This window comes from Alishewanella maricola, assembly GCF_016343785.1.
GTDB lineage: Bacteria > Pseudomonadota > Gammaproteobacteria > Enterobacterales > Alteromonadaceae > Alishewanella > Alishewanella maricola.
Window position 1 is genome coordinate 230,686 of the sequence record NZ_JAEINI020000004.1, and the last position, 57,671, is coordinate 288,356.

Consider the following 57,671-nt stretch of genomic DNA (forward strand, 5'->3'; position numbering starts at 1 on the left):
CTTTATAAAGTCGCTTTGCTGTTTCAATTCGATGAAAAACTGAGGAATAAACGACTAATGCCTTTTATCCCGCGTTGCCAACGGTCATGGTTGGCTTTTGTGTTATTGTTTTTATTAGGGACCGGAATGATGAGTCACGCCGCTACTCAACCTAAAGTCATTGTTTTTGATGTTAATGAAACGCTGTTAGATCTTGAAACGATGCGCAGTTCAATTGGCCAAGCATTAAATGGCCGAGACGATTTAACCGCATTATGGTTTTCAACCATGTTGCATCATTCTTTAGTGACCACTGTCACGGGTGATTACCAAGACTTTGGCAAGATTGGTGTTGCAGCACTGCTGATGGTGGCACAAAGCAATAATATTGCTTTAACCGAAGATCAAGCCCTAACGGCCATCAAAGGGCCTTTGTTGTCTTTGCCAGCCCATCCCGACGTAAAAGCCGGTTTAGCCGCATTAAAGGCCAAAGGTTACACGCTGGTCAGTTTAACCAACTCATCGAATAATGGAGTTACCACGCAGTTTGCGCATGCGGGCTTAACGGACTATTTCGAGCAACGGTTAAGTATTGAAGACATTAAAGTGTATAAACCCGATTTACGCGCTTATGCGTGGGCGTTAGCTAAATTAGGCGTGAAGCCAGAAGAGGCATTAATGGTAGCGGCACATGGTTGGGATATTGCTGGTGCGAAAGCCGCTGGAATGCAAACCGCCTTTGTTGCCAGACCAGGTAAAACCCTGTATCCGCTAGCGCCTGCACCGGATTATGTGGTGAAAGACTTATCAGAGTTAGTGCAAAAGCTTAACTAAGCTGAAATCTAACACGCTAATCTGTTTAATGACGTCATACCTCAATATGACACCTCGCCTGAGCAATTGCCTATTGCTGCTCAGGCGTCTCAATGCTGACTGTCACTATCATTAAATCCAGTTGTCCTTAAATTCGAACGTGTGCATTACGATATAATGTTACGTTTTGGCCGCTACCTATATCGAAATGCAATGTTAGGCCAAACGTCGACGGCATATAACGGGCTTCTTTGTAGCAACCGGGCTGCTCTTTTTTTTGAGAACTGGGCTAACGATAAACTTTTGTAGTATAAACTGCAGACAATTAATTGCTGGTTTGATGAACCGTTGATAAAAGTATATTTAGCCGTAGCTGTAACTTTTTTCAACTAATCCAACAATAGATAGATAATACGCACCGAGTGGTGCGTTTTTTTACATTATAGTTAAGTCAGTAGGGTTGTAGGCATTTTACGTTTCAGCACTGACATCTCACTTATTATTATAAAAAGAAGGTATTTATTTTGCGATTCCATTATCACCCCCTAGCGGCAGCCATTATGTTGACTTTGGCGGTAGCACCTTTACAGACCTTGGCACAAAGTATTTCCTCAACTGAACCCGCTGAGCAGGCTGAGCCGGTTGAAGTGATCAAAGTCACAGGTGTGCAGACTACGGAAGACACTATTTCGCCGAAGTTTGCCCGAGTCAGTGGCAGTTTTGGCGATGATAAGGCACTGGTGAATATTGCCCGTTCCGTTACGGTGATTACTGAAGAGATGATGCAGCAATATGCCATTACCTCATTGCAAGATATTCTAGCCTTAACCCCCAATAGCTATGCAGCATCTGGCTTTGGGGCACCGAGCTTACCCACGTTACGTGGTCAGTTAGGAGAGCTGTTTGAAAACGGCATCCGCCGCCAAGCGGGTAATAATGGTTTTGGTGTACCGTTATCTTTCAATGCTATAGAGCAACTCGATATTGTCAAAGGGCCACCACCGGTAATTCTGGGTAGTACGCAGCGTAATGGCGGCTATGTCAATCTCGTCAGTAAAAAAGCGTCAGTAGAGCAAGCCAGTCAGCAATTGACGGTCAGTACGGGTACTTGGCAGCAACATCGGGCTCAGTTAGACATCAATCAGCCACTGCTTGAAAATGAAGCCGGTGTGCGTTTGAGCTTAGAGCATATTGATGAAGACAGTTTTTATGATTTTAGCCATCATCGCAGCACCAGCGCCTATGCCAGTGGCCGTTGGCAGTTAGACGCCGATACGCGCTGGGATCTGAGCGCCGAATATTACAAAGCCAATTACACCGACATCGCCGGCATTAACCGGCCAACCCAAGCGCTGATCGATGCGGGTTTGTATATCACCGGCCAAGGTATTCAACCCAATGGCAGCAGTGTACCTGGTGCTTTTGCGCTCGTGTCGCCAACAGGGCAGGTGGTTATACCGCGCAATCAAGTACTGACCGATCCAGACGATACTAACCAAGCGCAAACTTTTTTAGTACACAGTGAATACCGACAGCAACTCAGTGAGCAGTGGTTATTGCGCAATATCAGCTATTTTCAGCATTTAAGCCGTGAAGAGATTGCTGGCAACAGTTTTGTTGAGATTATTGATGGCGCTGATACGTTCGAAAACCGCACTGAATTGCAATATCAGTGGCAGGCGCAGCAGCAAACCACCTTTGGGCTAAATGTCCGTTATAACGATGTGCTCGGCTACAGCCAGTTTACTACTGAAGCGGACTTACCCATTGATTTAACGGGGCCGTTGTCTAATCGACGCATCCCGTTAACGCCAGCACAGCAAGCGCGATTAGTTGAGCTTCGCCCCGGTATTTATGTGTCACCCGGTGCGCAATACGATGTGAATAACGATGGCGCAGGCGATTTCTCGTTGTCTGACACTACGGATTCAACCAGCTGGCAAACTGGTGTTTTTGTGCAACATGACAGCCAGTGGAGTGATAAATGGAGCAGCATTATTGGTCTGCGTGCCGATCAATATGACGTGACCGCCCGTGATGCGTTGCCGCCGGCGGGGCAAATGGCGGCGCAAGATAGCCATTCGGACTTACTCGGCAGTGGTATGCTCAGTGTCAGTTATAAACTGCAGCCCGATTTAGTGCTGTATGCCAGCGCTAATTACAACGAAGCAACCTCTAACAGTATGGCTGGCGGCACAGTACTCGGCGCCAATAATCAAATCAACCCACTGAATTTCGCCACCGAAAACACCTTAGTCGAAACCGGCATTAAGTATGATCCGGCTAACAGCAGCTGGTACGCCGATGCCGCGGTGTTTCAACAGCGGCGAAGCTTACGAAATCGTGACGGCAGCAACAGCGGTATTCGGACTTCTGGCGTTGAAGCGCAGGTGTTTTACCGTGCCGAGCAGTATTGGTTTAATCTCGCCTATAGCTATTTAGATGCGCGTTATGATGATTCAGCAAGCTTTCAAGATAGCCAGCAAGTTGCCGATGCTTTTGATAATTCACGCCCCGATATTATTGTTGGTACTGGCATTGGCGCGCCCAACTTTGCCGGTTTTGCACCGTCATCTTCGCGAGTGCAGGGGATCCCCTCATCAATTTTATCTTTGAATGCCGGTTATCAATTAACGGAGCTGTGGCAAGTGGGCCTAGCCACGGTGTATACCAAAAGCTATCCGTTAGACTTTTTGGCCACGGTGCAAATTCGCGATCAATATCATATTAACCTCAACAGCAGTTATCAGCTGAGCCCACAATTGTTAATGCGTTTGGATGTGCTTAATGTAACGCAGCAGCAAAATTGGCGGCCAGTATTTGAAGGCGGTTACTTTGGCTCAACCTTGGTGTTTCCTGAATTACCCCGTAATGTTAAAGCCTCGGTGACCTACCGTTTTTAATGCTGCGCTCTTAAATTAATAAGTGGATTTTATGTTTAAAAAAATCGTGGTTTTACTGTTATTGCTGTTGCTTGCAGGCAGCTTTTTTTACTTCGACTTGCATCAACTTTTAACCTTTGCTGGTTTAAAGCAAGGGCTAACAGAATTTAGCCAGTGGTATCAAGCGTCACCTTGGCTGGTTGCTGGTGGTTTTTTTCTATTTTATGTGCTGGTAACGGCGTTATCCTTACCGGGCGCCTTGATCTTGACTGTGGCATCTGGCGCCTTATTTGGCTTATGGCAAGGTTTGTTATTGGTGTCATTTGCCTCAAGCATCGGTGCCACCTTGGCTTTTTTAGTGGCGCGCTACATGCTGCGCAGCACCTTGCAACAAAAGTTCTCTACTCGGCTAAAAGCCATTGATCAAGGCATTGAACGCGATGGTGCCTTTTATCTGTTTACCTTGCGATTAGTGCCTATTTTCCCGTTTTTTCTGATTAACATTTTAATGGGCTTAACGGCACTCAAAGCTGGCACTTTTTATTGGGTGAGCCAAGTGGGTATGCTAGCTGGGACCTTTGTTTATGTGAATGCGGGCACACAGTTGGCACAGCTGGATAGCTTAGCCGGTATTTTATCCATCAATATGCTGTTGTCGTTTGCCTTGTTAGGTTTGTTCCCTTGGTTTGCCAAAGGCTTGATTAAATTGATAAATCAGCGTCGCTTGTATGCGAAATGGCAAAAACCGAAGCAGTTTGATCGTAATCTGATCGTGATTGGTGCGGGTGCAGCGGGTTTAGTGAGCAGTTATATCGCCGCGGCCGTAAAAGCCAAAGTGACGTTAATTGAAGCGCATAAAATGGGGGGCGATTGCTTAAATTTTGGCTGTGTACCCAGTAAAGCGTTAATTAAAAGTGCCAAGGTCGCGCATACGCTGCGCCATGCTGAGCACTATGGCTTGGCCGCGACCGAGCCGTTGGCGGATGGTCAGGGTATGCTCGCGCCGTTTTCGTTTAAAAAAGTGATGGCACGCATTGAGCAAGTGATTGCTGATATTGCACCGCATGATAGCGTAGAACGCTATACCAAGTTAGGGGTTGAGGTGCTGCAAGGCTATGGCAAATTGCTCGATCCTTGGACCGTGCAAATCACCCTTGCTGATGGCCGTGTACAGCAACTTACCGCGCGAAGCATTATCATTGCCGCCGGTGCTCAGCCATTTGTACCCCCTTTACCGGGTTTAAAGGACGTGGGTTATCTAACCAGTGATACTTTATGGCAGGCTTTAGCGGATCGTGATCAGCCACCGGCAAAATTAGTGATTTTAGGCGGTGGCCCCATTGGCTGTGAGCTAGCACAAAGTTTTGCCAGGCTTGGCAGTGAAGTCACCCAAGTGGAAATGGCCGAACGGGTAATGATCAAAGAAGATACCGAGATCAGTGATTTTGCCCACAAAGCGCTGACCAGCAGTGGCGTAAAAGTACTAACGTCGCACAAAGCAATACGCTGTGAAATTCAAGATGCACAAAAGTATTTAATTGTTGAGCATCAAGGCCAAGAAATTGCCTTACCTTTTGATGAGTTAATTTGTGCGGTAGGGCGCAGTGCGCGCTTAGACGGTTATGGTTTAAAAGAGCTCGGCATTGAAACCACGCGCACAGTACAAACCAATGACTATTTAGAAACCTTATTACCGAATATTTTTGCGGCGGGCGATATTGTGGGGCCTTATCAATTTACCCACGTTGCGGCCCATCAAGCGTGGTATGCTGCGGTTAATGCCTTGTTTGGCCAATTTAAAAAATTCAAAGTTGATTATCGCGTGATCCCCTGGACAACCTTTATCGATCCGGAAGTGGCCCGAGTGGGCATCAATGAGCAAGAAGCCAAAGAGCAGGGCATCGCTTATGAAGTCACGCGCTTTGACATAGGTGAGTTAGATCGCGCCATCACAGATGGGGCGGCGCAAGGCTTAGTGAAAGTGCTGACTAAGCCGGGTAAAGATCAGATCTTAGGGGTAACCATTATTGCTGAGCATGCCGGTGATTTATTGGCGGAATTTGTCTTGGCGATGAAACACGGTTTAGGCTTAAACAAAATTTTGGGGACCATTCACAGTTATCCAACCTGGGCCGAAGCGAATAAATACGCCGCTGGCGAGTGGAAACGTGCCCATGCGCCTGCAACGATTTTAGCGCTGCTGCAAAAATACCATCACTGGCGCTTAAAAGGATAAGCGTATGCGTTTTGTAATACTTTTTTGGCTTCTGTGTTTTAGTTTACAAGTGCAAGCGCGCACCTTTGAGCATCAACCGCTGACTGAGTTATTACAGCAAACGGTGCACACTTTGCCTGGTGGCCATGCCACCGCGGTAGATTACCGCTTGTTGCAACAACAGCAAGGGCAACTCGAGGCTTATTTAGCCTCGTTAAGCGCCGTAGATGCGGACATATTTAAACAATGGCCTGCGGCGGATCGGCTAGCGTTTTTGCTCAATGCTTACAATGCATGGACGCTGCAATTGATTTTAACGGCGTATCCTAAGGTCGACTCCATAAAAGACTTGGGCACGTTGTTTCAGTCGCCGTGGAAGAAGCGTTTTATTCCTTTGTTAGGAAAAAATCGCTCCTTGGATGAGATTGAACATGACATGATCCGCGGCAGTGGCGACTTTAACGAACCGCGCATTCATTTTGCCGTCAATTGCGCCAGTATCGGTTGCCCCGCTTTACGCGAAGAAGCCTATAACGCCGAAATTTTAGAGCAACAATTAGAGCAGCAAACGCTGCGTTTTCTCTCTGATCGCTCGCGCAATTTAGCCACTGACGAACGCTTGCAGCTGTCGGCAATTTTTAAATGGTACAAAGAAGATTTCCAACAACCTTGGCGCGATAGCCGCAGTTTGGCGAGTTTTTTGTTGCGCTATGCACAGGCGTTACAGCTGGATGAACGCCAACAGCAGCAGTTAGCGGCAGGCAAGCTGCCGATTTCTTTTCTGGATTATGATTGGCGGTTGAATGCAGTGGCGCAGTAATTTGGCTTGGTTTTGCCAAAGCTTGTGGCAAAGTAGTGTGTTGTTATGCGCCAGTCTGTCTTTGGCCTACGCTAGCGAAACAGTAACGGCAAATACAGACGTGGCTAGTAAAAATAGCACCTCAGCGCACGCTAGCATGTCAGCTACTGCTGTTGCAGACAGTGCCGCCTGGCAGCAGATCATCACACAAGGCCAAAATCAACCTGTGTACTGGCATGCTTGGGGCGGCGATCCGCAGGTCAATCAGTATATTCAGTGGGTCGGCCAAGAAGTGGCAGCGCGTTATGGTATTCGTCTTACTCACGTCAAGCTGGCAGATACCGGCGAAGCGGTTAGCCGCATCTTAGCCGAAAAGGCCGCCAACAATCATCGCAATGGCAGTGTTGATCTGATTTGGATTAACGGGGAAAATTTTGCCAGTTTACAACAACGGCAGCTGTTAGAAGCTGATTGGGCTGAGCAATTGCCCAACTTCATTTATGTGAATGCTGACGAAAACCCGCAAATGCGCTTAGACTTTGGTTTGCCAACCTTAGGCATGGAAGCGCCTTGGGGCCAGGCGCAGTTAATTTTTTACTATAATAATCAGCTTCTTGCCTCAGCTCCACGTACGATGGCAGCACTGCTTGAATTCAGTCAGCAACAGCCAGGCCGCTTTACTTACCCTAGACCGCCTGATTTTTTAGGTGTGAGCTTTTTAAAGCAATTATTATTGGTGCTGAATCAGCAAGACCCATTATTGTATCAGCCTGTCACCGCCGCCAGCTTTGAACAAATGACTACAGTGCTGTGGCCATATTTAGCAAAATTACATCCCAACTTATGGCGCCAAGGTCGGCATTTTCCGAGCAGCGGCAATGAATTAATGCGTTTGATCAGTGATGAAGAATTACAACTGGCGTTTAGCTTTGCGCCCTCCAGCATTCCTGCCGCGGTGCGCCGTTACGATCTGCCAAGCAGTACGCGCAGCTATGCTATGCACGATGGCAGTTTAGCCAATGTGCATTTTGTTGCGATCCCGTTTAATGCCACGCACAGCGCCGCAGCCAAGCTGGTGGCGAACTTTTTATTGTCACCAGAAGCACAGTGGCATAAGCAGCAATTGTCGGTGTGGGGTGATAGTTCCGTACTCGATAGTCGATTGTTAAATTGGCCAAATACCGCACAAACCGAACCGGCTGCTTTACCACTAGAAAGCACGTCCACAGCCTTAGCTGAGCCGCATCCGAGTTGGAGTAGGGCGCTTACCGCCGCTTGGTTAGCACGTTATGGGGTGCAACCATGAAACTGGGCCAGTCACTTTATGACTGGGGTATCAGGGTCGCGCCTTGGCTGCTATTGGCCATATTGATCCTGCCTGTGTTAGGCGGTTTAATGGGTGTGTTGTTACCGGCCTTTGGTTGGTTGCCTACACTGGGCTCTCAGCAGGTTAATTTACTGGCGTGGCAGCAATTGTGGCAACAGCCGGGTTTATCACAGATGGTCACCCTAAGTGTAATAAGCGGGGTGTTAAGTAGCCTGTTGGCGTTGCTGGTGTGCTTGTTATTACTGGGCTGCTTTTATGGTAGCCGGGGGATGACGTTGTTACAGCGGGTTTTTAGTCCGTTGTTAGCGATACCGCATGCCACGGCCGCGATTGCCATCGCTTTTTTGCTCACCCCATCGGGGTTTTTTAGCCGGTTATTTGCTTTGCTCACCGGCTGGCAAACACCGCCAGATTGGTTACTTCCCAATGATGCTGCCGGCGTCAGTATTATGTTGGCGCTCTTTTTAAAAGAATTACCGTTTTTAATGATTATGTCACTGGCTGCTTTAGCAAATAGCACAGTGTTAACGCAGTTTCAGCTGGCGCAAAGCATGGGCTATCAGCGATTAACGGCCTTTTGCAAAGTCGTGTTGCCGCAGCTTTATCCTAAATTACGTTTCCCCATTTATGCCGTGTTAGCCTATGGGTGTGCCAATGTCGAAATCGCGCAAATTGTTGGGCCATCAGGGCCACCGACGCTCGCCGTAGCGATTGTGCAGTGGTTTAATGACGTCGATTTACATCGCCGTTTTATGGCCTCGGCCGGTGCCGTATTGCAATTAGCTGTGGTGTTAAGTGTACTGCTCGCATGGTGGTGTGCTGAGCGTTTATTGGCTTGGGGCTTAGGCCGCCTGTTAAGTAATGGCCGCAGAAGTTATGCCGATACTGTTTGGCTACGTTTAAGCCGGCTAATTTTAGGCCTCGTTGGCCTGACGTTAGTATTGGCCATGGGGGGCTTAATACTCTGGTCGCTGGCGGGTTATTGGTCTTATCCCGATTTAGTGCCCGACGCCTTGCAACTCAGCCATTGGCTCACCGCTTTGCCTTTTATTCGTTTACCGCTGTTAAATGCCGTCGTGGTGGCATTTGCGGCCAGTGGTTTGGCCTTGCTGTTAACACTGGCCACGTTGGAAGCTGAGCAAGTGCGGCAAAAACCGCTCTCTTGGTTGAGCCAAAGTATTATTTATTTACCGTTGTTAGTGCCGGCAATCGCCTTTTTATTTGGGGTTGTTTGGTTACAAGAGCAACTGGGCATTGCCCCAGGTATGGGCACAGTGATCGCCAGTCACAGCTTATTTGTATTACCCTATGTATTTCTGGCGTTAGCGGGCAATTATCGTTTGCTGGATCCGCGCTGGGCAAGTGTCGCGGCAAGTTTGGGTTTATCGCCGGGCGCCGTGTTTATTCGCGTTAAATTGCCCTTATTGTTTAAACCGATTTTATTGGCCTTGGCTTTGGGCTTAGCGGTCAGTTTTGGTCAATATTTACCCACACTGTTAACCGGTGCGGGTAGGGTTGCTACGCTAACCACCGAAGCCGTTGCTTTGGCCAATGGCGGCAGCCGCCGTTTGGTTGCGGTATATGCCTTACTACAAATGCTGTTACCTGCTTTGGCCTTCTTGCTAGCCTATTGGTGTAGCAAACAGTTTTTTCAGCCTGGCACCAACACGCAAAGCAACGCCTCTGTTGCAGTAAAATGAGATAGGATTTATGAATAGCGGCACGCTTCAGATCAACGCTTTACAGTTAAGTCGTCAGCAGCAGCCTTTGCTGTCGCTTAGTACCGAGATCCCTGCTGGAGAAGTACTGACGGTTATGGGTCCGTCGGGCAGTGGTAAATCGAGTTTACTGAATTGGCTGAGCGGTTTATTGGCGCCGCAGTTTAGCGCGTCTGGTCAAATAGTGTTAGATGGTAAAGACATCACTCACTTGCCGGCGCATCAACGGCATATGGGGTTGTTATTACAAGATCCGTTATTGTTTCCTCATCTGACTGTAGCAGAGAACATCGCTTTTGCCATGCCTAAAGCCATTAAAGGTGCACAGCGCCAAGCGCAGATCTTAGCGGCGTTAGACTCGGTGGGGTTAGCGGATATGGCATTGCGCAATCCGGCGAGTCTTTCGGGTGGGCAACAAGCGCGGGTGGCTTTGCTGCGCGTGATGCTAGCGCAGCCTAAAGCGTTATTATTAGATGAGCCTTTTAGCAAACTCGACAGCCGTTTGCGCCAAGAAGTACGCGAGTTAGTGTTTAACTTTATTCAGCTAGCGAAGATCCCTGCGCTGTTAGTCACCCATGATCAAGCTGATGTACCAGCCGCAGGCCGGGTGATTAACTTAGCAGAAGCTGAGGTTACAACATGTTAGATGCGAGAATTAGCCCGTTATTAAAACCCTTACTAAAGCCAATGGTAAAGCAGTTAGATTATTGGAAGATTAGCCCTAATCAGCTAACCGTGATCGGTTTTTTGTTTGGGATCTTGGCTTTACCCTTATTGGCTTATCAGCACTATATTGCAGCGTTACTGTTTATACTAATTAACAGAGTTTTTGATGGTTTAGATGGTGCCTTGGCGCGCTGGCAAAACAGCAGTACCGCTTCCGGTGGCTTTTTAGATATTAGTTTAGACTTTTTGTTTTATGCTGCCATACCTTTGGGTTTTGCTTTGGCTGATCCAACCGCCAATGCTTTAGCGGCTGCGGTGTTGTTGGCCAGCTTTATTGGTACCGGCTCCAGTTTTTTAGCCTTTGCCATTCCAGCAGAGCGTTATCAATTAGCCCGGCCACAATTTGCAAATAAAAGTTTTTACTACTTACATGGTCTCACTGAAGGCACCGAAACCATTTTATTGTTTGTCTCTTTTTGTGTATGGCCGCAGCATTTTAGCTTACTGGCTTATTGCTTTGCTTTTGCCGCCGGTATCACCATCGTCACAAGAGTCATAGGCGGTTTTAAGACGCTAAGGCATTACGAGAAAGCGGAGTAAACAGCATGGCGCATGAAAATTATTATCGGCTAGGGGTATTTTTAGGCATGTTGTTGCTGATGATGCTGTGGGAAGCGTTAGCACCGGCCCGGCGTGATCCGGTAGGTCGGTCTTGGCGTTGGCGTACTAATTTGCTGCTAATGGTCTCTGGTTCGCTGTTGATGCGTTTATTAGCGCCAATTAGCTTAGTGGCACTGGCGCAGGTCAATCAGCAGCAAAGTTTTGGCCTGTGGTATCTGTTCGCCATGCCGTATTGGCTGATGGTACTGCTGAGTGTGTTATTTTTAGATATGGCGATTTACTGGCAACACCGTTTATTTCACCGTATACCCCTGCTTTGGCGTTTACACCAAGTGCATCATGCCGATCCGCACATTGATAGCACCAGTGGCTTGCGCTTTCATCCACTAGAAATTCTGCTCAGTTACTTTATTAAGTTGCTCTTGGTATTTTTACTGGGCGTACCGGCGCTTGCGGTGCTGCTATTTGAAATTATTTTAAATGCCAGCGCGATTTTTAATCACAGCAATATTCGTTTACCCGCTTTGGTTGAGCGACCATTACGTTGGTTTATCGTGACGCAACAAATGCATCGCATTCATCACAGTCAGCGCGTTGTAGAAACCAACAGTAATTATGGCTTTAATTTATCGGTGTGGGATCGTGTGTTTGGCAGTTATTGTGCTAAAGGACGGAAAAGCGATGCGCAATTAGATATTGGCTTGGTACAATATTTAAAACCTGAGCAAAATACCGGTTTAGCTTTCCTACTCAGCTTACCGTTTCGCCTTGTTAAAGACACAACTCGAAACGATAAACCGGTTAAAAGATAATTTATTTACCCAGGGTAAATTTAGTGTCGGCATCTCGAAGCAGATACAAGGCTAAACAAGCGGCTAACATGGGCCACGCTGCAAAGAATAGCAGGTTATTAAAGCCGTCTAAGTATTGTGCATAACTTGAGAAAGTTGAACCACTGTGCATCAGTAAAATAATGCCGTAGGTAATACGCTTCTTAAAACCGACCACAAATGCTAATACTAAGATCAGCTGCAATACGCCAAGAACGGTAAAAATATCGGCAGTTAAACCGGGCAAAGCATAAAATTTGCCAAACACGGCAGCGCTGTGTGCCGGGTTGACAAATTTGTCTAGCGTCCACATTAGCATGACAATAAATACGCCTAAGCGCAGTGACAATAAAGACCATTGTAATCTTGGTTGCAAGGATCTGAGGTTTTGTTCTGACATCTTGGCTCCTAGTTTGATATCGTAAGTCGGCGAGACGGTAAATGTTAATTTACTTGGTAACGCAGGCGAGGTACTATAAAGCAAGTTGAGCATGTGTTCAAAATTATTTTTTACCTGTTTAAGACGAGGGCAAGATGGCCAATTCGATAAAATTTGACCGCGCCGAGGTGATCAGCAAAGCGCAACAATTGTTTTGGCAGCGCGGTTTTAATGGAACCTCGATGCGAGATCTGTTGGATGCGGTAAATTTACGACCAGGCAGCTTGTATGCCAGTTTTGGTGATAAAGAAAGCGTGTATCACGAAGCATTATTACATTATGCAGAAAAAGGGCAGCAGGCCCTTGCATCAGTACAAGCGCAACATCAGCCTGCGTTGGAAACGTTAAAACGGTTTGTCCGTTCGCAAGTGCTCGGTTCGCAGCATGAACCAAGCCAAGTGTGTATGTTAGTAAAAACAGTGGCCGAATTAAGCGCAGAAGGCTCGGCCTTAGCCGAATTGGCTAAAACGCTATTGCAAAATATTGAATTCGCTTTTAAAACATTACTTGAGCAGGCGGTTGCAGAGGGCGCTGCGCTTTCTGCGCCACCTGAACGTTTAAGCCGCACTTTACAGGCGCAAATTATTGGTCTTAAAACCTATGCTCAGCTCAAACCCGAGCCTGCTGTGTTAGAGGCAATGGTAGACGACATTTTAGCGGGTATTGAAAAACCACCAGCTGTAAATTGAACCGCTGCGTGTTGCTTTTTGACCGAGTCTCCTGCCACAATTTGTTCGCCTGAAGATTATTTAGGCTATAGTTACGTTTGGCATGGTGCAAGTTAGGGGCACAATTTTTTTAGCTCGCTGACGGGCTTTAGCACTTAATACGAGTTATCCATTTGCTTAATATTAGTAACTCAGCCAAAAACTGCCTGCAACGCCTTTGCCGATATGGTGTGCGGATTTAAATACTTACGCTGCAAAACAGCCGCTTTCGACAACAGCAATAACGATGGCCGTGCAACGATGTTTTTCACAGATCATTAATTGGTTAAGTGTATTAACTGTTGCTAGTGACATAGCCGCTGAATAAGGGGTTTATCAATCACTACCGTGAAGTATTAGGGCGGCATAGGCAAATTTATACTATAAAAAAGTTTGCATGAACTTGGGCAGTGGCGGTTAACTTTTTAGCATTTTATTTAAAAAGGACAAGCATAAGCTTAATCACATGGATAAAAAACGCGCGATGACATCTCCTGATACAACTTCAGATAATGCCGTGGCTGCAGTAACAGCATCGACAGCATTGGCAACAGACTCTTTACGTTTTGTTTTAGTGGATGATGAAGTGCAATTCATTGAAACCTTCGCCAAGTTACTGCATCATCAAGGTCACGTAGTTCATGTTTTTCACAGTGGTTCTGCTGCTTTGCAGTTTCTAGCCAAACAGTCGTATGAGATTGATATATTAGTTACCGACTATGAAATGCCCTACATGGATGGGCTCAGTTTAACTCAGCGCATCCGTTCGCTTGGAGTAAAGGCGTTGATAGCCGTTATGACGGCTTTTGCGCAAGAGGATGATGAAGCAAAGTTCTTGCAAGCAGGCGCTGATGTTGTTCTGATTAAACCCATTAAAGTCGCGCAATTTTTAGCTAAGGTCGCTGAGCGCAGGCAATTGGGTAATTAAAGCCTCACTCTGCTGCTGCGTTTCTTCATGTTTTAACTGAATAGGCTTTATATGGACAAGCTTGAACCCGTAACCTTATCTAATTGCGACCAAGAACCTATTCACATTCCTGACGCGATCCAACCTTTTGCTTGGTTATTTATCTTAGACGAGGCACATTTCATCCAAGGCGTATCTGACAATTTTTTAAAGCAGATGCGATTGGATACCGCGCAAGTACTCGGACAACCCTTTTCTGCCTTAGCCTGTTTTAAGTTGGTTAATTTAGCCGCATTAAATCAAATACTCAGTATTGATCAGCAAGCCTATCATATACGCAGTCATGCCTTAACCGATAAACCCCACTGGCAAGCGGTAGAAATAGAAGCGGTTGTTGCAACCTCGGGCAGTAGCCAAGATGCCCAAAGCCAAGCACAACATCTTATTGCTCAGCTATTACCTTGTAAAAGCAGTTCTGATTTATTTAATACTTTGTTGGTGATGCTGCGTGATTATATTGGTTTTGATCGCTGCATGGTTTATCAGTTTGATGAACAATGGAATGGCTCTGTTGTTGCCGAAGCCAAAAGCCCGGAGCTGGACTCTTTTTTAGGCTTACATTTCCCCGCATCAGATATTCCAATTCAAGCGCGAGTCCTTTATCAAAAAAAGTTAACGCGGTTAATTGCCGATGTAAACTATACCCCAGTACCCCTGTTGCTGGCGCCAACTGTTGATTTTGCCATTGATATGACAGACATTGATGCTCGGGCGATCTCAGCGAGGCATATCCAATATTTACAAAATATGGGTGTACAAGCCACTTTAGTGATCTCACTCATTGTAAATGGCAAGCTTTGGGGCTTAGTGGCGTGTCATCATTATAGTGGTGCGCATTATTTGAACCATGAGACACGGTTGTCCTGCGAAACCATTGCCTTAATGAGTGCGTTGTTTATTGAACGCATAGAAGCCAAAGTGCTGTTTAATAAAAACCGCACCTTGCGCCGAGCGTTAACCATCGGGGATATTCAAAAATTTATCGATAACCCTAAGGCCCATCAGCACATTTCTAGCAAGATTTTAGCGTTAACACGGGCGGATGGGGGAGCTTGGTTTGATGGTACTCAGCTAAGAGGTTTTGGCAGCAGTTTAACCACAGAAGCGTTTTTAGCATTACAAGCCACATTACAATCTAACCCTGATACTGTGATCTTTATTGATTCACTGAACGCTCTACTGCCGCCAGAGCAGCGGCAAACCGATGTCGCTGGGGTGTGTGTCATCCGATTAATCGCTGAAGATCCCTGTGTTGAACAAGCACCTTGTTTGCTGTTATGTCGGAAAGAAGCCATCACGCAGATTAATTGGGCGGGTAATCCCTACGAGAAAAACCTCGCCGATGCGCAGCAACAGCCCTATTTATCGCCCAGGCGTTCTTTCTCTGTTTGGACAGAAGAAATGAAAGATCGCTGTGAAGATTGGTCTTGGCTTGATAAGTCGTTGATTGAAGAGCTGCAAGTATTGCTGCTAGAAGCGCACTTATTACAAATTAAATTGCAACGTCATCATGAGTTAAAAGTAATTGCCGATGGCAGTGATATTGGCGTTTGGAGCTTAGATACCGAGTCTGGTACCTTGTATTGGAGCGATCGGATGTTCGAGATTTATGGTGTCGATGCCGAGCATTTTGATGGTCAATACCAGAGTTGGAGTGCCTGTATTGTTGAAAGCGACATAGAAAATACGCGACTCGCGTTTGAGCGTGCGATACACCAGCAACAGACCTTTCAACATTCCTTTCGGATCAATCATCCGAAAAAAGGCATTCGTACTATTCGGGCGCATGCTGATATGTTGTTAGCAGAGAATGGTTTAGTGAGAAAAGTGATTGGTACCAATGTGGATATCACGGAAGAAATTGCTAAAAATAAGGCTATTCAGCTGTCATTAGATGCCTCAACCAAGCAAGCCCGCTTGGTGTCGTTAGGGGAGCTTGCCGCAACTATCGGCCATGAAATTAATAACCCGTTAGCGATTATTTTATCCAGTTTAGAATTACAACAAATTGCATTCGAAGAGCAACCCCCTGCCATAGCGGATGCTATGGAAACCAATAAACGAGCCATGACCGCTGCCGAACGTATCATGAAAATCGTCTCAGGATTAAATAGCTTATCGCGAAACTCGCCGCTAGAAAATAAACAGGCGCAATGCGATTTACCTGCGGTGGTGCAAGAGGTTGCAGAAATGATGGATCAATTACTACATAAAAACGGCGTGGTGATCCAAGCCACTGTTACGGCGACGGAGCACTGCGCCGCCATCGATACTACCGCCATCCAACAAGTGCTGATTAACCTGATTAACAATGCCAAAGATGCGATGGCGGGATATGCCGAAAAACTCATCCGTTTAACGCATTGGCATGATGAGCATTATGCCTACGTTGCGGTGCAGGATCATGGTACCGGTATTACTGATGAAACGAAGGCCCGTTTGTTCACGCCATTTTTCACTACGAAAAAACGCGGTGAAGGCACCGGTTTAGGGCTTTCAATTGTACGCTCATTATTAGTTGAAGTGAAAGGCGACATTTTGCTTGAGACAAGCTTAGGGCAGGGTACCACCTTTACGGTAAAAATTCCGCTGTGTGGTCAATAACGGCTGCGGTTATCGGGTACCGCTCGTTATATCGCATGTATTAGGGTTAAATGTATCCAGCGCTTTGACCGATCAAGCGAGTTTTCATGTCTGTTTAATGTGTTAAGCTTTGAGCATTAATCAGGGGTTAATAAGCGATTAGCTTTACTCTCAGAGTTAATATGCATCATAACATCGGCTTTGTGATACAGCTGCTGTAAACTCATGGGTTTTGCAGCATTTGAGATAGCCGAGCCATAAGAAAATGCAATGGCAGGTAATTTAGCCGAGTTATGTTTTTTAAAACCAATGGTATCGCGTAGCCTTTGAATAAGCTGTTCTACATCGATGTCATGATTACTGATCATGACCACGATAAACTCGTCCAAGCCTAAACGGGCAATTAAATCTGACTCACGAAAAGTCGATTTTAAATCGTTAGCGAACTCTTGCAGTACTTCTTCACCCGTGAGGCGACCGTATTGCTGATTAATGTCGTTAAAGCCATTTAAATCAAAATACAGCATTAAATAAGTTAAGCCTTCTTTACGGCACAACTCGTTTAGCAGCATCGCCCGTTTCTCAAAAGATTTGCGATCCATCAACCCAGTGATCGGATCCGCATGCGAGTTTGCTGATTCTTGCAACTCAATAGTGACTAATTCAGCTAAGCTTTTTAGCAGTGCGCTGTCTTTTGCGGAGAATTCTCTCGGTTTATTGTCGATAATGCAAAGTGTGCCTAAGGATTCTCCTTCAGATACCGTAACCGGGTAACCGGCGTAGAAACGAATATGGGGAGAGCCTGTGACTAAGATATTGCCCTTAAAGCGTTCGTCTTGTTGCGCATCTGGCACAATAAAAGTATGTTGCTCACGGATGGTATGATCACAAAAGGCCACTGAGCGAGGCGTTTCTTTTAAATCAGTACCTTTGCGAGATTTAAACCATTGTCTGTTTGTATCGATCAACGAAAATACACTGATCGGCACGTTAAATAAACGGGCTGCGAGACGGGTGATCCGATCGAAGCGCTCTTCTTCGGGCGAATCCAGTAATTCATAGGCTTTTAAAATGGCGATCCGCTTCTCTTCCGAGGCCTGAGTATTCTGTTCAATCCACGCGGTCACTTGGTCTGCCGCCATGGGCCTGGCAATAAAGTAGCCTTGGGCATTATCGGCATTCATTCTTTTTAGCAATGCCAGTGTAGCCTCATCTTCAATGCCTTCGGCGGTAACTTTTAAACCTAAGCGGTGCGCTAGTTCAATGGTGGCATTGATGACTATTTTTGATTCTTCCGCATCTAAAGCGGTCATGGTAAAAGAACGGTCAATTTTTAATTCGGAAAAGGGCAAGCGCACTAATTGCAGCATTGACGAAAATCCCGTACCAAAGTCATCAATAGATAACCTGAACCCTTTTAAACGTAGCCGAGTGAGAAGATCCATCGATAATATAGGATCTTCCATTGCCGCTGTTTCAGTCAGTTCTAAGATCACTTGGCTCGGGCTAATATTAAGTTCCACGCACAGGTTGGCTAATTCCGACACCATGTGGTTTTGTTGTAATGAGCAAGCAGAAATATTTAGAGACAGCGTCAGTTTGTTTTTGTGTTCTTTGCTCAGCAACGTGCAATGCTGCATCAGTTCGCTGAACCAGGTAAGCGCTTGTTTAAAGATGAGTAAGGTTAAAGCGTCAATTAGGTTGTGGTTTTCTGCTATCTTGATAAATACATCAGGGCTAATAAACCCCAGTTCATCATCTTGCCAACGCGCCAATACCTCAAAGCCTTTAATTTGATGGGTTCGGCATTTTATAATGGGCTGCACAGCAAAGGTGATAATGTTGTGCTCAATGGCATGCATTAATTTATTTTTTATAGCGTTAACATCGTAGGCCTGTTGCTGCTGCAATACGTTTTTTAACGCATGTTTATTATCGTTGTGCAGCGGCTCGTGCAGCACATCGCGTATTTGTTTAACATAAAAAGGCTTGGGTAAAATACCGATAATATTTAACCCTCGCGCCTTGGCTGAACGAGCTGCCGCTTCGATTATGCGTTCACTGACACCACTACAGATAACAATTTTACTTTGATTGCCCTTATCGGCTAACGCATTCAGAATTTGTACGCCATCCATCGTCGGCATATTCAAATCTATTATAATGTTATTAGGAAGCCAGTTATCTAACAGGTTTTGGAAAGTCAGGTAATCCGTGGTATATCGAACAGTAAAACCGTCTTTTTTAGCCACATCGGCTATGGTTTTGCAGATTAATTCGTCATCGTCGAGAATCAATAATCTTTTTTCAATCCGCATAACGGCCTTTTATTTTAATCAGATTTAAAGAATGCAATGAGAGTATGTATTCAGAAGTGATTGAAAACCATCCAATATTTAGCATAATGCCGAAAATAGCCAGTAATTCTTTGACAGTATAGCCTGTATTCGCGCTAAATGTCGGTATTAGTTTTGCTGTTAAAGTTATTGTTAAAAACAACGATCGCGAATGTGCGTGCCTAAGTAAATCGTGACATCAATCAATTTTTTATGAGCTTTTGCAGCACGAAGCAGTGAAAAAGTAAGCGGCCACCGAAGCTCAGCGACAGGTGGCCATAAAGTGGCTATTTCTAAGCTAAACTATGCACTACAATCGTGCTGTGGGTTAAATTGTCATGCAATGGGCAACGTTGACAGATTTCATCTAAAAACTGTTGTTTTTGTTCATCGGTTAAATCGGCATCGATCACGGCACTGATGCGGATCTCCGTAAAACCCACTCGATCATCAGTGGTTTTGCCAAGCAAGCCGGCAGGATTGTAATCACCATCCACTTTTACTTGCATGCTGCGCAAGGTGATTTTTTGTTGAAAGGCCGCGATCCGACCAATGGTGCCGATACAGGCTCCCACCGTAAATAACAACATTTGCAACGGCGTAGGGCCCAAGCCAGTACCTTTAGCGGCAACCGGTTGGTCGATAACAACCGTGTGCCCATCCATGACACCGCTAATGGCAAAGCCCGCATCCATGTTGGCATTAACAGAAACCGTTCTAAGTTCACTCATTGGTATTGCCCTTAAATTAGTATTTTATTAGATTAAGCTAATCTTAGCAGCAAACTGGCTAGGCCACCTGTTCTAGATCAACTTTTATGCGGGTTTAAGCTAAGTATCACCGCGTCTATTCGTTCTGTTGCCAAGCTTGGCGTACAACATCTGATACGGGGCGAACACAGCCTTGTTTAAGCCATTGCGCTACAGCGGGCAGGGGATCAGGGAAAGCATAAGGTTGAGCAGCTTCTTGTTGTAACCAAGTAACTAAGACGTTGGCCGTAAAGTCAGAGAACACACTTGCTTTGGCCATATTTGCTAAGGTATAGGCATTATAGGCTTGTTCGATTTGCCCCTTTAATGGCTTGATCAGCAGTTTTTTACCAGCGCGCAGAGCTTCGCTGCATAGGCCAAAACCACTGTTACAAATAACACCGCTAGCGTGGTGTAAATCAAGCGGAAAAGCTTGTCGGGAGAATGGCAGTAGTTTGACATTTTCATCTTGGTAAGGCGCCTTAATGTCGGTGTAGAGTTTAAATTGCCAAACTGGGTATTGCTTTAGCCAAGCTAAAACTTGTGTAAGTTGTTCAAAAGGTAAATACACCAAGATAAAGGGTTCAAAGCTAGCAAAGTTAGCAGGCTGATTAAAAACGGCCGGTGCGGACAATAATGGCGGCAGCAGATCCGGATAATCAGGTTGCCAATGCACACCTAGATAGTGTTGAGCAGGTGCAAAAACACTGACAGCGGCTTTTAACCAGCTTACCGACTGCTTGCCCGCCAGCGGATGACGCAAAGCATACTGCCGAGCTAAACCCACTGATAAAATACCTTGGCGCTTGGCGGCCCAGGCACTCACCGGCTCAAAATCTGTTAGCACCAGATCATAAGCACTAACATCGAGCTGACGCACATCTTTTATAAACTGCAGAGGCTTTAATTGGCGTAACGTGCTTAACGGCTGTACCCTGCCATTACGGCTACTAAAGGTAAAGCCGTTAGCCCAGGCATAGTCTTTAAACATCGCCATATCAAACAGTTGTGCTTCAGAGCGGCCACTGAATAAAAAGTCTACCTCGATGCCTTGTTGCTGTAATGCCGGTAACAAGGCACGCGCACGGGTGATATGTCCATTTCCGGTTGCCTGCACTCCATAGAGTATTTTCATCGGGTTTAGTGTCTTTATATTACAACAAGCTGGCTGCCCAGCAGCAGTAGGGCAATAGCCGAGCCTAACGCTGCACCGGCAAGTATGTCTGTTAGGTAATGCACACCTAAAAGCACTCTGGATAGGCCAATGCCACTTGCCAGCAATAAATAATAGGGTGTAAACGCTGGATAAAAGGCCGCCAGCAACCAAGCAAACAGAAAGGCTGCAGCCGTGTGGCCAGAGGGAAAGCTAAAACGATCAGAGGGACGAATTGCCGGTGTCCAACCATGCTGGACGGCACCGCGAGGGCGTTCGCGCTGAATGACATTTTTTAGTAACAAGTACAAGGGTAATTCGATGGCAAAAGCCAATAAGCAGGTTTGAAAAAACAGCTGACCTTGGTGTTGCTCAAACTGCCAAATTAATAACGCACAAAGTAAATACAAGGGGCCATCGCCACAGCGAGATAAGGCCAAGCTGAGCTTTTTTATCGACGGCATTTGGCCAACCAAGTTAACGCGAAAGAACAGCTGATTATCTAATAAACTTAATTTTTGTCGTGTATTCATCTGTTTTATCTCTGGCGAAATCTGCAGCTATTACAGGTGCTGAAGATGACACTAAGGTGAAAACCAAATGAAGCCTTTATGACAGCTTGAACGCAAAGGCGTGCTGGTGGCTATTTTTCCCGACATATTTTAACGGCGAAGCTGCATTTACAGTGTGATTGCTTTATAGTTTGATGGTATTGGGATCTTCGACAAGCCCTGAATTTTAAGGATAAATCATGCTTTCTTTGCAGTGGACACCCGAGTTAATTGTTGTTTTGAGCACAAGTGCGTTTTTGTTAGCGTTAATCAGTTTTTTAGTAGCAAAAACTCTTTTTGCTCGAAAAAATGCGGAATTAGCCACGCAATTAATGAATGAGCGCACTGCACTGGGGCAACTTCATGCCCAGCATCAGCAGCTACAAACCACGCTTAGACAACAAGAGTTAGCTGCCCACCAACAGGAATTAACACAAAGCCGGTTACACGCGCAATTACAGCATGCGGAACAGAACGAAAAACGGATAGTTAGCGAGGCGAGTGAGCAAAAACAACAGCTTAGCTTATTGCGTGCAGATCTTGATAAGCTAAGACAAGTTTTACATAACAGCGAAAAACAGCTTGAAGCGGCACAGGCAGAGGGCCGGGCACAGCGTGAAATGGCCACAGAGTTACGTCAGCGGTTAATGCACACTCAGCAAGAATTACAAGAGGAGCGAGAGCGAGTCAGTGTGTTAAAAGCCGAGTTATCACTAGAAGGCAAAAAAGCCAAAGCGGCAGAAGTGGCCGAGCAAGAAACGCGTTTGCAGTTACAAGACATGAAAGCCAGCTTGAGCCAAGCCGCCGACAAGCATGACGTACTGCAACAGCAATTAAGCCAATTAAATCGGGCTTATACGCAACTGCAAACCGAGCAAGCTGAACGCGAAGCCAGCCATGCGCGCGAGGTTGCCAATTTTACGGCACAAAAACATAGCCTTGCAGAGCAATTTAAAGTGTTGTCGAACGATATTTTAGAAGCGAAAACCAAATCTTTGCAGGAGAGCAGTAAGCTGTCATTAAGTGCGGTGATGAGTCCGTTTCAACAATCGATTGATAGCTTTAAAAAAGAAGTGCAAGAAATTCATCATCGTGAAACCACACAGCAAGGTGAATTACGCAAAGAGCTCGCCTCATTAAAAGAGCTAAATCAAAAAATCACCACCGAAGCCCATGAGCTTTCTACCGCGTTACGTGGACAGAAAAAACTGCAAGGTAATTGGGGTGAGTTGGTGCTAGAGAATGTGTTGGATCGCTCTGGCTTGCAGCTAGGTACCGATTACAAACGCGAAGTGAGTTTCAGCACCAGTGAAGGGCGACAGCGGCCTGATGCGGTGGTCTATTTACCGCAGGGTAAACACCTTATTATTGATGCCAAAGTATCGCTGAATGCTTATACCCGCTATGTGAATAGTGTGGATGACATTGAGCGGGCACAAGCTTTAAAAGAGCACGTTAGCGCAGTAGCTAGCCGCATTAAAGAACTGGCTGATCGCGATTACTACAAGTTACCGGGTCTGAATTCACCCGAAATGGTGTTTATGTTTATTCCGATAGAGTCAGCTTTTGTTGAAGCGTTAAAAGCAGACGAAAGCTTATTTCAGCAGGCTATCGAAAACAATGTGCTGGTCGCGACACCGACCACCTTATTAACCAGCTTGAACATTGTGCGTCAGCTGTGGCGCTATGAAGATCAAAACAAACATACGGCGGCACTGGCGAGTAAAGCTGAGGCCGTTTTTAAAAAGCTGAATACTTTTTTAAGCAGTTTTGAAAAGATTAAAAAAGGCTTAGATACCGCAACTGAGGCCTACAGCACCGCTGAAAATCAACTGGTCAGTGGCAAAGGTAACTTGGTGAAACAGGTGGGTGAGTTTAAAAATCTTGCTCCGGCGATAAAAGCTGAACTGCCCAGTTATTTTGTTGAAAAAGCCGCGTTAGAAATTGATTTTATCACCCCCGACACCGCGGGCGAGGCACCTCAAGCCACGCTATTACGTGATGATACGGTAGTCGAGTTTTCAAACTCATAAACCGGCGCTATTGCCGGCGATAATCGGGTTTAGCGCTATAAGGCTAAACCCGCCCAAACGTGGTAACAGGCATGCAGAGTAAAGCAGTTGCGACATGATTATTCTCATTGCCTAGCAGCCCTTCAACTGGGCTAAGCCAACCAAGCAAAACCACTTCGCTAAACCAACTGGGCTTGTAAAGCCGGCTGACTCAGGCTATAACCAGCCAATAATGTTATGAGCTGTGTGGAGTATCAACATGAGCAAATTTTTAAGCCTGATTTTTATCTGTTTAACGTTTCAAAGCATCGCTTCTGAGGCGCAACCCGCAAAACAGCAGAATGATGAACGCATCCAAATGATGATCGTCGCCAAAGCGACGGGGATGTGTGATGCCCTTAGCCAAATTATTACGTTTCAACAAACCCATAAAATGCCGGGTTCTGATCAATTCGTGATCCGCTTTCTGAATGACGAAGCTGCACGGTTAAACAAAAGCTTAGATGATTATATGGCGCAATGTGCTGCGGTATCTGAGCAATACCATCGCTACATGAATGAACTGGGATTTCGTTAGTCGATAACCAGGCCCTTAGCACGGTTGGCTGAGGGCTTAATTAATCCTATTGCAGCAGATAAACCGTTTTCGCTGCTAAGCGTTATTGGTTAGCTTCTGCTAGGGCTATTAAGCCTTGGTAGATCACTCTTTAAGAGGGAACGTTAACGTCACGTTAAAGTTATCCGCCGCAAGCTGATAGCTAATATTGGCGTGATGTAACTCGACAATCCGCATCACAATAGATAAACCTAGCCCACTGCCGTTGATAGATTGATGTTTCGGATCGCGATAAAATCGCTCACCCATGCGGTTAACATCGGGTTTAATTTGCGATGGGTTGATGATAGAAATAACCAATGCATTGTCGTGATTTTTAGCGGCGTTTACGCTAACTTTCTGCTCCGGCTCTGCATACTTAGCTGCATTTTCGAGTAAATTTTTAAATACAATACTCAGTAAAAACGGTTCGCCGTAAATATTCAATGCGGGGTCTAAAGTAAGCTGCCATTCTGTGCTTTCTAAAAGCGGCAGCGGTAATGCGGCTAAACTGTTGTTCAGCAGTTGCGACAACGGCGTGTGACTGCAAGCGGTATCGGCAATCCGCTCTACGCGGCTAAGCTGTAATAATTGATTCACCAGATGGGTCATTTTCTTACTGCCAAGTAAGATCGACTCTGCCGCTTGTTTGATTTCTTCGGGTGTTTTCGCATCCAATAAGTTGGCACAGTGCAGCTGCAAAATACTGAGAGGGGTTCTCAATTCGTGCGCGGCGTCAGCGGTAAAACGCTTTTCTTGATGTAAAAAATGGGCAACGCGATGGATCAACTGATTAATCGCCAGCTTAATCGGTTGTAACTCGGCCGGTTGTGCCAAGGTAATTTCGGTTAATTGTTCAGGCGATTTGGCCGCCACTAGCCGTGCGAGTTGTTTTAATGGTAATAGCACCCATTTAATGACAATGTAAATTAGAATACTTAAAGGCAGTAGCAACACTAAAATGGGTCTAATTTGCGCTAAGGCAAGATGACCACTGATTTCTTCGCGCACATCTTCTCGCTGCGCCGTCACTACCCAGGTATCTTGCTCCGGTAAATACAACACAAAGCTGATCCATAATTCATCTTGATAAAACAATTCATGGAAACCTTCGTTTTTAACCAAAGGCGGAAAGCTTAAGGTATTTTCCGATTCCATCAGCAATTTGTCATGTTGCCAAACCTGAAAGGCTAGCTTGCGTTCATATTTATGGGCGGAATATTGCCGTTGTTGCGCGGCGGTTTGGTTTTCGCCGCTGTCAATAATGTTCGGTACGGCGATGATGATAGGTAACGCGGTGTCTTCAAACGAAATGTTATGCAACAAGGCACTTACCAAGCGAGCATTTCGCGCTAATTGGGCATCGTAAATCTCATCTAACTCATGCAGCGCATTATTGTAAGAAATATAAGCGGTGATACTTAAACTGACAAAAATAATGCTGTTGATCACCAACAACAACCAAAATTTGATACTGTTAAACTGCATAACGACGCTTCAACATAGAGCCTACACCATTGATAGTGATAAATAAGAAGGCAGGTTTTTACTGCACAAAAGTAGTTGCTGTAATTGCTTTGGTTAGATGCGTTTTGGGCTAATTAAGCATGGCTGTTTCAGCCTGATAACGCAATGTTTTCGTTCAATCTTTCCACGTTTTGTTAAGGCCAACCGCAGCATGTCAACCTCAGGGGGCTAAGTTAGCTTGTATGAGCAACCCATGAGGTTTCGGTTTTAAAAAAGAGCATAAAGCAAAATCGAGAACAGCCTAGACAAAGTAGTAGAGTGGTTAAATCATGCGACAAAAAGTGAGCTCCACGTAATTGCTGCGCCATACCCAAAACACTGCCCGCCACTAGCCCTAAGGCTAAGCCAGAAAAGCGCCAAGTGGGCGCGGTTTTATCAAAGAAAAAATACAGTGCCACCCAAGCAAAACCGACACTAGCATGGCCCGCAGGAAAACAACGGTGGTAGGGTAAAAAAGACGGTTTTATTTGCAAGTAATGTATATAAGGCTCGCTGCCACCAAAGGCCAATAAATCCCAGGGACAGGCCACGTTGGTGATGGTTTTAAGGTAGGCGACAATAAAAAAAGAGGTCGCCAAGGATAGGCTCAACGCAGCGTAAGCCCGCGCTTTTGTTGGATAACGTGTTGCTTGTAAACCATAATATAAGGTGGTGAGTAGCACAGCCAAAACCAGAATATAATTCAGGCTTCTGGCACCCTCATGCAAAACGGTTTGGGTGAGCCAGTGTTCGCGTAATAGCCATTGCTGCCCTTCCAGCGAATACAAAAAACGGGCAAACCATAAATCACCACCGGCATAATCCAATACCGCCATGATGACGGCATAAGCTACGAGTAGCCCAAGCATAGTGCGATTTAAGAAAAACTGACGAACCAACATACTATCTCTCACCCTATATAGTCGAACAAAGGCTATTTACGTAGCGCTAAACCGAAGTGACATGCTTTGGCAATTAAACCCATCGCCGCGTTAAACCAAATTAGCATGCCACTGCGTTAATAAGCGCAAATACAAACTGAGCATTAACGGCAAAAGTGCTACTTAGCAGACATTATCGTGATGTTTTCTTAAGTAAGGCTTAATTTAAGCCCAGCGCTGATGACTTGAATGCGACTGTTTAAAGGGCGTTAAGGGGCATTTTTTAATAACTGAATTGGCAAATGGCAAAACATGCAACAAGCTGGCTGAGATTACCAAAGACGAGGTCACACCTGTGCCACTGGCCACTCGAGCAAAGCCTCTATTGAAATTGTTGGCGGCGGTAAAGCAGGCTAATACTTATGTCATGTGGCAGGCTTAAGGCCAAGCTTGTTAAATTCTCTAGTCGTGGGCTTTAATCTTTATTTACAACAGATTTAAAATTTATTTTTATTTTTTTATAGAATATGGTTTGACAGCCCATTTAAAAGCTATACACTACGCAGGCTTATCAGCTTGTTCATTTTTTATGCAAACCTTGAATGTTACTACCGTTAGTATCCCTTCCTGTATTCATAAGCTTAAACATCTCTTGCAGCATTATCGCCTTAACTAAGGCACATTTAATTTAATTAATACAGGTAACTCTTATGTCTACTCCAACTACCGGCATCGTAAAATGGTTTAACGAAGCGAAAGGCTTTGGTTTTATTGAACAGGCTTCAGGCCCAGATGTGTTTGCACACTTCAGCGAAATCTTAAACACAGGCTTTAAAACCTTGCAAGAAGGTCAGCGCGTGCAGTTTACTGTAACAGCCGGCCAAAAAGGCCCACAAGCTTCAAAAATCGCTGTAATGTAATGGCTTAACGCCGTACCTAAGCCAACAAGCTTTGGTTGTAGCGAGGGTTACAATACTAAAAGGTCACTGCCATGCAGCGGCCTTTTTTGCTTTTAGGGCTTTAGCTATCGGTTGGTAGATTGTACAGGGCCGCAGGCTTTGCTTCGATGAGCAACACTAAAGTGTTATGGTGAATATTTCAGCAACTGTTTAGCTTGATGGTGAAAACAACCAGGAGTTAAACATGTATAACAAAAAAACACTGATGGCTTTGTTACTGTTGATGTTCAGCCAAGCGGTAAATGCGGCTTGTGTTGATGCCGTTGTGCTTGTGCACGGCAACACGGCTACCCCCGCCAGTTGGGATAACACTTATACCTACTTACTCAGTAAAGGCTACACCAGCAGTGATATTTACCGACCTAATTGGGGATCGAAAACCTGTGCGGCTTGTAATGACCATAATGGCACCGAGGAAACACCGGTTAGAAATGCTTTGGTGACGGCGTTAAATCAGTCTTGCACCGGTAAAATTGATGTGATTGGCCATTCTATGGGCGCTACCTTGGCCGCTCAGCAAATTGATAAATTGGCCATCGCCTCGCAAGTAAACAGTTTTGTGGGTATAGCGGGGGCTTTTCGGGGCTTATTAAGCTGTGGTGTGTATCCTTACAATGTATGGAATAGTACCTGCGGCAGCAAGGGGTTATCGGTTTCCAGCCCGTTTTTAGATAGCATTTATGGTACGCGCTTTGGTAGTAAGGTGTATTCCATTAAAAGCTATATTGATCAGGTGGTTTGCTCTACCGGCAGTTGCTTAGTGTATGGCATACATAGCAGCAGTATCTGGGGTGAAAACGCCACCTACAACTATAATTTGGGGCATTTTGGCTTACAAACGGACACTGCCGTGCAGCAATATTTGCTAATTAAATAACCGCGTGCTTTTAGCTTTAATTTGCATCATCCAAAGGGTGATGAGATGTGAGAAGTTTGGTTTGTTGCGGTTAGATTGTTAGATGGCGTCTGCGGTACACCAAGCGTAGCGAAGATGGAGGCGCTGTAGTGGGTGAAAAGTCATGCCGAAACTACGCATGTTTGCATTATGTTTGCGCGCACTAGATTTTTAAAATGCTGAAAACAAAAACGCCACCCGTAAGGTGGCGTTTTCATAAGAATTCTTGGTGCGTCCTAGTGGACTCGAACCACCGACCCCTACCATGTCAAGGTAGTGCTCTAACCAGCTGAGCTAAGGACGCACACTGAGTGGTTGTTGATAACTGTCATCGACAACGGGCGCTATGTTATTGCGCTAGTGGCCTGTTGGCAAGTGTTTTTCTGCCTGTTTGATGTGTTTGGCTGAAATTTAGCCGTGTTGGCCTGCGGTGGGCGCTATTGTAGGGTAATTAACCGCACATGGCTTGGAGTTGGTCGTATCTAGGGTGGTGCTCAGGCTATGGCTTTCCACAACGTTGTTGGCTTGTGGTAAGTTTTAACAAAATAAAACGATAAACACCGTTATTGAGGGTTCTATGTCTAATACTGTTCGCGGCTTTAGCCGCCTGGCTGGCTGTTTGCTGCTGGCATTTGCCAGTGTCGCCTGTAGCCAGTATCAAAGCACTACACCTATGGTGCGCGGCGATGTTGCAACCTCGGCTGTGATCCAATCCAGTCAAATCAGTACCGCCAATCTTAAACCGTTAAGCCTGAACGATATCATGCAGTTTCGGGAGATTAGCCAGCGCCAAGTCAGTAAAAACCAGCAGGTGATGCTTTATACCGCCATGCCGGATTTTGGTGATAGCACCGGTTATGTGGTGCACATTGCTTCAGGTCAGCAGTTTAGTGTACCCAATGCCGATCGTGGCCAAGTAAGCGCCAATGGGGCTTATGCTTTGTTTCGCCAGCAAGCGCCGTTATTAGCCCGTGAACAAGCCGCAGATAAAAAAGCCCGCGATGCGCTTGAGCAAAACGCGGTGCTTATTAATACCGCCACCGGCGAAAGCCAGGTGATTGCCAATATTGACCGTTTTGCCTTTAGCGGTGACAGCCACTATGCGCTGTTAGTGGTACGTAAAGCCGACAGCAAGGACGAGACGCAAAGCTTACAAGCGCTGCATTTAGCTAGTGGTAAACTCACAACCTTAGGGCAGGTGACAGACTTTGCGGCAGCTGAAACCGGGCCCTTAGTGGCATGGGTTGCACAGCATACCGATAAGGCGAGCAAAAACAACAACGCAAGCGAAAGCGCCGCGCAACAAGCGCTGATAGTCTGGGATAGTGCCGCCAATCAGCAATATGCTGCCTTCGCTGGCGCTGTGCAAAAACTGCAACAGCTGCAATTTAATGAGCAGGGCACGCAGTTAGCGTTTTTCCAAGGCCCAACCAAAGCGCAGCTGGCAGCCAGTAAACAAGCAGAGGCGGCGCAGCAATTATGGCTTTGGTCAGCCGGTAAAGAGGCAGCACAACCAGTGAATACCGCTCGCGATGGCTGGCTATTAAGCGAGCATTATGCCCCGCGCTTTAGCAAAGATGGCCAGCGATTGTTTGTCGGGCATCGGCCCGATCTGAGCGAGCAAGTGGCAAAGCCTGCCTTACCGCAAACCGAAGCTGAGCTGTATGACATTAACCGTTTACTGGCCGATCGGCGCTTGCAGGTATGGCATGGCGAGGATGAGCGAATCAATAGCCAACAAAAAGCAGAATACAAAGAGGCGCAAAAACGTACTGCCCCGTCGGTGATTTGGCTTGATAACTTAACCATGGTGGTACTAAGTTCGGATGTTGAGGATTGGCTGCGCTTAACCGAGCACAGCACTGCGCAGCTGATGAGTAACGGCCGGCTTTATTTAAAACAACTGAGCTGGAATGGCCGTTTACATGATATGTGGCATGTGGATTTAAAAACCGGCAAACGCCAGGCGGTATTTACTGCCAATCGCAGCCAGGAGTGGGCACACTTATCGCCAGATGGCCGTTATGTGGTGTACTTGCAAGATTCGCAATACCGGGTATTTGATAGCCAAACCGGTCAGCAACAAGTATTAGGTAGCGATGTTGCTGTATCTTGGGTAGATGAAGAAAATGACGTACCCATGCCAGCGCGCAGTTATGGCGTAGCCGGCTGGCTTGCCGATAGCACAGCCGTGTTGGTTTACGATCGCTTCGACATTTGGGCTTTGTCTTTAGATGGCACTAGCCAAAACCTGACTAAGCAAGGACGCAATAACCAGCAGCAATACCGGGTAGAAAAAACCGATGAGACGCTTGCCTTCGCGCCAAACGCCACCTTGTTATTGGCCATGTATCACGAAGAAAACAAGGGCTATGGTTTTGCCAAGTTTGAACTGGCCAATGGTGCGCTCACCACCTTAATACAAGGTGCAAAGCGCTATGACTTTATCGAAGCGTTAGAGCAACAACAACGCTACCTGTTTACTGAGCAAAGCTTCCGGCAATTCCCTGATCTGTGGCAAGCCAGTTATGACTTTAGCGAGCGCCTACAGTTAACTCAGGTTAACCCGCAGCAAAGTGAGTTTATTTGGGGTGACAGCCATTTAATTGACTGGACCACCGCCGATGGCGAGCGTTTACAAGGTGTAGTGTTAACGCCCGATGGTTATGATGCCAATAAACGCTATCCGGTTATGGTGTATTACTATGAGCAGTTTTCACAGCGTCTAAACCATTATAATCAAATGAAAATTAACCACCGGCCGAATTTTCCGTTTTACTTAGGCCAAGATTATGTGGTGTTTTTACCGGATGTACGCTTCCGTGAGGGCGCGCCAGGGCCAAGCGCCACCGAGTCATTAGTGCCAGGGGTGCAAAAACTGATTGATTTGGGCATTGCTGATCCTAAAGCCATAGGCTTACATGGCCACAGCTGGTCAGGCTATCAAACCGCCTTTGTGGTGACCGAAACCGATATGTTTGCCGCAGCGGTATCGGGTGCACCGGTGTCGAACATGACCAGTGCTTACAGTGGCATTCGCTGGGAGTCAGGTTTAGCGCGGCAGTTTCAGTATGAAACAGGGCAAAGCCGGATTGGCCCCTCGATGTTTGAAAATTTAAAACCCTATATTGATAACTCGCCAGTGTTCTTTGCTGATCGCATTAACACACCGATGTTAATTCAATTTGGGGATGACGATGGCGCAGTGCCATGGGAGCAGGGCATTGAGTATTATTTAGCGCTGCGCCGCTTAAACAAGCCGGTAGTGATGTTGCAATACGAAGGTGAGCCGCATCATTTAAAGCAGTATGCTAATAAAATTGATTACACCATTAAAATGCTTGAGTTTTTTGACCATTATTTAAAAGGTAAGCCAGCACCCCAGTGGTGGCAACAAGGTATGCCTTATCAACCTAACAGTAAATAACCTGCAACAACCTCAAGCTAAGTGTGCTTAGCTTGGGGTTAAGCCTACTGGGCATACCTTATTAAGCTCTTGATACCATCCCACGTGCGCTAACAATAAACGTTGTAATTGCTCAGCTTGCTCTAAGTAACGCTGCGCTAACACAGGATGCAGCGCCGTATCTTGGTACAGTTCATCTAACAGTGGCCAAGTTTGTTGTTGAAAGCGGCTGAGCTGCGCTAAATAGGCTTGGATCTCGCCGATAAAAAACTTGCGAAAGACGGTGGTTAATATCGCTAACTGTTCGGTATTGCGGTTATTGGTGCACAGTGTGCTCGGGGAGAGCTGTTGTAATTTGGGGTTAACAGCTACAAACCAACTGCGAGTATAACGTAAACTGTATTGCAGTTTGGACAGAAAATCATAACGATATAAACTTTCTAGCGCGCGCTCAGGATCCATTTGGCTGGCGCGTTGCCAATCTTTCGCATTGATGGCATGTTTCAATTCCACTAGCAACTGTAAAGCGGCCAAGCTTTCGTTAAAGCCACTGCTATCATTGGGCGCGAGCATGCTGTCACTGTTGTGCCAACGTTTGCGTAAGGTGTCATCGGTTTGCAGCATGTTTAAAAACACGCTGTTGATTTGGGTGAGTTTCTGCTGATAAACCTCCGTTATTTGTTGTTTTAATGGTTCAGGCCAATCTTGCTGATCGCAATCAGCTAACACCGCGAGTAAACGTATTTCGTAGTTAAGCCGTTTACTCACGCTAAATACGCGGCCCATGCTGCTGTTGCGTTCAGCAATGAGCTGATCTAAGCCACACTGGCGCGTTGCAAACGCGTCTAAAAGATCCATGCGTAAATCAGGTTGCGGCACCAGTAGGCTATTTTTGGCGGGTAACGGAGTAGTGGGTAAGAGCGAGATGTCTGCTTTGTCTAAAGCCAACACCCGCGTTAAACGTTGTTGATAATCTGCGAGTTCCGCTTTACCTGCTGGCTTGCTGCAGCCAAGTAAAAGTGTGGTAGCAACACTAAGCAGTAGCCCCTGCGTTATGTTCATGTTCCATCCTGTTTAATTGTTTGCGTAACACGAAACCTAAGGCAATGGCAGAGACCGTTAAGCCAACAATAATGCCGATCCAAAAACCATGAGCGCCCATAGGTTCAACCAACCAGTTCGTTAAGCCTAGTACGCAGCCAAGGCCAAAACCGATTGGCCAATAGGAAATCAGCGTGATAAAAAATACCGGCATGGTAATTTTCATGCCGCGTAAGGCACAAGATGACACTACTTGGATGGCATCTGAAAACTGATAAAAGCTGGCTAAAATTAATAATGAGCTGGCCAAAGCAATTACCGAAGGATCAGGCGAATACAAGGCTGCCACGTGTTGGCGCATCAATAGCGTAAACACAATAGTGAGCAGCGACAGCAACATGGACAGGATCAGCGCCGAGCCAATGGCTTTTTTCAGGCTTTGTAAATTTTGCTCGCCCACTAAGTGCCCGACGCGGATGGTGGTGGCTAAACCTAGTGATAACGGGATCATAAAGATAATTGAGCTGTAGTTATGCGCCACCTGATGACCTGCGACGATCACTGGCCCCAAATGCACAATCATTAGCGGCACACAGGCGAATAAGGTGACTTCAAAGAAAATAGACGCAGCAATGGGTGTGCCGATACGAAAGATTTGCCATTGTGCTGGCCAATTTAATTTTAAACTGGCTGGCCAGTGCCGATAAGGCCGAGTAGAGCGGCTAAACCAACCGTAGCAAAGCATCGCCAAAAACATCGCTAAAAACACTAAACTGGTGGCAATACCACAGCCGGCGCCCCCAAGCGCGGGCATACCTAACTTGCCATAAATGAACACGTAATTGGCGGGGATATTTACTAACAGGCCCACAAAGCTGATCCACATACTGGCTTTAGTGTTGCCAAGGCCTTCAAATAAGTTGCGCATCACAATGTAACCGACAGCAGGAAACAGCCCAAAACTAACGTAGTACAGGTATTGCAGGGTCTTAGTTTGCAGTTCGCTTTCCATGTGTAATTTACTGATGGGAATTTCAGCAAACAACATCAATACAAACAATAATGCCGCGAGCAGTAAACCCAAATAACTGGTTTGTAACGTATAGTGGCTGACTAAGCTGGTTTGTTTGCTGCCAAAAAACTGGGCGATAATCGGCGTTAACGCCAGCAATAAACCTTGTAAGGTCATCACAATCGGCAGCCATAAGCCTGATGCAACCGCAATGGCGGCCATATCAACGGCACCGTAGCGACCGGCCATCACAGTATCGACAAACATCATTAAGGTTTGCGTGACTTGTGCCAGAATGATCGGGCCGGATAATTTTAAAATGGTTCTGGCTTCAAAGCGGGAAAAAGGTAACATGAGCGCCGTCTTAATTTTGCTACAGTGTTGTCAGCCGCGCAATTTAACACAACTGAGGTTTTATGTTTACTGGAATAGTGCAAACCACCGCCATCATCAAGCAAATTGCTGATTTACCCGGTCTGAGGACCTTAACCCTAAACGCTGCCCCCACACATCTGGCGCAATTGCAACGTGGCGCCAGTATTGCGATTAATGGTGTTTGCCTTACCGCCACCGACTTTGACAGTGCTGCTGGTTGGGTTTGCTTTGATGTTATTGCTGAAACGTTAGATAAAACCAATCTTGGTACGCTAAAAGTGGGTAGCCGAGTGAACTTAGAGCGTTCTCTGCGTTTTGGCGACGAGCTTGGCGGGCATATTGTCTCGGGCCACATTCAAGCAACGGCCGAATTGGTCAGGAAAACCCAAGATGCGCAAAACTGTCAGCTGCTGCTGAAAGTGGATCCGGCCATGCTGCCTTACATCCAACCGAAAGGGTTTATCGCGGTGGAAGGCTGCAGTTTAACCGTGGGCGAAGTCACTGCCGAAGGCTTTGGCTTGTATTTGATCCCGGAAACATTGGCACTTACAACCTTAGGCGATAAAGTAATTGGCGATCGCATTAATATCGAACTCGATCAACAAACCGTGACGATTATTCGCACCGTTGAGCGCGTGATGGCAGCACGCTTTGCCAACTCTGAGCAAGCTCAGTAATACTGTTCGTCATCGGCATCGACGAAGATCTGCACACGATGCTGCAGATCATCAGTATGCACTCGAATATGCATCGGATTGCAGCAATTGCTGCAATCCTCGATGTAATCTTGATCCTCTGCTGAGGCTTCCACACAAATATCTGTGGGATAACCACAAAAAGGGCAATTCACACTTTGAAATATGGGTTTCATACTACCTTCTCCCGTTTTGCCTGAGCGGTTTTGGGCTCGGCATATTACGCTTTATTGGCACCACCTAAACTTCTGCCACCGTCTACCGCAACAATTTGCCCCGTAATGTAAGGTGCCTGTGCTAAAAATAGCAGCGTATTGGCAATGTCGTTGGCCTCACCTAAGCGTGCCAAGGGGACTTGCTGTAATACCATGTCTTTATCGGCATCATCGAGCGGCTGGCTTGGCCATAAAATGGCGCCTGGCGCGATACCATTAACCCGAACTGCTGGCGCCAGCTCGCGAGCTAAGGCCTTGGTCATCATTTGCAAGGCCGCTTTGGCCATGCAATAAATGCTGTGCTCAGCTAAGGGTTTATCGGCGTGAATATCCACCATATTAATAATGCAGCCTTGGCGCTTTGTCAGTTCGGCACTTAAAGCTTTACTTAAAAAGTACGGCGCTTTGACGTTCGAGCCAAACAGCTCTTGCCAATCATCCAGTTGGGCGTTAGCCAGCGGTGTCGGATAAAAACTTGAAGCATTATTAACCAATAAATCTAAACGGCCAAAACAAGCAATGGCTTGCTGGGCGAGGGGGGCAATTGCCGCATCGTCGGTTAAGTTCGCACAAAGCGTGGCAGCACTGTTAGCGCGTAGTTGGTTTAATTGCGCGGCGAGTTGCTCGGCCGCCGCTGCAGAACGGCGATAGTGGATCAGTACACGATAACCTTGTTGGTGCAAGCGGATAATCATTTGTTTGCCCAATCGCAGGGCGCTGCCGGTGACTAATGCTACCGGGTGATTCAAGTCGGTCATGCTTGGCCTTTTAAGTGAAACAGTCGTTTGATTTGTTCTTGTGCCTGGATCAGATAGTTTCCACGAAACAAATTGGCGTGGTTTAAAATATGATACAGATTATACAGCGCTTTTCGTTCCTCAAAATCAGCCGCTAAGGGGTAATATTGCTGATAATGATGATAAAACTCGGCAGGAAAGGTACCGTAAAGGCTACTACAAGCAATATCTGCTTCTCGATCACCAAAATAACTGGCAGGATCAAAAATCACTGGGCTTTCAGCCGTAAAACCAACATTGCCGCGCCAGAGATCGCCGTGTAATAAACTGGGTTTGGGTTTGTGATGCACTAAGCGTTGTCGAGCTTGCTCCACAATATGATCAATATTGCCAAAGCCAAACCCTTGCTCTAATAGCAATTGTAATTGCCAACCCAAGCGTTGTTCAGAAAAAAAGCTACTCCAGTTACCTTGCCATTGATTAGGTTGGGTGGTTAGCCCTAATTGATTGTCCCAATCAAAACCAAACATGGCTTGTTCGTGTTGTTGATGCAGTTTAGCGATGTGCTCGGCTAAGCGATGCCACGAGGCGGGGTGATCGGCTTTGGCTGGCTCCAGCGGTAAATACTCGAGCACTAAAAAAGCCTTGTCGAGCGTTTGACCCACGCAAATAACTTTAGGCACGCGAACGCAATGTGTTTGCGCAAGGCAAACTAAGGATAATTGTTCGTTTTCAAATTGTTCTAGTTGTTCGCGATGGTGCAATTTGACAAAAAAATCATGGCCACCGCCAGATATTTTATACGCCAGATTAATAGAGCCGCCGGTGAGCGAAATCTTGCGTTCTACCTGAAAGTCGATGTCCAACTCCAAGCTAATTTGAGCTGCTATTTGTTGCCACATGAGACTGGTCCTTAGTTTGTTCACCCTTGTATAATTATGGCTGAAAATTCTAAATTATTTTTAATAATGCCTATATGAATCTGCTGCAGTTGCTCAATTAATGCTAAACTCAAGATGGAAGCCTATTCAGGCTGCAAAATAGGAGTAGCTATGTCTATTACCGCCCCACGTTTTCGTCTACAAGCCTTTTTTATTATGAGCCTCGTTAATATCCTGTTGCTACTCGTGGCGCTGCTTCTCGCAAGTTGGCATGGCAGTTGGCTGGCCGCTATTATCGTTGGTGTACCCAGCGCTTTATTACCGATCATGTTTTATCGCTTACTCGGCGATCATTTTTTGGCCCGAGTGAGCTTTGGTGTCAGTTTTATGTTTTTTGCCGCGCTGCATATTCATCAATCTGCTGGCATGCTAGAAATGCACTTTAGTATTTTTGCCTTGCTCGCCGTGTTAATTGCCTTTCGTGATTTTTGGGTGATCTTGGCTGCCGCTGTCACGATCGCCGTGCACCATTTATTATTTATGTACCTACAAATGCAAGATGTTGGGGTGTATTTGGTGCCAGTACAAAGCTTAAGCTTCGGTATTATCATGATACATGCGGCCTTCGTGGTACTGGAGTCAGCAGTATTGATGGTGATTGCTCGGCAAAGTTTGCGTGAGGCGACGGTGGGGCAAGCGTTGTTTGATAGCACAGAAGCCTTGTTAACCAATGACGGTAAAATTGTCCTAACGGGGCGCTGTGCTGATTTAAATTCACGCGTGACAAAACGCTTTAATGAGGTGCTTGATAGCCTACAAGGCACGGTAAAAACTATTGATAATCAAACGGTTGCGTTAAAGACAGAAGCGGCAAACATGCTAACCGAAGGCGGCGCTTTGTCTGATAGCATGCAACAAAAAATGAAAGAGGTAGATCGCATTGCTGCGGCGACTGAGCAAATGTCACACAGTATTGAAGAAGTGTTTAATTTATCTCAGCAGGTACAACAGTTCTCTAAAGCAGCCGAGCAAGCCGCTACGGCAGGCAGAAGCTCCGTTGAAAGCACTGTGACATCGGTACAAAAATTATCAGAACAATTAAACGATACCGGTAAAAAAGTCGATGATGTTGCTCGGGCTACCGTAGATATTCGTAAAGTCTTAGATGTGATTCAGTCTATCGCTGAACAAACTAACTTGCTGGCGTTAAACGCCGCTATTGAAGCGGCTCGCGCGGGTGAGCAGGGCCGGGGCTTTGCGGTGGTTGCTGACGAGGTGCGTACCTTAGCGTCACGTACACGTGGTTCGACTGATGAAATTAAAGTGATGATAGAGCGGTTATTGGCAAACAGTGGCGAGTCGGTTACCGAAGTAAAACGCAGTATTGAACAATTACAACATACGCGAGAGCATGCCAAGCAAAGCGGCACATTGCTGCAAACCATTTTGCAACAAGCGCAACAAGTGAGTACCTCAGCCGATATTATGGCCAATTCATTACAGCAACAAAGTGCTTCCAGTAACGAGATTGCACAAAGCGCTCAGCAGTTAAGCCAGATGACCAGCGAGCAAAATGAGCAAGGTCGAAAGGTATTAAAAACCGCGGACAATTTAGAGCACATTACGCAGGCGCTTAATAACGAATCGTTAAAGTTTAATGTGTAGCCGCTGATGCAGATGCAACATCGCGTGCGCGTGGTCGCACTGATCTTTATCAGCTGGGTGGTTGTTGCAAGTAGCAGTTTGTATTTTTTTGGCCAGCATTATTATGGCCTATTTGATCAAGCGGGGTTATGGCATAGCCCCGCTTCGTCTGAATTTGCTATCGAACGTTTGGGCATCGCCTCAGTCAGTGCTAAACAGGTGGTGCATGTCACCGAGGTCGGTTGTGTCTGCAATCGCTTAGCAGCCGAGCATCGCGATTTATTTACCGGTACTTATCAGATCCCCGCCGAGAGGCAGTTTCAGCTCTCTGCCGAGCACTTGCAGGCGGCAGGTTTTACGTTGCCCGCCGCACCGGCGGTGCTTATTTTTGAACATGGGCAATTAATTTATGCCGGGCCTTATGCCACAGGCCCGCTTTGCTCGGTTGACGACAGCTTAATCGCGCCCATTTTGCGCAATACGCTGCAATTACCTGGGCTTTGGTTAAACGGTGAAGTAAAAGCCTGTCGTTGTCTGGTCACACCCCGCTTGAAGTGATACTATAGCCACCGCTTTTTTGCTTCGCTGCCGACGTTCTGCAGATGGCTTTTCGTGTAAGCCATTAACTGCACAGCAAGGTGACGAAATCTCTTATCTTAGATAAACAAGTGACCCTTGGTTTGGGCCACCACTGTAAAAGGATTGATCATGCCAGTTATTACTCTGCCTGACGGTAGTCAGCGCGCCTTTGACCATGCCGTTTCTGTACTTGATGTTGCTAAAGACATTGGCCCAGGTTTAGCTAAAGCCACCATTGCCGGTAAAGTGAATGGTGAACTTGTTGATGCTTGTGAACTGATTGAACAAGATGCCAGCTTAAGTATCGTAACCAGCAAAGATCAAGAAGGCTTAGAGATTTTACGTCACTCTTGTGCACACTTATTAGGCCACGCGATTAAACAACTTTGGCCAAACGTAAAAATGGCTATCGGCCCTGTTATCGATAATGGTTTTTACTACGACGTAGATTTAGAAGAGCCGATCAGCAGTGATGATTTAGCGGCGCTAGAAGCGCGCATGCTGCAGTTAGCCAAAACCGAATATGATGTGGTAAAAAACAAGGTGAGCTGGCAACAAGCTTGGGATACCTTTGCCGCACGTGGCGAAAGCTACAAGCAAGAAATTCTGGAGCAAAATATTCCGCGTGATAGCAGCCCTGCGCTGTATCATCACGAAGAATATATTGATATGTGTCGTGGCCCGCACGTGCCCAACATGCGCTTTTGCCAACACTTTAAAATTATGAAAGTGGCCGGTGCCTATTGGCGCGGCGACTCGAAAAACAAAATGCTGCAGCGTGTTTACGGTACGGCTTGGGCAGACAAGAAACAATTAGCGGGCTACTTAACCCAGTTAGAAGAAGCCGAGAAGCGTGACCACCGTAAAATTGGTAAAGCACTGGGCTTATTTCACTGGCAAGAAGAAGCACCGGGTATGGTGTTCTGGCACAACGATGGTTGGACTATCTTCCGTGAGCTAGAAACTTTTGTACGCGAGAAGCTTGGCCAGTACGACTACGATGAAGTGAAAGGTCCATTAATGATGGATCGTGTATTGTGGGAAAAATCGGGACACTGGGAAAAGTATGCCGATAATATGTTCACTACCCAGTCTGAGCATCGTGAGTACGCCATCAAACCGATGAACTGCCCGGGCCACGTGCAAATCTTTAACCAGGGGTTAAAGTCTTACCGTGATTTACCGCTGCGTATGGCCGAGTTTGGTTGTTGCCACCGTAATGAGCCTTCAGGTGGCTTACACGGCTTGATGCGCGTGCGCGGCTTTACCCAAGATGATGCGCATATCTTCTGTACTGAAGATCAAGTGCAGGCAGAGGTGACTAAATGTATCAAGATGGTGTTTGATACTTACAGTACCTTTGGTTTTAAAGACATCGTGGTGAAGCTATCGACACGTCCGGCGCAACGGATTGGTTCTGATGAGATTTGGGACCGTGCCGAGCAAGGCTTGATGGACGCATTAAAAGCCAATGATATTGCCTATGAACTGCAACCTGGTGAAGGTGCTTTTTATGGTCCGAAAATTGAATTCACCTTGCACGATTGCTTAAATCGCGCATGGCAATGTGGCACAGTGCAACTCGACTTCGCGTTACCGGGTCGTTTAGGAGCCAGTTATGTGTCTGAAAGCGGCGAAAAACTGGTTCCGGTGATGATTCACCGTGCGATCTTAGGTTCGTTAGAGCGGTTTATTGGTATTCTCATCGAAGAGTACGCCGGCTTTTTCCCGACGTGGTTAGCACCCACGCAGGTGGTAATTATGAATATTACCGATAATCAGGCCGAATATGTCGAAGAATTAGTAAAAACTTTCAAATCTCACGGTATTAGAGTAAGAAGTGACTTGAGAAATGAGAAGATAGGCTTTAAAATTCGCGAGCACACACTTAAGCGTATTCCGTACCTCGTTGTCGTCGGTGATAAAGAAGTCGAAGCAGGTGATATTGCAGTCAGAACACGTAAAGCTGATGATTTAGGCAAAATGTCTGTTGCCAGCTTTGTCGAGAAAATGCTGACTGAAATTAAAAACCGGATATAAGCTTTAAGTGAATTATAAAATTTTCGGAGGAACATACTATTAAAGTAGGAAAGAAAACATTACCGGCCAACCGTCCTAACAGGATAAACGAAGAAATTAATCTGCCAGAAGTGCGATTAATTGGTATGGAAGGTGAACAGCTGGGCGTCGTTACCACGACAGAAGCAATTCGGTTAGCTGAAGAAGCAAGTGCTGATTTAGTAGAGATCAGTCCTACAGCAGAACCACCAGTTTGTAAGTTGATGGACTACGGTAAGTTCCTGTTCGAAAAGAGCAAAGCTCTTAAAGAACAAAAGAAAAAGCAAAAACAGATCCAGATAAAGGAAATTAAATTCCGGCCTGGAACTGATGAAGGCGATTACCAGGTAAAACTACGCAACCTGCGTCGCTTCATTGAAGAGGGTGATAAAGCTAAAGTAACACTACGTTATCGTGGTCGTGAAATGGCGCATCAGGAAATCGGTATCGAAATGCTTTCTCGTATTAAAGAGGATCTTAGCGATATCGCCATCTGTGAATCTTTCCCTAACCGGGTAGAGGGTCGGCAGATGATCATGATGCTAGCCCCAAATAAGAAGTAATAAGCGCCTTCAAGTTTATTAAACTGCGGCTTGCCGCAGTTTTTTAACGCCTTATTATTCGTTGTCATTTAACAATGCGAGTTTCAATACTATGCCAAAGATGAAAACCAACAAAGGTGCCGCGAAGCGTTTTAAAAAGACTGCTTCAGGTAACTTTAAACGTAAGCAATCTCACCTTCGCCACATCTTGACGAAGAAGACTTCTAAGCGTAAGCGTCAGTTAGGTCCAAAAACCTTAGTCGCAAAAGTGGATATTGCCGGCTTAGTCCGTTGCATGCCGTACGCATAATTTAATAGGAGTCAGAAATGCCAAGAGTTAAACGTGGTGTGACGGCACATGCTCGTCACAAGAAGGTATTAAAACAGGCTAAAGGTTACTACGGTGCCCGTAGTCGTGTTTACCGGGTTGCTTTCCAGGCTGTTATCAAAGCCGGTCAATATGCTTACCGTGACCGTCGTCAGCGTAAGCGTCAGTTCCGTCAACTGTGGATCGCGCGTATCAACGCAGCGTCACGGATGAACGGTATGTCTTACAGCCGTTTAATTGCAGGTCTGAAAAAGGCTTCAATTGAAATCGACCGTAAGATCCTGGCCGACATCGCTGTTTATGACAAAGCCGCTTTTACTGCTATCGTAGCAAAAGCAAAAGAAGCTTTAGTCTAAACACTGCTTGAATAAAAAAACCACCCTAGGGTGGTTTTTTTATGTCTAAAATGTAGGTTTATTTGAGTGTGCAAAAGCAAATATTGAAAATCATCAATTATATAGCGTCAGTAAATTTTACAAAAATAATAAAAAATAAAACAATAAAGGTATAAGTTATTGATTTTAATTTAATTAATTTTTTGGTCTGTATTTTGCATTGTTTTGTTAGTAAGCAATAATGACACAAATAACAAGGATGCAATATGAAACATTTCCCGACCGCTCTTGCTCTCGCGACCACTCTACTTGCTGTACCCGCACATGCCGCTTTAATTAATGGTACTGGCAATGTAACACCCGAAGTGATTTTTGGCTCTGGTAATACTAATGGTTCCTTTGCCGGAATCAATGATGGTTTTTTCGAGTTGGCATTGCGTGGTAAGTTGCGTTTTAATAATTCAGGTGCACCCGAAAATACTTTTAATTATGACGGCGACAAAACATATACTTTTTTAACAAGTGATGGCGTTGCACCAGCTAATCGTTCATTGTTTAATTTTGAATGGTCAATTAATGTGGATCCCTCAAGCAATGGCTCGTTATTTTTAAGTCAATTTACCTACTTATTGCAAATTGATTTTGATCCTAGCGCAGGTGTTGATTATTTTGCGTTTGACCCAATCAACGTACCCTTTCTTGACCACGCTTTTGGCGATAATACAACGGGTAATGGTCGTGGAACTAAAGCAGTTAACGCTGTAGGGTATGAAATTTTGCGTTCTGAAAGTAATGTCGCGCAAAATTCATGGAACTTGGGCTTTTTTGCACCAACAGGTTTTGATGTGCAAACTCAGGGTATGTATACCATTACATTGTCAGCCTTTGATCAACAAAATGATAGAACTGCATCAACATCTATCGATATTATCTATGGTGCAGTGCCTGCAAGTGTACCAGAGCCTTCGGCGCTAATGCTGATGTTTGGTGGGCTTATGGGATTAGGTGCGGTTGCCAGACGTCGACGCAATAGCAAGAAGAATTAATTCACTTTCTTAATTGAATGCTATTTAAAACCCCAGTGTTGTCATGCACTGGGGTTTTTTTATGGGTAAAAGATTATCGGTAAATTTAAACTAACAATAAGCTGTGTTAGTTAACCGCCGGCACCAACTCTAAAATAACTTGGTTATTAAAAAATAATTGCAGTTTATCGGCGTTCACTTCCGCGCGGTCAACTTGTTGCAGCTTTTCAGTAAATTGCTGCTCAATGTTGCTGGCCTCAGCGCAGAACTTACGCGTGCTGGCGAGCGGTTGCACACTTAAGGTATTGGCGCGTTGTTGATAGCCGGCGTTAAAGTTATTGCAGCCGCTAAAGCCGTATAAGCGGTCTTTTTCAAAAATAAGCCGAACATTTAACTGGTGTGGAATATAACGATTAGCCACTTTTTCCGCACGCCAAACAATACCTTGTAACTGTTTTTGAGCAAATTGGTCGGGGCAGGTGGCATTAGGCCAAAATTGTTCAAATTTATCGATGTAAAGCGTATCAATACCGTGCTGATCCGCACTTTTACGCCCAACTAAGGTGGCAATAACCGGTTTATTATTTAAGCGTGTATCTTGTTGATACAGGCGCATCATGGGTAAATGATTTTGTGTATTAGCCACCGGTAGGGTGTCACCGTTTTGACAGGTAATAAAGGTCGCAACATTGTTTTTTAATTGATACATACCCAGTAGCGGTTGGCGTTGGTCGAGTTTTTTCAGCGAGGCATAACGGCTTAATTGATACGCTTCAGACGACAAAATGGGTTTACCGGCTAAATCCGTCATCACTAAGTGCTGGTTACTGCGAAAATGAAAGACCGGCAGCGTGCTTTGCTGATTAATCAAATGCAAAGTGCGTTTTTCTAACAACCAAGAGCCGCTAATTAATTGCACCTGGCCGCGGCCAAGATATTCTTGACGCGCTTCAAAGCGCCCATCACGATACAGATTAATATGATAAGCGATGCCGCTGCAATCCGCACACGGCAAGACGCCTTCAAAAGTCATATCTGTATCAATGAAAATATGCTCGAAATCGGTTGCTAACGACTCGGTAGTATCGTTATTAGCCACTTCGCTGGCATCGGTAACCGGTGCCGGGATGGGTACGGCTAATACCGGTTGTTTCTCTGCACTTAAGGTGGTGGGTTTGTCAGCGCCGATATCGGGTAATTGACTACAGGCCGATAATAATAATGCGGTGACGACAACTAGCTTTTTCATCTTAGAAATCCCTGCCTAAACGTTTCGGCCATTATAACGCATGCACACTTAGGAAACAGGCCTATTTTATCGGTGCAAACCCTTGTAATGCTTCGCGCACCCAAAGTGCACTTTGCAACGGTTGTTCTTGCATAAAGCAATGGCCGCCAGGCACTTGCCGGCTTTGCACCCCGCTGTTTAATTGTTGCCATTTAGCCACGGCTTTGACGACAAATGGAAAGGTTTGTTCCCCATAAAAGATTTTTACCGGTGCCTTTGCTTTACGAAGTGCCGGCCATAGCCCTCTTGGGTAGGAGCTGAACACATCGGCTTCACGCTCTGGTAAGCACTTTAAGCGCACACCATCGTCTTGGTCAGCTAAGGCGTGTTCAACATAAGCATTAAGCGCCTGTGCATCCCAGCTTTGAAATAAACGACGACTTTGAAAGTAACTTAAGGCAGTAGGGCGATCCGGCCAATGTTGGCGTCGCCTTAACGCGGCTTTGGCTAACGGATTTTTTTTAAACAGCCGCACACCTTCAAGGGTTCGGGCCAGTAATAGCATTGAGGGGGGGAATAACACCGGATCAAGTAATACCAACCCTTGAAATAACTGCGGATGCTCGGCGTGGATCAGGGCGGTTAATACACCACCAAAACTATGGCCTATGCCGTAAACGGGCGCAGTGCCAAACAATGGGCGATGGGTTAACCAGGCTTCTGCGGCAATCTGCGCAATGTTATTCCAGCCTAAAAACTGTTCGCCATGATCACTATCACCATGGCCTTGGGCATCCGACAAGAACAAATCATAATGTAGGCTTAGTTGGCGTAGCATAGGGCTGTAGGTTAGGCCGCTAAAGCCGTTACCGTGCATAAAATGTAATACAGGCTTGCCACTTGGCACGCTGTGTTGTCCGCGCACGGTCAGACCCTGTGCGCTGTTATAAGACCATGGGATCAACTGCATGAATTTTCACTTCAAAAAAATACGCATTAAGCACTTAATACTGTGCATGGGCACTAACGGCTTATTTAGTGCCAAATAATTTATCACCGGCATCGCCCAAGCCTGGCAGGATATAACCTTGCTCATTTAAACCTTGGTCTACCGCTGCGGTATAAAGCTCAATGTCAGGATGCGCTTCGCCTAACGCTTTAATTCCCTCAGGGGCGGCAACCAGCACTAAAGCTTTGATTTGTTGGCAGCCATGTTGTTTAAGTAAATCGATGGTTGCAATCATCGAACCGCCCGTAGCTAACATGGGATCAACAACAATCGCTAAGCGTTGATCCAAATCGGCAGCGAGTTTTTGAAAGTAGGGTACCGGTTGCAGAGTTTCTTCATCACGATAAATACCGACTACGCTAATGCGAGCGCTGGGGATTAAATCTAAAACGCCGTCTAGCATACCCAAGCCCGCGCGCAGAATGGGTACTACGGTCACTTTTTTACCTTGAATTTGTTGCACGTCGCAAGGGCCGTTCCAGCTCTGTATCGTCAGTTGCTCAGTTGGCAGATCTTTGGTTGCTTCATAAGTCAGGAGGCTACCTAGTTCTGCGGCTAATTGGCGAAATTGGCGAGTGCTAATATCGGCTGCGCGCAATAAACCAATTTTGTGCTGCACCAGTGGGTGTTTTACTTCGGTCAGTTTCATCAAGATTTCCTCTGTTCAGCGCAGATAAGCCTAACGCAATCTGCTTTTGCTTGCAGTTTATATCGAAGCATTATACAAACGTTACGCTTAATTACAGCAAAAACACAGGAACAAAAATGCCAGTGAAATTACCACGTGTTTTGATAACACTCAGTTTATTACTTGGAGGTGCCGCTATGGCTGATGCAAAGCAACTTGAACTGGAGCGACTGTTCGCCGATCCAGTGTTAAGCGGCACGACGCCTCGTTCTTTGACCATGGCACCTGACGGTAGCCGTGTTACCTATCTTAAAGGCAAAGTTGAAGATGCCAACCGTTTAGATTTGTGGCAATACCATATTAAAGACGGCAAACACAGTGTGCTGGTGAATGCCGACCATTTAATTAGTGGTGCAGAAACACTGTCTGATGAAGAAAAAGCCCGCCGCGAGCGACTACGTTTATTTGCTTCGGGTATTGTTAGTTACAGTTGGTCTAAAAGTAGTGACGCTTTATTATTCCCTTTAAATGGTGATTTGTATTACTACCAGCTCGCCAGCAATAAAGCAAAAAAGCTGACAAATACCCCAGAGTTTGAAACCGATGCCACCATTTCACCTACTGGCCGTTATGTTGCTTTTATTCGCGAGCAAAACTTGTTTGTGCAAGAGATAGCGACCGGTAAAGAAACCCAACTGACCTTTGATGGCGGTGGTGATATTAAAAACGGGATGGCCGAGTTTGTGGCACAGGAAGAGATGGGCCGCATGACAGGTTATTGGTGGGCTCCGGATGACAGTAAAATTGCCTTTACCCGCACTGATGAAAGTGGGGTTGCTGAAGTCGTTCGTAATGAAATTTATGCTGACGAAATTAAATTGTTTAAACAGCGTTATCCTTATACCGGCACCGCCAATGCGACCATCCAATTAGGTGTTGTGACATTAAACGATGGTAGTGTGAAGTGGCTACCGCACGGTGATAATGCTGATATTTATCTGCCAAGAGTCGAGTGGAGCAAAAACGCGCGGTATGTAAGTTATCAATGGCAAAGCCGTAACCAACAGCAATTAGAACTGCGCTTGGTTGATCTTAAAACGGATCAGCAAACAGTACTGTTAACGGAAACCAGCAACACGTGGTTGAACCTGCATGATGACCTACATTTTTTAAGTAATAATCAAGGCTTTATTTGGGCCTCTGAACGCAGTGGTTTTAAACATTTATATCACTATGATTTTAATGGCAAGTTACTGCGTCAGCTCACCGCGGGCGACTGGGTGGTGGATCAGCTAGATGCCGTCAACGAGCAGCAAGGTTTGCTGTACTTTACCGGGCGCAAAGATAGCGTGCTAGAACGTCATCTGTATCAGGTGAGTTTAAAAGATGGCAATATTAAACGCATCACAGAAGCCGGTTATGATCATGCCGTGGTTGTGGCCAAAGATGGCAGCAGTTTTATAGATAGCTTCTCAAATGTCACAACGCCCGATAAAGTAGCGCTGCGTGCCATTGATGGTCAGGTACTCACCTGGTTAGCGCAAAACACCTTGAACGCAGATCATCCGTTAAGCCCTTATCATAGCGAGCTGAATGCCCCGCGTTTTGGCACGTTACAGGCCGAAGATGGTCAAACCTTACATTACCGTTTATTTGAACCCAAAAATATCGTGCCAGGCAAACAATACCCTGTGGTCGTCAGTGTCTACGGCGGGCCTCATGCTCAGCGTGTGACGAACAGTTGGAGTCAGCGCAATTTGTATTTGTATTACCTCGCGCAACAAGGCTATCTAGTATTTCAATTAGATAATCGTGGTTCGTACAACCGTGGTAAAGCCTTTGAAGATCCGATCTATAAAAAACTCGGTGAGGTCGAAGTGGATGATCAAATCACCGGTGTTAAGTACCTGCGAACTTTGCCTCATGTCAACCCGCAGAAAATAGCGATTTATGGCCATAGTTATGGCGGTTATATGGCCATCATGACCCTGTTTAAAGCCGGTGATTATTTCACCGCCGGCGTTGCGGGCGCGCCCGTTACTGACTGGGCCTTGTATGATACCCATTACACTGAGCGTTACTTAGGGCACCCACAACAAAACGCCGAGGGTTATCGTGATAGCGCGGTCTTCCCTTATGCCGATGGGCTAAAAGGCGATTTGCTGATTTATCATGGTATGGCTGATGATAATGTGTTGTTTACCCACAGTACTAAGCTGTATAAACACTTACAGGATAAAGGCCTGTTGTTTGAGATGATTGACTACCCAGGCAGTAAACACTCGATGTTTGGTCAGCCGGTTCAAACGCATTTACATAAAAGCATTACGCGCTTTTTTGAGCGTACTCTGAAGTAAAAACCACGCTAACAGGTCGGCGGTTCAGTCGGCCTGTTACTTTGCCTACCAAAAAAAACGATAACTTGGCGAGATCAACGCGCTAAAACACCGCTATAGAGCGAATGGCAAACTTAACCGCCTGCCTAAAACCCATCATCTTACTCATGCAACATCTCGGCATTACTTACATTCATTGCAGAATGTCACTTGACAGACCAGTGATTCAAACGTACATTTCAAACGGGTGTTTAAAAAGCATGTTTGAATAAAATGAGTGTGAAAGTGAATACACAATTAAAAATTTTGGATGCGGCGCAAAACCTGTTTGCCGAAGCCGGCTTCAATGATACTTCACTGCGCCAGATCACAACCAAAGCGGAAGTGAATCTGGCCTCGGTTAATTATCACTTTGGCTCTAAAAAAGAACTGATCCAAGCGGTGCTACAGCGTTATTTGCAAGTGTTGATGCCGCGGTTAGATCATGAGTTTGTTCAATTACTGGCGAAAACCCAGCCGAATAGCTTACCGGATATCCTCGCTGTTTTCGTAAAGCCCTTGTTAGAGCTTAACCATGTACAGCGCAAAGGCACCCGTACTTTTTTGCAACTGTTAGGGCGCGGTTATACCGATGTGCAAGGCCACTTGCGTTGGTTTATTAATCATCATTATGGTCAAACCCTAGATAAGTTTGTGTTACTTGTGCAACAAAGCTGTCCACATTTGCCTGCGAGCGTGTTGTTTTGGCGGTTGCATTTTTCATTGGGTTCTATTGTTTTTACCATGGCATCCAACGATGCGTTGGCAGAAATTGCCTTAGCCGATTTTAACGAGTCGGTTGATATCGAAGGCGTGATAGCACGCTTGATCCCTTATTTGGCGGCAGCCATTGCTGCGCCTGTGTTGACGAATGTTATGCCGACAGGCGTAACACAAACCGTAGCCTGATGCTGGAAGGAAGCTGAAATGGTCTTTTTATTATTAATTATCGTTATTCTGGTGGTGGTATTCGGTGTCACCTCTATTCGACGCAGTCTGATCACCAAACCGGTGTTTGGTATTTTCAAAAAAATCTTACCGCCTCTTTCAGATACTGAACGAGAAGCGATGGAAGCCGGTGATGTGTGGTGGGATGGTGAACTGTTCAAAGGTAAACCAGACTGGCAAAAACTGCACAGCATTCCTAAAGCCGAGTTATCGGCCGATGAGCAAGCCTTTATGGATAATCAAGTTGAAACCTTGCTGAAAATGCTGGATGACTACAAGATCGTGCAAGAAGAGCGAGACCTGCCTAAAGCCGTGTGGGATTACATTAAAAGCGAAGGTTTCTTCGCCATGATTATTCCGAAGAGCTATGGTGGGCGTGAGTTTTCAGCGATAGCCAACTCGACCATCGTGTCGCGCATTGCTACGCGCAGCTTAACAGCTGCCGTGACCATTATGGTGCCTAACTCTTTAGGCCCCGGTGAATTGTTAATGCACTACGGTACAGAAGAGCAAAAGAACCGCTGGTTGCCACCCTTAGCCAAGGGTACTGATGTGCCGTGTTTTGCTTTAACCGGCCCTGAGGCGGGCTCTGATGCGGGCGGTATTCCTGATACCGGCGTGGTGTGTAAAGGCGAATTTGAAGGTAAAGAAGTACTGGGTATTCGTTTGAACTGGGATAAGCGCTATATCACCTTAGCACCTGTGGCAACGGTGTTGGGCTTGGCGTTCAAATTATCTGATCCTGATAAGTTACTGGGTGATAAAGAAGAATTAGGCATCACCTGTGCGTTAATTCCGACCAGCCATCCTGGCGTGCAAATTGGTGATCGCCATTTCCCTATGAATATGGCTTTTATGAACGGTACCACTTACGGTAAAGACGTATTTATCCCGATAGATTGGATTATCGGTGGGCCAGAATATGCCGGTCGCGGCTGGCGTATGCTGGTAGAGTGCTTGTCGGCAGGTCGCGGTATTTCATTACCGGCGCTGGCCACCGCAACGGGTCACTTAGCGGCTCGGATGACGGGCGCTTATGGTTATGTGCGTCAGCAGTTTGGTTTATCAATTGGTAAATTTGAAGGTGTGCAAGAAGGCTTAGCGCGTATCGGTGGCTTAACTTACACATTAGAAGCCATGCGCGTAATGACCGCGGGTGCGATTGATCAAAAACTTAGCCCTGCCGTCGTCACTGCCATTGCCAAATATCACATGACTGAGATGTCACGTATTTTATTAAACGATGCGTTTGATATTCATGCTGGTAAAGCCATTCAGTGCGGACCGATGAACTATTTAGCACACGGTTATATGGGCGTGCCTATTTCGATTACCGTTGAAGGTGCGAACATTTTAACGCGCAACTTGATGATCTTTGGTCAAGGTGCCACGCGTTGTCACCCGTATGTGTTAGCGGAGTTAGAAGCTGCGGCTAACCCGAATGCCGATGAAGGTTTAGCACAGTTTGATAAGCTATTAATGGCGCATGTTGGTTTTGCGGTAGGCAATACGTTTTCAGCGTTATGGCAGGGCTTAACGGCCGGTGCCTTTAACACTGCACCGGTTTCGGGTGACACGGCTCGTTATTACAAGCAATTAAGCCGTATGAGCCGTGCCTTAGCGCTAAGTGCTGATGTATCTATGTTGATGCTGGGCGGTGATTTAAAACGCAAAGAAATGCTTTCAGCGCGTTTAGGCGATGTGTTAAGCCAGTTGTATATTGCTTCAGCCGTATTGAAGTTTTACGAGGATAACGGCCGTCAGCAAGCGGATCTGCCTTTTGTACATTACAGTGTGGCACGTGCTTTATATGAAATTGGTAAAGCCTTTGATGGTTTCTTTGCTAACTTTCCAAATCGCATTGTGGCACGCACATTACGTACCTTGGTGTTTCCATTTGGTATCGGCTACAAACTGCCAACCGATGAAGTGGCGCAGCAAATTTGCGAGACACTGTCTAAACCCAATGTGGTACGCGATCGCTTAACGCATCTGTGTTATGTCGGCGAAGACGCGGATGATGCTACAGGCCTAATGGAAGCGGCTTTTGTTGCGATGCATGAAGCTCAGCCATTATTGAAGAAAATAGCTCAGGGGCAAAAGTCTGGTCAGTTAGCGCGTAAGCAACCGATGGTGGATACCATTAAGCAAGCGTTAGCGGCGAAGATTATTTCAGAAGCTGAAGCTGCATCGCTGCATAAAATGAATGAATTACGCTTTAAAGCTATCAGTGTGGATAGTTTTAAACCCGGTGAACTAGAAAAATTCAGTTTACCGAGTAAAGATGCAGCGTAATCGCTAACGCGTTGAAGAAACCGGAGTATACTCCGGTTTTTTTCGCCATAACGCAGGCTATAGTAGTATCTCAATTTGAGCCTAGCCTGACATTTTATGATCCCAAAGGTATTTTATGAATAATCACAGCACGATCCGTTTAGCAACCGAGGCTGATTGCCCTTTAATTTTAGCTTTTATTCAGGGCTTAGCCGAGTATGAGAAAATGGCAGATCAGGTGGTCGCCTCCACCGAAAAGTTACAACAGAGCTTGTTTGGCGAGAAGCCCGCAGCCGAAGTGGTGATTGCTGAGTATCAAGGGCAGCCGGCGGGCTTTGCTTTGTTTTTTCATAATTACTCCACATTTTTAGCGCAACCTGGACTGTATCTGGAAGATTTATTTGTTCTACCTGAATATCGGGGTAAGGGTTTAGGTAAATTATTATTAAGCTATTTAGCAAAACTGGCCGTAGAACGTGGCTGTGGTCGCTTTGAATGGTCAGTGCTGGATTGGAATCAACCGGCAATCGATTTTTATCAAGCGCAAGGTGCCAGTCTTATGCATGACTGGCGGATCACTCGTGTTGCCGGTGCGGAATTACAGGCCCTAGCTGCCTCTTATCCGAATTAATGAGTGGCGTTAACATTTTCTGAAGGATTGCTGTTGAAAATGTCTCAAGTGAAAAAAGCGTCAGCAACGGCCGGGGCGGTGGTTTCCTCTGGTCGTAAGCAACAGACTAAGGTTGTGATCAAACAGCGAGTGAGCAAGGCAAAGCCGCAATCGATGTTTTGGCTACATGTGAGTATTTTTCTATTGATTATTTTATCAATCTTACTAATAGCTTGGGATTTAATCGTTAAGTTTATCTTGTAGGGCTTGAGCTGTTGCAGCGTTGTTTTGTCTTGAAATGACTAGGCTGGAATGGTGTGGGTTATCTGTAATAATGAGCCACAAAGAGCACATCAGCGTGGTACTTTGCAGTTAAGTGTGCAAGATTACGCGCTTAAGCTTGTTAACACGCCAAACAGAGAGTTAAGTTTTAGCTGCGGCCTACCGTGCAGCACTGCAGGCTAGTGCTGCACGGTCGATTCGAGTAAAGTGCTGCGTTTGCCAACCATGACCTTGATGGCTTAAAGCAAACCGCGGCTCATTAACCGCGTTGCCTTAAGCCATCATTTCCTTCATACATTGCTGCACTAAAAAGCGTTATAACAGTTTACCGCGAGCAATAATTTCTTGCGCCATCAGATCCGCTACGGTGCTGGTGGGTAAATTTTCTGCATCAGCACGTTCAAAAATAGTCAGCAAGGTGTCGTAGATTTGCTTCACTTTTGCCGTTGACTCAGAGCTACTGTAGCCTTGTGGCCGCATCTCAAAGGCGACATTGATAATGCCACCGGCGTTAATCACATAGTCTGGTGCATATAAAATACCCATTTGACGTAACTTCTGGCCATGCTCTGCGCGCTTTAATTGGTTGTTGGCACAACCTGCGATAATTTTTACTTTTAACTGTGGCAAGGTGTCGTCATTTAATGTGGCACCCAGTGCACAGGGGGCATAGATATCAGCATCAACCGCATAGATGTCATTTAAGCCTACAGCTGTTGCGCCAAATTGATTCACCGCCCGAGTGATGGCGTCTTCATTGATATCAGTAACAATCAGTTTCGCGCCTTCAGCGTGTAAATATTCACACAGGTAAAAACCCACGCTGCCTAAACCTTGCACCGCGACAACTTTACCATTCAGATCGGCCGAGCCAAACTGATGCATCGCCGCGGCTTTAATACCTTGGTAGGTGCCTAGCGCAGTAAAGGGAGCAGGGTTACCGCTTTTACCTTCTAAACCGGCCACGAAAGGCGTTTCCTGGTTCACTTGCATAATATCGTGTGTGGTAATGTTCACATCTTCAGCACTGTAATAGCTGCCATTTAGGCGATGGACCATTCGACCAAAGGCACGGAACAAGGCTTCAGACTTGATGGTTTTAGCATTACCGATAATCACAGACTTACCACCACCTAATGGCAAACCGGCCATAGCGTTTTTGTAAGTCATACCGCGAGATAAGCGTAGTACATCGACCAGTGCATCTTCATCTGAGACATAATCCCACATGCGGCAACCGCCGACAGCCGGGCCTAAGCGGGTGCTGTGCACAGCAATGATGGCTTTTAAGCCAGATTCCTGATCACTGCAAAAAACCACTTGTTCGTGTTGATCAAATTCAGGATGATTAAATACAGCCACAATGAACTCCATTGGAATAAAAGCGGATAAAGCGCTACCGTTTACGTTTACGTTAACTGTAGCCGATGTTTGTGGCGCGGAATTTACCATTTAGTCCTACTTTATGCCAGCTTTCCCAAGAAATAATGACTGGTCAGACCGCACTCAGAGACACGTCTGATCTGTCTATTGCCAGCAAAGCATCATTCAGCTCTAAATTGTCTCAGAGTGTGGTCGGACCGGTGTCTGAGTGTGGTCGGAGCTGATAGGGCGTTGATAGGTGAACTTTTTGGGTGGGGTAGGCTGATTCTGCGCTATCAAGACTTGATTGTCGGCAGCGAGTCACCTAAAGTAGCGGCAACTACAACATAGGAAGCCGTTTATGAGTGAGTCGTTAACTCAGAATAATGCTGAAATCAGTGATGCGGAGCGCACAGAATGGGTGCGTACGCAGTTTCAAAAAGCCAACGAATACCTTGCAACTAAAGGTATTATCCCCGATAACGTTGCCGTGAGTGAAAGCCGTTACTTACCGCCTTATGTGGCTATTTGGAAACTGAATACCCGCGAGAAAAAATCCTTTTGGGTGATCAGTGGCGACTTACCAACAGACCATATGGCGATCGGCGCAGCACCTAATGCACGTGAAGCGATCCGTGCTTTTGCGTTGCATTGGCAGTTAAAGGCCGAGCAAATTATTCAAGCGGGTGTGTCTGATAAAACTCAGCAAGATTTTGCTAATTTATTGGTTGCTCGTGCGCACGGTTTATATGACTTGTTTGATGACGAACAATTGTGGCAAAGCTAGCACAAGCGCCACTTAAATCTGTATTTTAATCTTTACAAAAAAACCGCTGTTAAGCGGTTTTTTTCTGGGCAGAGAGCTTACTCAACAAAGTACCACAAGCCTTGATTGATCAAATCGGTGAGCAGCAGCAAACGCTCTTCGCGGGCAATAAAATGCATACAGTCTTGCTGACTAATGTTGGGGCTCTGTGTCAGCAGTTGCGCGGTGTGTAATTCCTCTGCGGGTAACACGATTTTCTCACCATCAATAAACAACAAAATATCACAGTCAGGTTTTTGCTGATAATAACTGCAGCGTAAACCGCCGATACTGGCCAGTACGGAGCCTTCTTCTAGGTATTCCGCAATTTCTTCGGCTTGATAATGCGGATCAGGCTCTTGCTGATCTAATTCATGCTTAGCTTGAGTAATGTATTGGCCAAACCATTGCGGGAGTAATTGTCGATCACTAATCAGTTGTAGTAACAATTGCTGCACCTGATCTAAATCTTGTTCACTGATCGCGCCGTTTTGCGGAGTTAATTGCCGAGCAGGATCGGTGAAACGTTTACCAACAATCTCGTGGTCAATTAAATAATCGGTTAAACCGGTAAGTAGATCTTTTTGTGCTGGCGCTCGAAAACCCACAGAGTAATTCAAGCTGTTATCAATAGAGATACCATCGTGCGGACAACCTGGTGGAATATATAAAATATCACCTGGCTCTAAAATGGCATCAATACAGGCTGTAAAAGGGCTAACTTGTAATAAGCGTGGGTGCGGGCAATGTTGCTTCAGGGAAGCATCGGGCATACCCACGCGCCAATGGCGTTTACCTTCGCCTTGGATAATAAAAACATCGTATTGATCCAAATGCGGGCCAACACCACCACCTGGCGTGGAAAAGCTGACCATCAAATCATCTATCCGCCAATTCGGGATAAAACGAAACGGCTCTAATAACGCCGCCGCAGGCGGATGCCAATGATCGACGGCTTGAACTAACACCGTCCAATCACGTTCACCGTAGCGATTAAAATCTTCAAAGGGGCCGGTTTCTAATTGCCAGTTGCCCGCATGACATTGCACCAGACGTGACTCGACATCTTCATCTAAGGCCAAGCCCGCCAATTCATCGGCGGATAAAGGATCTTTAAAGTCTTGAAAACCTTGCTTGATCAGCAGCGGTTTTTTTTGCCAATACTGCTGCATAAAGTCTGCAAGGCTAAGCTGTCCGAGGTGTAATGTGTACATATTTGGGCACCGAATAAAGGATCGAAAGGGTTAGCACAATTGGCCGGTTAGCGTGGGTTAAACGTAAAGCCGCTAACTTAACGTTTCAACGCTTTGCAGCTTGCCAGCTTAAAACGAATAAAGGCGAGTTGATCGCCTTTATTCGTCAATGCCACATCAAGCTGCAGTAACAACTAAGTGGTTAGTCTAATAACTCAACTAACCGTATCGCATCACCAATATAACCGGCTGGGCTAAGCTGTTTCATTTCCGCTTTAGCCTGCGCCGGTAAGTCTAGGCCATCAATAAACAAGGCGAGATCATTGGCGCTGATCCGCTTACCGCGAGTCAGTTCTTTTAACTTCTCGTAAGGTTTCTCGATGCCATATTTACGCATAACAGTTTGCACCGGCTCGGCCAGTAATTCCCAGTTAGCGTCTAATTCGGCTCGTAAATTGGCTTCGTTCACTTCTAACTTACTGATGCCTTTTAACGTGGCTTGATAAGCAATTAAAGTATAACCAAAACCGACGCCAAGGTTACGTAATACGGTTGAGTCAGTCAGATCGCGCTGCCAACGAGACACCGGTAATTTGGCTGAAAGATGGTTAAATAGCGCGTTAGCAATACCTAAGTTACCTTCTGAGTTTTCAAAATCGATCGGGTTCACTTTATGCGGCATGGTCGATGAACCAATTTCACCGGCAATCGTTCTTTGTTTGAAGTGACCCAAGGCAATGTAACCCCAGACATCACGATCAAAATCCAGCAAAATGGTATTGAACCGCGCAATGGCATCAAATAATTCGGCGATGTAATCATGTGGTTCGATTTGTGTGGTGTACGGGTTCCACGTAATGCCCAGCGAGCTGACAAAACGCTCCGCAAATTGATGCCAATCGATATCCGGATAAGCCGATAAGTGTGCGTTGTAGTTACCGACAGCGCCATTTATTTTACCCAGTAGGCTGACCGCTGCGATTTGTTCACGCTGACGCTTTAAGCGCATGTAAACATTGGCCATCTCTTTACCCATGGTGGTTGGCGAGGCTGGCTGACCATGCGTTCTGGCCATCATAGGAACGGCTTTTAAATCAACCGCTAGCGTTTTCAGTGCGCTAAGCAGTGCATCACACTCAGGTAATAAGACTTGGCTGCGCGCATCGTGTAGCATTAACGCGTGCGATAAGTTGTTGATGTCTTCAGACGTACAGGCAAAGTGGATAAATTCACTGATGGCCGCTAATTCGCTGTTGTTAACAACTTTTTCTTTTAACAGATATTCTACCGCTTTAACGTCATGGTTCGTTGTGCGCTCAATATCTTTAACACGCTGGGCATCTGCTAAACTGAATTCGCTGACAATCTTATCTAAAATGGCATTTGCTTCGGCAGATAACGCCGGTACTTCAGCAATTTTTGGCTCTGCCGCCAGTTGTTGTAACCAACGCACTTCGACAGTGACCCGGTATTTAATTAAACCGAATTCGCTGAAAATTGGGCGTAGGGCAGCCGCTTTGCTACCGTAGCGACCATCCACCGGCGAAATTGCGGTAAGGGCATTAAGTTCCATGAAATCTCCTGAGGTATCGTGCTTAGTTAGATACTGTTTAATGCGGCTTCTGCCGCAGCCAATAATTTACGTCGCTTAAAAACAAAATGCAGCCGGCTTCCACCTGCTTGACGCCAAAGCACTGCTGCTCGCACGGCGGCTAGCAGTAATGCTCGTACCTTATGCTGCACACTGTTTTGACTGAGTAAATCGGGTTGACCGTAAATTTGAATACGGGCCCCCAAGCTGCTGATACATTCGGTATAGATGTCTGCTAACTTAGCGATTATGTTTTCGTCTGTTACGGTAAAGTGCTGTAACTGACGGTCCATCTGCTGTAACTGATTGC

Annotated in this window: 52 protein-coding genes and 1 tRNA gene (1 of these 53 running past the window's edge); 33 read left to right on the plus strand and 20 right to left on the minus strand. The window is 46.0% G+C overall.

Translation table 11 applies throughout. The annotated features are described in order from the left end of the window. Positions 1–129: 129 nt before the first annotated feature. The 10 genes from JAO78_RS08175 (at position 130) to JAO78_RS08220 (ending at position 11,832) form a co-directional block, all read left to right on the plus strand. Entirely contained in the window at positions 130–813 is a 684-nt protein-coding gene (locus JAO78_RS08175; protein WP_226750994.1) for a haloacid dehalogenase type II, read from the plus strand. A 99-nt stretch (positions 814–912) separates the two neighbouring features. Next, positions 913–1,101: a DUF924 family protein gene (locus JAO78_RS16845; protein WP_226750995.1), complete on the plus strand. Its 189-nt coding sequence runs from the start codon at positions 913–915 to the stop codon at positions 1,099–1,101. A gap of 251 nt (positions 1,102–1,352) precedes the next feature. Then, positions 1,353–3,695 carry a TonB-dependent receptor gene (locus JAO78_RS08185; RefSeq protein ID WP_226750996.1) on the plus strand — a complete coding sequence of 781 codons (2,343 nt, stop codon included), beginning with the start codon at positions 1,353–1,355 and terminating at the stop codon, positions 3,693–3,695. A 31-nt stretch (positions 3,696–3,726) separates the two neighbouring features. After that, a complete protein-coding gene (locus JAO78_RS08190) occupies positions 3,727–5,910 on the plus strand; it encodes a dihydrolipoyl dehydrogenase family protein (RefSeq protein WP_226750885.1) in 2,184 nt (727 codons plus the stop codon). A gap of 4 nt (positions 5,911–5,914) precedes the next feature. Continuing rightward, positions 5,915–6,709 carry a DUF547 domain-containing protein gene (locus tag JAO78_RS08195; protein WP_226750886.1) on the plus strand — a complete coding sequence of 265 codons (795 nt, stop codon included), beginning with the start codon at positions 5,915–5,917 and terminating at the stop codon, positions 6,707–6,709. After that, positions 6,693–7,994, plus strand: a complete 1,302-nt coding sequence (locus tag JAO78_RS08200; RefSeq protein WP_226750887.1) for an ABC transporter substrate-binding protein — start codon at positions 6,693–6,695, stop codon at positions 7,992–7,994. Before JAO78_RS08195 ends, JAO78_RS08200 begins: the two co-directional genes overlap by 17 nt. Further along, positions 7,991–9,715 carry an ABC transporter permease gene (locus JAO78_RS08205; protein ID WP_226750888.1) on the plus strand — a complete coding sequence of 575 codons (1,725 nt, stop codon included), beginning with the start codon at positions 7,991–7,993 and terminating at the stop codon, positions 9,713–9,715. The genes JAO78_RS08200 and JAO78_RS08205 overlap by 4 nt, the downstream gene beginning before the upstream one ends. Before the next feature lie 10 nt (positions 9,716–9,725). Next, positions 9,726–10,379: an ATP-binding cassette domain-containing protein gene (locus tag JAO78_RS08210; RefSeq protein ID WP_226750889.1), complete on the plus strand. Its 654-nt coding sequence runs from the start codon at positions 9,726–9,728 to the stop codon at positions 10,377–10,379. Further along, positions 10,373–10,999, plus strand: a complete 627-nt coding sequence (locus JAO78_RS08215; protein ID WP_226750890.1) for a CDP-alcohol phosphatidyltransferase family protein — start codon at positions 10,373–10,375, stop codon at positions 10,997–10,999. The genes JAO78_RS08210 and JAO78_RS08215 overlap by 7 nt, the downstream gene beginning before the upstream one ends. Before the next feature lie 5 nt (positions 11,000–11,004). Next, positions 11,005–11,832 carry a sterol desaturase family protein gene (locus JAO78_RS08220; protein ID WP_226750891.1) on the plus strand — a complete coding sequence of 276 codons (828 nt, stop codon included), beginning with the start codon at positions 11,005–11,007 and terminating at the stop codon, positions 11,830–11,832. A 1-nt stretch (position 11,833) separates the two neighbouring features. Here the strand turns inward: JAO78_RS08220 and JAO78_RS08225 are convergent, their stop codons facing one another. Continuing rightward, complete coding sequence (locus tag JAO78_RS08225; RefSeq protein WP_226750892.1) at positions 11,834–12,250, minus strand: hypothetical protein; 417 nt, start codon at positions 12,248–12,250, stop codon at positions 11,834–11,836. A gap of 134 nt (positions 12,251–12,384) precedes the next feature. Here JAO78_RS08225 and JAO78_RS08230 point away from each other — a divergent pair, with 134 nt between their 5' ends. The 3 genes from JAO78_RS08230 to JAO78_RS08240 all read left to right on the plus strand — a co-directional run bounded on the left by JAO78_RS08230 (position 12,385) and on the right by JAO78_RS08240 (position 16,567). Beyond that, positions 12,385–12,978 carry a TetR/AcrR family transcriptional regulator gene (locus tag JAO78_RS08230; RefSeq protein WP_226750893.1) on the plus strand — a complete coding sequence of 198 codons (594 nt, stop codon included), beginning with the start codon at positions 12,385–12,387 and terminating at the stop codon, positions 12,976–12,978. 484 nt (positions 12,979–13,462) lie between these two features. Then, the gene (locus tag JAO78_RS08235; protein WP_226750894.1) at positions 13,463–13,924 is read left to right on the plus strand and encodes a response regulator; all 462 of its coding nucleotides are present in this window, start codon (positions 13,463–13,465) and stop codon (positions 13,922–13,924) included. Between the two features lie 51 nt (positions 13,925–13,975). Continuing rightward, entirely contained in the window at positions 13,976–16,567 is a 2,592-nt protein-coding gene (locus JAO78_RS08240; protein WP_226750895.1) for an ATP-binding protein, read from the plus strand. Positions 16,568–16,683: 116 nt separating this feature from the next. Here JAO78_RS08240 and JAO78_RS08245 read toward each other — a convergent pair whose 3' ends face one another. From JAO78_RS08245 to JAO78_RS08260, 4 genes are all read right to left on the minus strand, one after another. Next, entirely contained in the window at positions 16,684–18,864 is a 2,181-nt protein-coding gene (locus tag JAO78_RS08245) for an EAL domain-containing protein (RefSeq protein WP_226750896.1), read from the minus strand. 311 nt (positions 18,865–19,175) lie between these two features. Continuing rightward, entirely contained in the window at positions 19,176–19,613 is a 438-nt protein-coding gene (locus JAO78_RS08250; protein WP_226750897.1) for an OsmC family protein, read from the minus strand. A 115-nt stretch (positions 19,614–19,728) separates the two neighbouring features. Then, positions 19,729–20,766: a glycosyltransferase family protein gene (locus JAO78_RS08255; RefSeq protein WP_226750898.1), complete on the minus strand. Its 1,038-nt coding sequence runs from the start codon at positions 20,764–20,766 to the stop codon at positions 19,729–19,731. A 14-nt stretch (positions 20,767–20,780) separates the two neighbouring features. Continuing rightward, positions 20,781–21,317 (minus strand): phosphatase PAP2 family protein, encoded by a 537-nt coding sequence (locus JAO78_RS08260; protein ID WP_226750899.1) that lies wholly within the window; start codon positions 21,315–21,317, stop codon positions 20,781–20,783. Between the two features lie 218 nt (positions 21,318–21,535). Between JAO78_RS08260 and JAO78_RS08265 the strand changes: the two genes are divergently transcribed. Next, complete coding sequence (locus JAO78_RS08265) at positions 21,536–23,368, plus strand: DNA recombination protein RmuC (RefSeq protein WP_226750900.1); 1,833 nt, start codon at positions 21,536–21,538, stop codon at positions 23,366–23,368. A 238-nt stretch (positions 23,369–23,606) separates the two neighbouring features. Beyond that, positions 23,607–23,924, plus strand: a complete 318-nt coding sequence (locus JAO78_RS08270) for a hypothetical protein (RefSeq protein WP_226750901.1) — start codon at positions 23,607–23,609, stop codon at positions 23,922–23,924. A gap of 123 nt (positions 23,925–24,047) precedes the next feature. Here JAO78_RS08270 and JAO78_RS08275 read toward each other — a convergent pair whose 3' ends face one another. Together JAO78_RS08275 and JAO78_RS08280 are read right to left on the minus strand one after the other, a co-directional pair. Beyond that, positions 24,048–25,430, minus strand: a complete 1,383-nt coding sequence (locus tag JAO78_RS08275; protein ID WP_226750902.1) for a histidine kinase dimerization/phospho-acceptor domain-containing protein — start codon at positions 25,428–25,430, stop codon at positions 24,048–24,050. Positions 25,431–25,642: 212 nt separating this feature from the next. Beyond that, a complete protein-coding gene (locus JAO78_RS08280) occupies positions 25,643–26,350 on the minus strand; it encodes a phosphatase PAP2 family protein (protein WP_226750903.1) in 708 nt (235 codons plus the stop codon). Positions 26,351–26,624: 274 nt separating this feature from the next. Between JAO78_RS08280 and JAO78_RS16850 the strand changes: the two genes are divergently transcribed. The 3 genes from JAO78_RS16850 to JAO78_RS08295 all read left to right on the plus strand — a co-directional run bounded on the left by JAO78_RS16850 (position 26,625) and on the right by JAO78_RS08295 (position 28,165). Further along, the gene (locus JAO78_RS16850) at positions 26,625–26,771 is read left to right on the plus strand and encodes a DUF1840 family protein (protein ID WP_226750904.1); all 147 of its coding nucleotides are present in this window, start codon (positions 26,625–26,627) and stop codon (positions 26,769–26,771) included. A gap of 268 nt (positions 26,772–27,039) precedes the next feature. Next, positions 27,040–27,249: a cold-shock protein gene (locus JAO78_RS08290; RefSeq protein WP_226750905.1), complete on the plus strand. Its 210-nt coding sequence runs from the start codon at positions 27,040–27,042 to the stop codon at positions 27,247–27,249. Between the two features lie 223 nt (positions 27,250–27,472). Beyond that, positions 27,473–28,165 (plus strand): alpha/beta fold hydrolase, encoded by a 693-nt coding sequence (locus JAO78_RS08295; RefSeq protein WP_439647505.1) that lies wholly within the window; start codon positions 27,473–27,475, stop codon positions 28,163–28,165. A gap of 245 nt (positions 28,166–28,410) precedes the next feature. Here JAO78_RS08295 and JAO78_RS08300 read toward each other — a convergent pair. Then, positions 28,411–28,487, minus strand: a tRNA-Val gene (locus tag JAO78_RS08300). Positions 28,488–28,760: 273 nt separating this feature from the next. On the opposite strand from JAO78_RS08300, the gene JAO78_RS08305 reads away from it, so the two are divergent. Beyond that, a complete protein-coding gene (locus JAO78_RS08305) occupies positions 28,761–31,610 on the plus strand; it encodes a S9 family peptidase (RefSeq protein WP_226750906.1) in 2,850 nt (949 codons plus the stop codon). Between the two features lie 27 nt (positions 31,611–31,637). Here the strand turns inward: JAO78_RS08305 and JAO78_RS08310 are convergent, their stop codons facing one another. Then, a complete protein-coding gene (locus JAO78_RS08310; protein WP_226750907.1) occupies positions 31,638–32,651 on the minus strand; it encodes a DUF3080 family protein in 1,014 nt (337 codons plus the stop codon). Beyond that, positions 32,623–33,996, minus strand: a complete 1,374-nt coding sequence (locus JAO78_RS08315) for an MATE family efflux transporter (RefSeq protein ID WP_226750908.1) — start codon at positions 33,994–33,996, stop codon at positions 32,623–32,625. Before JAO78_RS08315 ends, JAO78_RS08310 begins: the two co-directional genes overlap by 29 nt. A 62-nt stretch (positions 33,997–34,058) precedes the next feature. Here JAO78_RS08315 and JAO78_RS08320 point away from each other — a divergent pair, with 62 nt between their 5' ends. Next, positions 34,059–34,694 carry a riboflavin synthase subunit alpha gene (locus JAO78_RS08320; protein ID WP_226750909.1) on the plus strand — a complete coding sequence of 212 codons (636 nt, stop codon included), beginning with the start codon at positions 34,059–34,061 and terminating at the stop codon, positions 34,692–34,694. Here the strand turns inward: JAO78_RS08320 and JAO78_RS08325 are convergent. Genes JAO78_RS08325 through JAO78_RS08335 form a run of 3 tightly spaced genes read right to left on the minus strand, consistent with a single transcriptional unit; the run spans position 34,688 to position 36,566 of the window. After that, entirely contained in the window at positions 34,688–34,888 is a 201-nt protein-coding gene (locus tag JAO78_RS08325) for a CPXCG motif-containing cysteine-rich protein (protein WP_226750910.1), read from the minus strand. The two genes, JAO78_RS08320 and JAO78_RS08325, sit on opposite strands and share 7 nt — an antisense overlap. Before the next feature lie 44 nt (positions 34,889–34,932). Beyond that, a complete protein-coding gene (locus tag JAO78_RS08330; RefSeq protein ID WP_226750911.1) occupies positions 34,933–35,685 on the minus strand; it encodes a pteridine reductase in 753 nt (250 codons plus the stop codon). After that, positions 35,682–36,566 carry a fructosamine kinase family protein gene (locus JAO78_RS08335; RefSeq protein WP_226750912.1) on the minus strand — a complete coding sequence of 295 codons (885 nt, stop codon included), beginning with the start codon at positions 36,564–36,566 and terminating at the stop codon, positions 35,682–35,684. The genes JAO78_RS08330 and JAO78_RS08335 overlap by 4 nt, the downstream gene beginning before the upstream one ends. A gap of 150 nt (positions 36,567–36,716) precedes the next feature. Between JAO78_RS08335 and JAO78_RS08340 the strand changes: the two genes are divergently transcribed. From JAO78_RS08340 to JAO78_RS08370, 7 genes are all read left to right on the plus strand, one after another. Beyond that, a complete protein-coding gene (locus JAO78_RS08340; RefSeq protein WP_226750913.1) occupies positions 36,717–38,210 on the plus strand; it encodes a methyl-accepting chemotaxis protein in 1,494 nt (497 codons plus the stop codon). Between the two features lie 6 nt (positions 38,211–38,216). After that, complete coding sequence (locus JAO78_RS08345; protein WP_226750914.1) at positions 38,217–38,747, plus strand: DUF6436 domain-containing protein; 531 nt, start codon at positions 38,217–38,219, stop codon at positions 38,745–38,747. Between the two features lie 150 nt (positions 38,748–38,897). Further along, entirely contained in the window at positions 38,898–40,808 is a 1,911-nt protein-coding gene (thrS, locus tag JAO78_RS08350; RefSeq protein ID WP_226750915.1) for a threonine--tRNA ligase, read from the plus strand. Between the two features lie 38 nt (positions 40,809–40,846). Then, positions 40,847–41,389, plus strand: a complete 543-nt coding sequence (gene infC, locus JAO78_RS08355) for a translation initiation factor IF-3 (protein WP_226750998.1) — start codon at positions 40,847–40,849, stop codon at positions 41,387–41,389. Positions 41,390–41,480: 91 nt separating this feature from the next. Continuing rightward, positions 41,481–41,678, plus strand: a complete 198-nt coding sequence (gene rpmI, locus JAO78_RS08360) for a 50S ribosomal protein L35 (protein ID WP_082122441.1) — start codon at positions 41,481–41,483, stop codon at positions 41,676–41,678. Between the two features lie 17 nt (positions 41,679–41,695). After that, positions 41,696–42,052 (plus strand): 50S ribosomal protein L20, encoded by a 357-nt coding sequence (rplT, locus tag JAO78_RS08365; protein ID WP_226750916.1) that lies wholly within the window; start codon positions 41,696–41,698, stop codon positions 42,050–42,052. A gap of 245 nt (positions 42,053–42,297) precedes the next feature. Beyond that, the gene (locus tag JAO78_RS08370; RefSeq protein WP_226750917.1) at positions 42,298–43,077 is read left to right on the plus strand and encodes a PEP-CTERM sorting domain-containing protein; all 780 of its coding nucleotides are present in this window, start codon (positions 42,298–42,300) and stop codon (positions 43,075–43,077) included. Between the two features lie 106 nt (positions 43,078–43,183). On the opposite strand, the gene JAO78_RS08375 is transcribed toward JAO78_RS08370, so the two are convergent. The 3 genes from JAO78_RS08375 to upp all read right to left on the minus strand — a co-directional run bounded on the left by JAO78_RS08375 (position 43,184) and on the right by upp (position 45,942). Next, positions 43,184–44,305, minus strand: a complete 1,122-nt coding sequence (locus JAO78_RS08375) for an META domain-containing protein (protein WP_226750918.1) — start codon at positions 44,303–44,305, stop codon at positions 43,184–43,186. Between the two features lie 61 nt (positions 44,306–44,366). After that, the gene (locus JAO78_RS08380; protein WP_226750919.1) at positions 44,367–45,254 is read right to left on the minus strand and encodes an alpha/beta fold hydrolase; all 888 of its coding nucleotides are present in this window, start codon (positions 45,252–45,254) and stop codon (positions 44,367–44,369) included. 61 nt (positions 45,255–45,315) lie between these two features. Further along, positions 45,316–45,942: a uracil phosphoribosyltransferase gene (gene upp / locus JAO78_RS08385; RefSeq protein ID WP_226750920.1), complete on the minus strand. Its 627-nt coding sequence runs from the start codon at positions 45,940–45,942 to the stop codon at positions 45,316–45,318. 116 nt (positions 45,943–46,058) lie between these two features. Between upp and JAO78_RS08390 the strand changes: the two genes are divergently transcribed. The 5 genes from JAO78_RS08390 (at position 46,059) to JAO78_RS08410 (ending at position 52,392) form a co-directional block, all read left to right on the plus strand. Further along, the gene (locus JAO78_RS08390; RefSeq protein WP_226750921.1) at positions 46,059–48,278 is read left to right on the plus strand and encodes a S9 family peptidase; all 2,220 of its coding nucleotides are present in this window, start codon (positions 46,059–46,061) and stop codon (positions 48,276–48,278) included. Between the two features lie 252 nt (positions 48,279–48,530). Continuing rightward, positions 48,531–49,205, plus strand: coding sequence for a TetR family transcriptional repressor PsrA (psrA, locus tag JAO78_RS08395; protein WP_226750922.1), 675 nt, complete (start codon positions 48,531–48,533; stop codon positions 49,203–49,205). 18 nt (positions 49,206–49,223) lie between these two features. Further along, positions 49,224–51,539: an acyl-CoA dehydrogenase gene (locus tag JAO78_RS08400; RefSeq protein WP_226750923.1), complete on the plus strand. Its 2,316-nt coding sequence runs from the start codon at positions 49,224–49,226 to the stop codon at positions 51,537–51,539. A 115-nt stretch (positions 51,540–51,654) separates the two neighbouring features. Then, complete coding sequence (locus JAO78_RS08405) at positions 51,655–52,149, plus strand: GNAT family N-acetyltransferase (protein WP_226750924.1); 495 nt, start codon at positions 51,655–51,657, stop codon at positions 52,147–52,149. A 39-nt stretch (positions 52,150–52,188) separates the two neighbouring features. Continuing rightward, positions 52,189–52,392 carry a hypothetical protein gene (locus JAO78_RS08410; RefSeq protein WP_226750925.1) on the plus strand — a complete coding sequence of 68 codons (204 nt, stop codon included), beginning with the start codon at positions 52,189–52,191 and terminating at the stop codon, positions 52,390–52,392. 333 nt (positions 52,393–52,725) lie between these two features. Here JAO78_RS08410 and JAO78_RS08415 read toward each other — a convergent pair whose 3' ends face one another. Continuing rightward, complete coding sequence (locus JAO78_RS08415; RefSeq protein ID WP_369413463.1) at positions 52,726–53,772, minus strand: Leu/Phe/Val dehydrogenase; 1,047 nt, start codon at positions 53,770–53,772, stop codon at positions 52,726–52,728. A gap of 361 nt (positions 53,773–54,133) precedes the next feature. Between JAO78_RS08415 and JAO78_RS08420 the strand changes: the two genes are divergently transcribed. Next, entirely contained in the window at positions 54,134–54,559 is a 426-nt protein-coding gene (locus JAO78_RS08420; RefSeq protein ID WP_226750926.1) for a DUF4826 family protein, read from the plus strand. 77 nt (positions 54,560–54,636) lie between these two features. Here the strand turns inward: JAO78_RS08420 and JAO78_RS08425 are convergent, their stop codons facing one another. From JAO78_RS08425 to hflD, 3 genes are all read right to left on the minus strand, one after another. Then, entirely contained in the window at positions 54,637–55,791 is a 1,155-nt protein-coding gene (locus tag JAO78_RS08425) for a ribosomal protein uL16 3-hydroxylase (protein ID WP_226750927.1), read from the minus strand. Between the two features lie 181 nt (positions 55,792–55,972). Beyond that, positions 55,973–57,343 (minus strand): adenylosuccinate lyase, encoded by a 1,371-nt coding sequence (gene purB / locus JAO78_RS08430; protein ID WP_226750928.1) that lies wholly within the window; start codon positions 57,341–57,343, stop codon positions 55,973–55,975. Between the two features lie 26 nt (positions 57,344–57,369). After that, positions 57,370–57,671 carry the 3' end of a high frequency lysogenization protein HflD gene (gene hflD, locus JAO78_RS08435; protein ID WP_226750929.1) on the minus strand. It continues 322 nt past the right edge of the window, so only the last 302 of its 624 coding nucleotides appear in the window; the start codon falls outside the window, past its right edge; it ends in the stop codon at positions 57,370–57,372.

Bases quoted from the DNA above. Each gene is read 5' to 3' on its own strand.
- JAO78_RS08315 (WP_226750908.1), bottom strand. From the start codon at position 33,996: ATGTTACCTTTTTCCCGCTTTGAAGCCAGAACCATTTTAAAATTATCC.
- JAO78_RS08370 (WP_226750917.1), top strand. From the start codon at position 42,298: ATGAAACATTTCCCGACCGCTCTTGCTCTCGCGACCACTCTACTTGCT.
- JAO78_RS08305 (WP_226750906.1), top strand. From the start codon at position 28,761: ATGTCTAATACTGTTCGCGGCTTTAGCCGCCTGGCTGGCTGTTTGCTG.
- JAO78_RS08425 (WP_226750927.1), bottom strand. From the start codon at position 55,791: ATGTACACATTACACCTCGGACAGCTTAGCCTTGCAGACTTTATGCAG.
- JAO78_RS08345 (WP_226750914.1), top strand. From the start codon at position 38,217: ATGCAGATGCAACATCGCGTGCGCGTGGTCGCACTGATCTTTATCAGC.
- rpmI (WP_082122441.1), top strand. From the start codon at position 41,481: ATGCCAAAGATGAAAACCAACAAAGGTGCCGCGAAGCGTTTTAAAAAG.
- JAO78_RS08330 (WP_226750911.1), bottom strand. From the start codon at position 35,685: ATGACCGACTTGAATCACCCGGTAGCATTAGTCACCGGCAGCGCCCTG.
- JAO78_RS08240 (WP_226750895.1), top strand. From the start codon at position 13,976: ATGGACAAGCTTGAACCCGTAACCTTATCTAATTGCGACCAAGAACCT.
- JAO78_RS08220 (WP_226750891.1), top strand. From the start codon at position 11,005: ATGGCGCATGAAAATTATTATCGGCTAGGGGTATTTTTAGGCATGTTG.
- thrS (WP_226750915.1), top strand. From the start codon at position 38,898: ATGCCAGTTATTACTCTGCCTGACGGTAGTCAGCGCGCCTTTGACCAT.
- psrA (WP_226750922.1), top strand. From the start codon at position 48,531: ATGAGTGTGAAAGTGAATACACAATTAAAAATTTTGGATGCGGCGCAA.
- JAO78_RS08325 (WP_226750910.1), bottom strand. From the start codon at position 34,888: ATGAAACCCATATTTCAAAGTGTGAATTGCCCTTTTTGTGGTTATCCC.
- purB (WP_226750928.1), bottom strand. From the start codon at position 57,343: ATGGAACTTAATGCCCTTACCGCAATTTCGCCGGTGGATGGTCGCTAC.
- JAO78_RS08185 (WP_226750996.1), top strand. From the start codon at position 1,353: ATGTTGACTTTGGCGGTAGCACCTTTACAGACCTTGGCACAAAGTATT.
- JAO78_RS08230 (WP_226750893.1), top strand. From the start codon at position 12,385: ATGGCCAATTCGATAAAATTTGACCGCGCCGAGGTGATCAGCAAAGCG.
- upp (WP_226750920.1), bottom strand. From the start codon at position 45,942: ATGAAACTGACCGAAGTAAAACACCCACTGGTGCAGCACAAAATTGGT.
- JAO78_RS08255 (WP_226750898.1), bottom strand. From the start codon at position 20,766: ATGAAAATACTCTATGGAGTGCAGGCAACCGGAAATGGACATATCACC.
- JAO78_RS08275 (WP_226750902.1), bottom strand. From the start codon at position 25,430: ATGCAGTTTAACAGTATCAAATTTTGGTTGTTGTTGGTGATCAACAGC.
- JAO78_RS08320 (WP_226750909.1), top strand. From the start codon at position 34,059: ATGTTTACTGGAATAGTGCAAACCACCGCCATCATCAAGCAAATTGCT.
- JAO78_RS08195 (WP_226750886.1), top strand. From the start codon at position 5,915: ATGCGTTTTGTAATACTTTTTTGGCTTCTGTGTTTTAGTTTACAAGTG.
- JAO78_RS08205 (WP_226750888.1), top strand. From the start codon at position 7,991: ATGAAACTGGGCCAGTCACTTTATGACTGGGGTATCAGGGTCGCGCCT.
- JAO78_RS08270 (WP_226750901.1), top strand. From the start codon at position 23,607: ATGAGCAAATTTTTAAGCCTGATTTTTATCTGTTTAACGTTTCAAAGC.
- JAO78_RS08235 (WP_226750894.1), top strand. From the start codon at position 13,463: ATGGATAAAAAACGCGCGATGACATCTCCTGATACAACTTCAGATAAT.
- JAO78_RS08380 (WP_226750919.1), bottom strand. From the start codon at position 45,254: ATGCAGTTGATCCCATGGTCTTATAACAGCGCACAGGGTCTGACCGTG.
- JAO78_RS08190 (WP_226750885.1), top strand. From the start codon at position 3,727: ATGTTTAAAAAAATCGTGGTTTTACTGTTATTGCTGTTGCTTGCAGGC.
- JAO78_RS08265 (WP_226750900.1), top strand. From the start codon at position 21,536: ATGCTTTCTTTGCAGTGGACACCCGAGTTAATTGTTGTTTTGAGCACA.
- JAO78_RS08245 (WP_226750896.1), bottom strand. From the start codon at position 18,864: ATGCGGATTGAAAAAAGATTATTGATTCTCGACGATGACGAATTAATC.
- JAO78_RS08290 (WP_226750905.1), top strand. From the start codon at position 27,040: ATGTCTACTCCAACTACCGGCATCGTAAAATGGTTTAACGAAGCGAAA.
- JAO78_RS08420 (WP_226750926.1), top strand. From the start codon at position 54,134: ATGAGTGAGTCGTTAACTCAGAATAATGCTGAAATCAGTGATGCGGAG.
- JAO78_RS08375 (WP_226750918.1), bottom strand. From the start codon at position 44,305: ATGAAAAAGCTAGTTGTCGTCACCGCATTATTATTATCGGCCTGTAGT.
- JAO78_RS08400 (WP_226750923.1), top strand. From the start codon at position 49,224: ATGGTCTTTTTATTATTAATTATCGTTATTCTGGTGGTGGTATTCGGT.
- JAO78_RS08280 (WP_226750903.1), bottom strand. From the start codon at position 26,350: ATGTTGGTTCGTCAGTTTTTCTTAAATCGCACTATGCTTGGGCTACTC.
- JAO78_RS08410 (WP_226750925.1), top strand. From the start codon at position 52,189: ATGTCTCAAGTGAAAAAAGCGTCAGCAACGGCCGGGGCGGTGGTTTCC.
- JAO78_RS08340 (WP_226750913.1), top strand. From the start codon at position 36,717: ATGTCTATTACCGCCCCACGTTTTCGTCTACAAGCCTTTTTTATTATG.
- JAO78_RS08295 (WP_439647505.1), top strand. From the start codon at position 27,473: ATGTATAACAAAAAAACACTGATGGCTTTGTTACTGTTGATGTTCAGC.
- JAO78_RS08260 (WP_226750899.1), bottom strand. From the start codon at position 21,317: ATGAATACACGACAAAAATTAAGTTTATTAGATAATCAGCTGTTCTTT.
- JAO78_RS08175 (WP_226750994.1), top strand. From the start codon at position 130: ATGAGTCACGCCGCTACTCAACCTAAAGTCATTGTTTTTGATGTTAAT.
- JAO78_RS08225 (WP_226750892.1), bottom strand. From the start codon at position 12,250: ATGTCAGAACAAAACCTCAGATCCTTGCAACCAAGATTACAATGGTCT.
- rplT (WP_226750916.1), top strand. From the start codon at position 41,696: ATGCCAAGAGTTAAACGTGGTGTGACGGCACATGCTCGTCACAAGAAG.
- JAO78_RS08250 (WP_226750897.1), bottom strand. From the start codon at position 19,613: ATGAGTGAACTTAGAACGGTTTCTGTTAATGCCAACATGGATGCGGGC.
- JAO78_RS08405 (WP_226750924.1), top strand. From the start codon at position 51,655: ATGAATAATCACAGCACGATCCGTTTAGCAACCGAGGCTGATTGCCCT.
- JAO78_RS08390 (WP_226750921.1), top strand. From the start codon at position 46,059: ATGCCAGTGAAATTACCACGTGTTTTGATAACACTCAGTTTATTACTT.
- JAO78_RS08335 (WP_226750912.1), bottom strand. From the start codon at position 36,566: ATGTGGCAACAAATAGCAGCTCAAATTAGCTTGGAGTTGGACATCGAC.
- JAO78_RS08310 (WP_226750907.1), bottom strand. From the start codon at position 32,651: ATGAACATAACGCAGGGGCTACTGCTTAGTGTTGCTACCACACTTTTA.
- JAO78_RS08200 (WP_226750887.1), top strand. From the start codon at position 6,693: ATGCAGTGGCGCAGTAATTTGGCTTGGTTTTGCCAAAGCTTGTGGCAA.
- JAO78_RS08215 (WP_226750890.1), top strand. From the start codon at position 10,373: ATGTTAGATGCGAGAATTAGCCCGTTATTAAAACCCTTACTAAAGCCA.
- JAO78_RS08210 (WP_226750889.1), top strand. From the start codon at position 9,726: ATGAATAGCGGCACGCTTCAGATCAACGCTTTACAGTTAAGTCGTCAG.